The following is a 57,671-nucleotide window of genomic DNA, read 5'->3' as shown; positions in this document are numbered from 1 at the left end:
CTTTATTATCCGTCATTCTAAATATACAAGCCGTTCTTGCCAACATTGCAACGTTTCTCCCAAACATTGCAACATTCATAAGCAATATTGTAATCTTTCTCATCAGCATTACAATATTCTCTATCAATGCTGCAATATTCCTCATCAACATTACAACATTCATCAGGGACATTGTAATATTTCTCATCAACATTACAATGTTCCTTATCAATACTGCAATATTCCTCATCAACATTACAATATTTCGGTATAATCTATTCCCCAATCCTTATTTCCCAGTCGGACACACTTGCTGCACTTTTAGGGGAAGTTGCCGACACATCTGCTGGAATCCTTGAGGATTAATTTGCCACCAAACAAATAATCCTAGACTTGTACCCCCCACAAGCAACGCTAAGACTCCTCCTAGCATTATCAAACGTTTACCCCGATTAGGTTTTGTAATTAAAGTTGGTGGAATTTCAGGGCTGAGAATAGGTTCCTCTGAAAAATCCAAATCTAGATCCAAATCTAGCAAAGTTTGCGAACTTTCTGTAAAGGAAATTAATTCCTCTTGTTCCTCCTGTTCTTCTGCTTCCTCTTCCTCTTGTATTTCTGCTTCTATAATCTCTTCTGGCAACGTCGGAGTTACAGGCACTACGTATTCTGGGGAGACACGATAATAAGTGAGAACAACCGATGTATTATCACGCCCATTTTTTTCGTTTGCCAAGTTAATCCAGTTGCGAACAGCATCTTCAACTGTCAATTGTCCTGCTAACACCGGTATTGCATAATCCTGCCAAGATTGTTCCACCCAGTTATTATCACTTAAACCATCAGAACACAGTAGCAAGATGCCATCTTCTTCCACAATTAATCGCTGAACCTTGAGACGCAAAGATTCTGAATCTCTTGTCCCCAATGCTTGAGTTAAGGCGCTAGCATCTGGTCTAAACAGTGCCTTTCGATACAAGCTTTTAGCAAAACGCACTTCCCGCGTTGCCACATCATCATCTACTGTGAGTAGCTGACAATAATTGCGACTAATCCAATAAGCACGGCTATCGCCAACATTAGCCAAATAAAGCTCATGGGTATTATTTGATTGCCAGCCAGTACTTGTCTGCACTCGTTGGGGAACTTGCAACGCCATGACAATAGTTGTAGCCATGCGTTCTTTGCCTTGGCGTTTTTGTTCATTATTGCGGGCACAAATCAGATTATTTACCACTCGCAAGCTTGCTTCTAGTTGTTCCTGCAACAACTCTGGTGGTACAAGTACAGTTTGTTCTGTAACCTCCTTTAGCAAAACGCGAATTTGCAACTTTACAGACTGCACTGCTAACTGGCTGGCAACCTCACCGCCTTCATGTCCACCAATGCCATCGCAAACAATCGACAAGTGGCGCAATAAAGGTTCATCTAAATCACTCAAAGCATTGGGGTAGCAAGCGTCTTCATTTTGCGCCATCAATGGGCCAATATCTGTAGAGCCTGCCACCTTCGGGACTAATGGCAATTCTGCCGCAGATGCTAGTAGTAAATTATTGAGTTGAATATTAATAGCTTCTAACTCAATCTCTGTTTCACACATCTGCTGGACTATGTTCTGTAACCCTTTAGCTACTGATGCCTTTGCAGACGCTACCCAAAATTGCCAACATTCCCCTAGATTTTGTAAACTCAGCTTCTCATCTGCTGGTGTTTGGTAGAGTTCCAACAGTCGCACACACCAACCTTGGACTCTCAAATTGTCTACTACCAATAAACTGCGGCTAAGTCCCAATTCTGATAGAGGTGTCCAAAGTTGGAGAATTTGCCACAGCCAATAAACTTGTCGGACTGCCGTTGCTTGCTCCCATGCCTCAACAATAGTTGGATAGATATTTCCTGTCTTATCTATTGGCACATTTTCCAACAAGAGGATATCAGTTGGATCTTCCTCAAGGTTACTAGCAAACCCATAAGCCTGGGGCAAATGCAACCGCTCTTGATATAACCGTAGATAAGGAATTACTTCCGTTGGCAATTCTTCAGGTACATCTGGCGGCAGCCCCGGTTGAGTATCCAGCCAAATCTGAGGACTAATTACCTCATACCTGTCTGCTACCGTTGTACCTGGTGTAATTTGAGCAGACAATGAGCCAGTAGCCCAAAGATAGCGGTGAACCAAAGGAGTTTGGCAACTGGCACAAACACTATCTCCCATCGGATTAATGGGACTCTTACAGCGTGGATTTATACAATAAATTATCAGTTGAGTAGAAATCATAAAGGTATAAATTATAAGAAACTAATCAACTCATGAACTTCGATTAACTTTAGCTGGCAAAGACTTGAAGGCTAGAATAGACTGGATTTGTGTACCGCTAGCTACATCTTGTTACTGAAATTAATCAAAATTATTGGTAAAAAGACCAAGTTTTGTTTTCTGTAAATAACTTGCGTCTGGCTGTATCTAATCGTAGAAATGCATTTACGTCAATGTAGAGTTTAGGATGGCGCTATGCCAAGTTTTACCTTAATCTGGCTTCTGGCAGGAGCAGTTCTTTGTTTAATGGAACTGTTTTTACCATCGGCGTTTGTCGCCTTCATGATGGGAATTAGCGCTTTTGTGGTGGCGCTGCTGTCTGGAGTGGGTTTGGGAAGTGTATGGTTGCAAATTGTAGTTTGGCTAGTACTTTCCATCACACTAGTTTTGCTTTCTCGTCGGTTTTTGCAACCACGACGACGCCGGTCGAAAATTCAGGATGCAGTCATAGCTGAAACCTTAACAGAAATTCTGCCTGGGAAAACAGGGCGGGTGCTGTATGAGGGAAATTCTTGGCAGGCACGATGTGATGATGACAAATTCACCGTACCACCCCATCAAAGAGTTTATGTAGTCAGGAGAGAAGGTACTACTTTGATTGTGATACCAGAAAATCTGTTGAGTTCTTAGGAAGGAGGCAGGGGCAGGAGGCAGGAGGCAGGAGGCAGTAATTCCTCATCTTCCTCTGCTCCCCTGTCCCTCACTCTTCTCTTCTTTTGAGTTACATTTAATACTTAAAAAATCAGGAGATTCACAATGGAACAGTTCTTTTTACTAGTATTTTTAGCCCTTGGTGGTTCTGCTGTAGCGGGGTCTGTGAAAGTCGTCAATCAAGGCAATGAAGCTTTGGTGGAAAGATTGGGTAGTTATAACAAAAAACTGGAACCAGGGCTAAACTTTGTCGTTCCTTTCTTAGATAGAATTGTATACAAAGAAACTATCCGCGAAAAAGTCTTAGATATTCCTCCCCAACAGTGCATTACTCGCGATAACGTTGGCATTGAGGTGGATGCAGTGTTTTACTGGCGCATCGTGGATATGGAAAAAGCCTGGTACAAGGTAGAAAATCTCCAGTCGGCAATGGTAAACATGGTGCTGACTCAAATTCGCGCCGAAATGGGGCAACTGGAGTTAGATCAAACCTTTACTGCTCGTTCTCATATCAGTGAACTTTTATTACAAGATTTGGACGTTGCTACCGATCCTTGGGGTGTGAAAGTGACACGGGTAGAACTGCGAGATATTATTCCGTCTCAAGCAGTGCGTGAATCGATGGAATTGCAAATGTCGGCAGAACGACGCAAACGGGCAGCAATTTTAACTTCTGAGGGCGATCGCGAAGCTGCCGTCAATAGCGCCAGAGGTAAAGCTGACGCGCAAATCCTGGATGCTGAAGCTCGTCAAAAATCGGTAATTTTGCAAGCGGAAGCTGAACAAAAGGCGATCGTTCTCAAAGCTCAAGCAGAACGTCAGCAACAGGTTTTGAAAGCGCAGGCGATCGCAGAATCAGCAGAAATTATCGCCCAAAAACTCCAGACGAATCCCAATGCCAATAAAGCAGTAGAAGTTCTGTTTGCCTTGGGCTATTTGGATATGGGCGCGACAATTGGTAGAAGCGATAGCAGCAAGGTCTTATTTATAGATCCACGCACTATTCCTGCTGCTTTCGAGGGTATGCGTTTCGTTATCTCAAATGGTCAGATTGACTCTAACGAGTTGTTTTCTAAACAAATCCCAGGATTAGAAAACAACCGCTCTAGTTAGAAGTAGAGATAGAGAGTGGAGACAAAGGGGGACAAGTTTCTTCCTTGTCTCTTTGTTTTTTTTCAATGACTAATGACTAATGATAATTAACCCAGAACAAGTCATCAACGCTATTATTGCGATCGCGAATCCTTTAATTAAGGAAAAAATTCAGCGCAATGAGACTGTAATTAAATTACTTCAGCAGTTTAATCTCGACCCGGAGCATCCACCAGCAGATTTTAGTGGGGTTTATGCTTATGCACTGGTAGAGTACGGCGTTGGGAAACCCAAGCCTTGTTTAGAACTTTTTCGCCAAGAAGCAATAAAACTGGCTTTCCGCAAAGCATTTGACCATAATAACCCCTCAATTTTGCTTTCTGAGGTTGATGCTTGGCTTGATGCATACTCATTGGGTGATGACATTAGAACTTTGGGAATTGACATTAGACGCGAAGTTGCCGCATTTTATATTGTTTTTGCAGAAGTTGCTAAACGCACTCGCAACCCAGCAGATACACTAATGAGTCAACAAATTGGCTCTTTGCAAAAACGCATTGCAAATATCCAAGAATTACTCGATAGGTTGCCGACACTAGAAGGTATTCGTACAGAAATAGCGCGATTGGCTGCACAAAATTTACCCGCACTGCTGGAGGCCGAAACATTTAGTGAAAATAAATGTCGAGCCATAGCTTTAGCTCAACAAATGCGCGGCTGGTTTGAAACCTTGGGCTATCGCTTTGAAAAGTATGAAATTTGGGGCGATTCATATTTTGAGTGGATTATCAATGTGCCAACCCGGCGTAACCGATATGACCGCATCTTAATCAGGGGAATTGAGGGAGAAGTTGGACTCAAAGATGTAGCTGTTTTGCGTTCTTCTGTGGAGCAGCAGAGAACTGATGAAGGTTGGTTAGTAACAGCCAGACGGATTGCACGCGCGGCGCGGAATGAGGTAGAAAAAGAGGAAAATCGCCACTTAGGTTGTTACACTTTTGACGAACTCATTGACCAGGATGCTGATTTTAGCGATTATCTCGATTGGTTAGAAGCAGAAATTATCCGCCGGCAAATAGATACAAAATACGTTCCTTTAGCTTGCACAAAAGAGGAAATTGACCCCGATACTAAACAGCGTATCGGCATCAGTCACTATAGCGATCGCGATGGTTGGATTGATGGTTATATTGATATGTGGTTGGACGATCCCGCCAAAGAGCATATTTCTATACTAGGAGAATTTGGTACGGGGAAAACTTGGTTTGCCTTCCACTATGCTTGGGTGGCATTGCAACGTTACCGAGATGCCCAAAAACGCGGTGTTGAACGTCCCCGCTTGCCTTTGGTGATTACGCTGCGAGATTTTGCCAAAGCGATAAATGTCGAGAACGTTTTGGCGGGGTTCTTTTTTACACAACATAATATTCGTCTAACTAGCGAAGTATTTGACCAGTTGAACCGCATGGGTAAAGTGCTGCTAATTTTTGATGGTTTTGACGAAATGGCAGCAAAAGTTGACCGTCAGCAGATGATTAATAACTTTTGGGAACTGGCTAAAGTTGTGGTTCCCGGTGCAAAAGTTATTTTGACTTGTCGCACCGAACATTTTCCCGACGCGAAGGAAGGACGTGCTTTACTCAATGCCGAGTTGCAAGCATCTACCAAGCAACTGACAGGGGAAACACCGCAGTTTGAAGTGCTGGAACTGGAGAAATTTAACGACGAGCAAATTCGCCTGGTGTTGTCGCACCAAACTGAAACTGCAACAGTTGAACAGGTAATGGGAAATCCGCAATTATTGGATTTAGCCCGTCGTCCGGTGATGACTGAGTTAATTTTGGAAGCTTTGCCAGATATTGAGGCGGGTAAACCTGTGGATATGTCGCGGGTTTACTTGTATGCGGTGCGGCGGAAAATGGAACGAGATATTAAGAGCGATCGCACCTTTACTTCTTTGGCAGAAAAGCTATACTTTTTGTGCGAACTTTCTTGGGAAATGCTGTCTACAGACGAAATGAGCCTCAATTATCGGCTTTTCCCTGACAGAATTCGGCGGTTATTTGGTTCAGTGGTGCAGGAAGAGAAGGATTTAGACCACTGGCATTACGACATGATGGGGCAAACAATGCTCATCCGCAACGCTGATGGTGATTATACTCCGGCGCATCGGTCGCTGTTAGAGTTTTTTGTCGCATATAAATTTGCAGCAGAGTTGGGGGTGTTAGCTAGTGATTTTACAGAGTTGGCGCAGGTGCGGTTCCAGGTAAATCATGATGTTGCGCCTGTTGATTATAGTTGGTCTTCTTATTTCAGTCGTCAGGTAGATGCGGCTGGGGAGATTTTACCATCTGCGGTATTGAAGGGATTTGTAAGTGAGTCCTTGGAGAAGTTGAGGCAGACTTTTGGTAAAGCACCTTTGACGAAAGCGGTAATAGATTTACTGGTGGGGATGGTTGATGTTGAGGCTAAGGAGTCAGTTATCAAGATTATCGAGGGGACGCGGGGGAAAAGTGAGGATGAAGTGAGTTATGTCGGGGGGAATGCGGCGACGGTTTTAGTGAAGGTAAATAAGGCTGCATTACGAGGAAGAGATTTTAGTGGTGCAGTAATTAAGGGAGCAGATTTTACGAATGCTATTTTGCATAATGTTGATTTTGCTGGGGCTAATCTGAGCAGTTCTACTTTTACAAAAGTCTTAGGTACTGTCTTGTCAATAGCATTTAGCCCAGACGGACAGATTGTTGCTACAGCAGATGCTAATGGTGAAATTCACTTATGGCGGTTTGTAGATTGTAAACGACTTTCAACATTAGAAGGACATACTGATTGGGTACGAACAATCGCCTTTAGTCCTGATGGTCAAATGCTAGCGAGTGGTAGTCAAGACCTCAAAGTAAAGTTGTGGGATATCCTTACAGGTGAATGCATTAAGACTTTAGACCAGCATACTGACAGGATTTATTCTGTTGCTTTTAGCCCTAATAGCCAGATGCTAGCTTGTAGCCAAGACGAAACAGTAAAGTTGTGGAATATTAACACAGATGAATGTCTCCAAACTTTATACGGTCATACTGATAGGATATATTCTGTTGCTTTTAGTCCTAATAGTCAAATGCTAGCTAGCGGCAGTGGAGATTCAACAGTAAAGTTGTGGAATATTAACACAGGTGAATGTCTCCACACTTTACACGGTCATACTAAGAAAGTCAGGTCAGTTAACTTTAGTTTTGACGGTAAAATCCTTGCTAGCAGCGCTGGCGATTGTACAACACGATTTTGGGATGTTCATACTAGTGAATGTATACAAATTTTACAGGGGCATACTGGCACAGTATGGTCAGTAACATTTAATAAGAGTGGTGAAATAGTAGCAACTGGAAGCGCAGATAAAACAGTAAGACTATGGGATGCAAAAACTGGAAAGTGCATTCAAATATTAAAAGGACATATTGATTGGGTACGTTCTGTCATTTTTCACCCACAACATAATGTCTTAGCCAGTGCAGGTGATGATCAAACAGTGAGATTCTGGGACATTAATACTGATGAATGTTTTCGAGTTTTGCAAGGGTATCATCATTTAGTGTTGTGCGTTGCTTTTACTCCTGATGGTAAGACTTTAGTCAGTGGTAGCAATGATGCTCTATTGAGATTATGGAATATTAATACAGGCGAATGCTTCCAAATCTTACAAGGTCACAAAGCATGGGTAACGTACACTACTATTAGTCCAAATGGGCAAATACTAGCTAGTGGAAGTTCAGATGGAACAGTAAAAATTTGGAATCTACATAATGGTAAGTGTGTAAAAACTATAGAGGCAAACAATAGTTGGATTTTACCTACTGTATTTAGTCCCAATGGGCAAATCCTGGCTTTAGCTGACAAAACGACAATACAGTTGTGGAATATCTCTACTGGTGAACATACTAAAATTTTACAAGGAGATACAGCTTCCCCTTGGCTAAAATCTATAGCTTTCAGTCCTGATGGTAATTTGTTAGCTACTGGAAGTGAAGACTGTAGGATAAAGCTGTGGGATATAAACACTGCTGAGTGCATCAAAACTTTGGAAGGACATATTGATTGGGTTTGGTCACTTAGCTTTAATCCTGATGGGCAGATATTAGCAAGTGGTGGTGGTAACTACGATAAAACTGTAAAGCTGTGGGATATAAACACTGGCGAATGCATCAAAACTTTGCAAGGGCATAGGAGCGATGCGAGGTTCGTTACATTTAGCCCTGATGGTCAAATTATAGCGAGTAGCAGTCACGACAGAACAGTAAAGTTATGGGATTTTCATACAGGTGAGTGTTTCAAAACCTTGGAAGGACATAGTAACTGGGTAGTATCTATTTCATTCAGTCCCGATGGAAAAATTCTGGCTAGCGGTAGCGAAGATGGAACAATAAAACTTTGGGATGTAAAAACGGAGAATTGCATAAAAACTTTGATACCAGAACGACCTTACGAACGCATGAATACCACAGGTATTAAAGGTTTAACCTCATCCGAAAAAGCCGCCCTCAAAGTCTTAGGTGCAATGGAGGATGGAGAATAGATGTTAGGCGTAGCTCGTTATAGGCATCACCTAATATTTCATCCGATCTATTTGATAAGATTACAATGGCTAATGATGAGAATGCGATTGCACTAAATTGTCGCATTCTTCTAGAAATGAAATAATCAAGTTTTGATAAGTTGTAAATTATGACATTATCTCTTCAGCCAACTACAGGACTAAGTTTAGAAAAATTCTTACAACTACCAGAGACAAAACCAGCAAACGAGTATTTTAACGGACTAATCTACCAGAAACCTATGCCACAAGGAGAACACAGCACTTTACAAAGCAGTTTAGTCACAGCTATTAATGAGATTGCTAAACCGCAAAAAATTGCTTATGCCTTTCCTGAATTACGCTGTACATTTGAAGGTCGTTCAATAATACCGGATATTGCTGTGTTTGAATGGCAAAGAATTCCCCTTGATGCAAAAGGTAGAATTGCGAATAAATTTGAAATTCCCCCAGATTGGATAATTGAAATTCTCTCACCGGAACAATCACCCAATCGAGTTATCAGCAAAATTACATTTTCTATTCAAAATGGAGCAAAGCTAGGTTGGTTGCTAGATTCGGCTGATGAGTCAATCATGATTTTTGAACCCAATAAATTACCAGAATTAAAAGAAAAACAAGATATTTTACCCGTTCTGAGTGCTTTGGAGAATTGGCAATTAACAGTTGCAAATGTATTTAGTTGGTTAAGTTTTATTTGAATAAAGCATTTATTACAGCAGAATTCAGGAGTCGGAATTCAGAATTCAGAAGTAAAACACGCTTTATTCGCCTCATAAAATTAGTATAACTACTGACTAATCCCAGTAGCTTGATTTACCTGGCATTGACTGCACAACCCAAAAAACTCTAGGGTGTGGTAAAAAACTTTAAACTTATGGCTGGATTCTAACTGGTTTTCTAAGTCATGAACGGGGCATTGATTAATTGGAATTGAGACACCGCATTGCAAGCAAGTAAGGTGGTGTTTGTCTTGCTGTGCTAGGCTGTAAAGGGCTTCACCGTTAGCCAAATTCCGCACTTGTACTATGCCTTCTAGTTTTAAGGCATCTAGAGAGCGGTAAACTGTCGCTAAACCCATGCTCTGATTGGTATTACGTAGTTCTACGTAAATATCCTGGGCGGAAATGCCTTTTTTGATGGTTTTCAGTAGGTTGAAAATACGCTCTTGACTGCGGGTGCGTATGGCTCTCATAGACAATTATTTAAATATGCCACTGTAGTTGAAGCTGTTAGATGGGTTAATCGATCAATTAACTTTAACGGCTTCGTAATCTTATTTTCACTCAGTTGGAACAGAAAGTTATAGTATAGCGATCGCAGCATTCAGCAAAAGCCCGTGCAAACCAAGTATCTAGCCAAAATTTTCGTGACCCTTCGTCCTTCAGTCTTAGACCCCGCTGGTGTGGCTGTACAATCCGGTCTTAAGCAACTGGGATACGAGAACGTTGACCAGGTGCGGATTGGCAAGTACATTGAACTCACCATCACCTCGACTGATGAGAAGAAAGCGCGTCAAGACCTCGATCGCATTTGTGACCAAATGCTATCAAATCCCGTAATTGAAAATTATCGCTTTGATTTGATTGAGGTCGAAACACAAACTGGGGTCTTTTAGCGACTGAGCATGGGGCATTGAAAAGAGACAGAGGGGCGGGGTGTGGGAGGCAGGGGGGAAAACTCTGCTCCCTGCCCCTTTGCCCCCTGCTCCCTGCCCCCTGCCCCCTGCTCCCTGCTCCCTGCCCTCCTCCCCCCTGCCTCCCTACCACTCCCATTGACTAATCATGAAATTTGGTGTTGTTGTTTTTCCCGGTTCTAATTGCGATCGCGATGTTGCTTATGTAACTAGAGATTTGCTTTTACAACCAACTCGCATGGTTTGGCATCAAGAAACAGATATTGCTGATTTGGATGTCGTGATCATCCCTGGTGGCTTTAGTTACGGTGATTATTTACGCTGCGGTGCGATCGCGCGTTTTTCACCCGTGATGCAGCAGGTTATTGAACACGCCCAAAAGGGTAAGTTTGTCCTCGGCATTTGCAATGGTTTTCAGGTATTAACTGAAGCTGGACTTTTGCCAGGGGTATTAACCAGAAATCGGGATTTGCATTTTATTTGCGATCGCGTCCCCTTGAAAGTTGAGCGTACTAATCTCCCTTGGACGCAAGCCTATAGCACTGGTGAAGTTATCACTTTGCCTATTGCCCACGGAGAGGGGCGCTTCTACGCTGACGAAGCCACTCTCGCAGAAATTGAAGATAACGAGCAAGTCTTGTTTCGTTATGAAGGAGAGAATCCCAACGGTTCACTGAACAACATTGCCGGGATTTGCGATCGTCGGGGCAATGTGTTGGGGATGATGCCGCACCCAGAAAGGGCGTCAGACGCAATGCTGGGTGGTAGTGATGGCTTGAGGTTGTTTCAAAGCTTGCTAGAGAAAATAGCAGCGTTGGTTTAAAGTTGATTTTCGCGCCTCTTATAGCAAAAAAAGGGCGTTGCATATTTGCAGAATGATTTTGATGATTTTATGGGATGGGCATCTTGCCCGTCCCTTAAATTTATAATTTAGATTTCCATACTAATACTTTTCTACATTTGGTATTTCTAAAGTTAGTAAAGTATCTACAATCACCATATAATCCAAACTGACTTGATAAATTGCTAGTTACACGAACAAAATAAGGCATAGCAAATTTATCCAAGCAGGTAGATTATCTAATGACTATTCCAGAGTCAATTAAACAATTCATTACATGGATACAAGGTTTTGACCATCATGTTTTACAAAATGCAGATGATGTCAAAGAAAAGTTTATTTTGCCAATGTTTCACTATCTCTGCTTTCCAGATAAATGTCATCGTGAATACCCTTTGACAACAAATAAATCAGGAAACTATGATAGAAATTACGAAACTGCTCATATTTATTTTACAACAGATGATATTAAGCAGCAAAATCCAGATAAATCACTGATTTTTATTAAAGTAATAGAACCAAATCAAACTAAATTAAATGATGCTATTGAGCTAACTAAATTTTATAGTAATCATTTTAACGCACTGTTTTTTATAGTCTCTAATGGATATAAAATCAAGGTTTATAAACGTCTACATTACTATAAAGAAGAATTGCTATTTGATCTAAACATAGATCAGCTAAAAAATAATAATACTGCCTTAAATTTTTATAATCAATTAAACTTTGATTTATTTAAAAGTTTTGATAAAAATACAGCAAGTTTTTTAATACATAATAAATATAACTTAATAGAAAGATTCATCAGACGCCATCCAGATTTACAGGATATTTTAGAAAAATATGATTTTGAGCCTTCTATAATGCGACAAGGCTACCGCTTAGTTGTTGTGAAACCAAAAGTAGCGATCGCCTGTAATTTACCCAAAGCTTTTGGAGAAGGCGATTGTGAAATAGAGTTCAGTAGTATTCTTTTGAGAGGTTTAAAAATTCACTTAAATCATCAAGATATTTTAGGTCAATTAATGACTGGGTTACACACCCAGACAGATTGGGAATGTCGTCGTTTTTTGAAACAGTTGGATAAAAAGACCTTCCAAGTAAATTTAGGTCAAACAACGGTTATTTTGTCGAACTTAGAAGCAATAGACTTGTGTTTGTGTGTTGATGAAGTTTGCCAAGAATATCAAAATTTAATAATGGAATTTGAGAATGCTTTAGAAACTTGGAATTTTGAATTTATAAAATTTTCATCTATTCGCGGTTTTATCCTTTTTTCTGTAAGACAAGAATTATGGGAGTTAATGCAGCAGTTTGCTAATGAATTTGATTATACTAAAGGCAAGTCAGAATGGCATTTATTCCATAGAGAAGATATATCCATTCGAGTAAGTCGAGGAATTCGCGACCATACATTTATCTACCCAAAATTAGATAGAGACTTATCTTTACTGGCTAATAATCAAATTAATATAATCTACGAGCTAAATGATGTTAATTTACAATCTATTGAAACAGGTAAAATTAGCTTATGGCAGCAAGATATAGGGATACGGGGAACCTGGACAGCTAGATATACCAAACAGTGGTTATTAGAGAAATATATTCCAAAAATTATTAATTATTACTCAGGAAAAATTCAATTATCTGAAGCTGAATTGCTAGCCAAAATAACAAATTATACAAGCTATCGTATGCCCATTAAAGAAATTGATAATATCAGAGATTTAGTACCTTATCTTCGCGACATACAATCTTGGCTACATATCTATATGGAAAATATTACTGCTTCGCTCTTAAAACCATATTACCAGGCCTATACAAATTTATTGCGTAATACAGATTCTTCCATAACAGGCATAGACTATATTATAGTAAATTTGCGTAAGGTTGAGTGGAAAAATACGCAAGAAGAAAATTTTAACAATTTCAAAGACTGGAAAAACTTGACTTTTAAATATGCTATAGATTGCTTAGATAAACAAGTAGCAAGAATAAATAATAGTGAATACGAAAATAGTTTCAAAGCAGATTTAATCACTCGGACATTTATTTGGATTATAGAAAATGGGAAAATCTCTTTTTCACAAGCTCAGTTAAATGCTGCTAAACAGGCTTTGCTACCACTTTGGGAACAAAGTCGCTTTGAAATGCGCCATGTGTATCCTAATCGATAAAGCTACATAATCTGCTGTAAATCCAATACAAATCCAGGTAGTACATTTTCTCCTGATAAACTAGCAGGATTATCTAATACCTCTACATCTTTACCTGGACGATAAATTTCTACTCGCTTGTTTTTCCTATCAATTAACCAGCCTAATTGAGCGCCATTTTCGATATACTCCTGCATTTTCTCTTGCAATTCTTTCAATGAATCAGTACGAGAACGCAACTCTACTATAAAATCAGGACAAATCGGGGCAAATTTTTCTTGTTGTTCTGGGGTTAAAGCATTCCATCGCTCAATTTTCACCCAAGAAGCATCAGGAGAACGTTCTGCACCATTAGGTAGGGTGAAACCAGTTGAAGAATCAAAAACTTCGCCTAAATTACTCTCAGAGTTCCAAATATCTAGTTGGGTTGTAAGTTTAACATTACGTCTGCCAGTATCACTACCTGTAGGTGGCATAATTAATAATTCCCCTGATACAGTACGCTCAAATCGATAATCGCGGTTTTTCTGACACATCTCGAAAAATTGATCATCAGTTAAGTCGATTTTCAACTTGAGTATAGAAGGTAAAGTGGTTGTAACAGTATTCATAAGCTATCCTGAGCATCTTACTTTCTAGTTTAGTGCTGTGTGGGGTGCGATCGCATCAACGTACGTCTGCTTAACATAAGGCCAAAATCACCAGTATAAAATTGTACCAAATTAATATTTTTGGCAGGAGCGATCGCTCTTTGTAAGGTAAGATTGATGCGATCGCTAAACTTTATCTTCAGGATTGAGTCTGAACGATGCTCAAAAATTAAATCCAGAGCATGTTTATGCTTAGTGTATATTTTACGGCAGAGTTCAGCGACTTCTGAATCACTCACAATATGTCTCCTAATTAATGTAGAATAATGAGTCATTAATGTATAAATATCTGTACCAAGTGTAGATTTATAACTTATACAAATGCTATCGATTATCTCAGCTATTTTAGAATAGTTATATATTCTCCAATGTTTCTGAGAAGGTAGATCACCTTCTGGAGTTAAATAAATTAAAATTGCTCGACAATCTTTAAATTCTTGCTCAATAATCTTTTGATATTTTTTTAATTGATCTATACCTTCTCCGGCGTCAACTTTATTTTCTATTGCACATACTAATTTATTGCGCGGAGAGTGTATGAGAATATCAATATTTTGCCACTCGCGTCTAACATCAGCATCTTTAAAATTAGCTATATCTATATCAACGGGACTAAGTTTTGTATACTTTTCGTCTATAGGCTCATACTCTTCTAACAGCACTCGCTTAAGAAATCGCTTGAGGAAAATATCATCAAGTCTATGGTTTTCAGATGGATTTAACAGAAATGCTAAAAAATTTGAATGACGTAATTCTTGATGTACTACACCAATCGCTTCAAAAATATTAAATTGAGCGAGTTTTAATTCCAGTTTTTCTAAGTCTTCATTATCAACAATTAAACTTTCCAGTAATGCTCTTTCTGTATAGGGCATTGTCATTACTACTGAATTTTTACTGGGACGACAGTTGTATTATTCCCATAAATTCAGTAAAAGTTACTCTTGTAGATTAAGTAATAGGCACTGCAACTGGAACCGTGAAATGAAACTTGCTACCTTGATCTTTACCCAGAGACTCAGCCCAAATTTTCCCTCCCAGATTATCGATAATCCGGCGACAAATCGCCAAACCAAGTCCGCTTCCACCCACGGTCCGTTGCAAAAATCCTTCTTCCTGATAAAAGCGCTCAAATATAGCTTCTAGCCGACTCGGTTCAATACCTCGACCTGTATCTGCAATTGTGACTTTTAGCACAGCTTTATTCAGAATATTCCCCAAGGCTGGCTCACCTCTAACTTCTTCTAAATTCAGAATGTGAGCGCGAATAATGACTTCTCCAGTCTTGTGGGTAAACTTACAAGCATTATCGAGTAGCTTTGTCAAAACTTCAATCAATCCCTCTCCATCTACCTGGATTGGGGGTAAGTAATGGGGCAATTCTACAACAATTTTAGGTAATTTCTGATGCGATTCGAGTCCACTGAGGGCTAAATCTAGATATTCTTTTAGAGAGATTGGCTCCAGTTGCCAGCGCATCAATCCACTCTCCAAGCGAGATAGGGTGATGAAATCTTGGATTAGTTTACGTAAACGATCTGCATCTTCCAAAGCAGTTTGCAGCATCATCTGCTGTAACTCTGGCGGCATTTGCGGTTCTGTAACTAAACTTTCTAAGCAAACGCGGATGGTAGATAAAGGAGTACGCAGTTCATGTCCGACGATCGCAATCAAGTTACTTTGGGTGCGTTCCAAGTCTACCAGTTGGCGATTGAGAGTTTCCAGGTTGCTATAAGCCTGTGCCTGCATCAAAGCAACTCCAACTTGGGTAGCGATCGCCTCTACTAAAGCTACGTCATCCTCTGTCCACAAATGCGCCTCTGGATGGTGCAGTTCCAGCATTCCCACCCAAATCCCCTGATAGTGGATCGGCACCAACAAGCAAGCACGGACCTGCCAGCGTACCAGTTGCGCTTTTAAATCTGGATGGGATTGTAAGCCTAAATCCTGGGTAATATCGGCAATAACTATATTTTCTGACTGATTTTCGCCATTGCTTTGACTTTGCGCCAAAGCAGTTTGAAATAGCGGATGACTTGCCAATGACCAGACTTCCCCCTTTAAAGAAGGCAATCCAGCAGCTGTTGACTCATAAGCAATTGGCTCTTTGGGACTATCTGATTGATAACGATAAAGCAGACAACGGCAATGGCTAAAGACTTGACCTAATTCTGTAACAGTAATAGTGAGAATCTCGTTTGGGTTAAAAGAGTGGCGAATAGCAGTGGCGATCGCATTACTCAGGCGCTCTTTACGTTCCTTGCTGGCGATCGTGCTATATGCTTTCAGCAGCTTGTATTGACTGGCTTGTAGATATGTAACGAGGCGATTGACAAATAGTCTCAAGTCAAGTTCTACTACCTTACTTCTTGATGCCTGCACTTGCGATTCGTGCAACAGCCGATAACGTCTCTGAGCCTGCTTGATTTTAGGGGCTAATTCTGGTCGATAAGCTACAATCCGCTCTAACAATAGGCGGGCGGCCTGAATACTAACCTGGGGGTCAAATGTCCAAATCCCTTGAAATTGTCTTGCTTGGTCTAGCGATGCTGAATCTATGGGTGAAGCGTGTTCTCGACAAACCACACACGCTGAATATTGCCGACCAATCACAATCAAATGCCATTCCTGAGCTAATTCGTCATCAGGGGCAAAAGCGATGGTTGCATAAGGGGCTGAAGCATTACCAAAGTCAGTCTCTGGTGCAGCCAATACATAAACCTGGTCTGTATACTGAGCAATTTTTTCATAGCGAGAAATCTCCTGGCGGTAAAAGCGCTCTTGCTGAAAATTAGCAATCACCAGAGGTTGGTCTGTCCCTGCTAGTATCAAATCTTCAATTGCATGGGAAAGAGCCGCCAGCGAAGACTTGAAATAGATTTGAGGTTGTAGATGTGGTAGAACTTGGCACAAATCTTGCAATAAAGAATTTGAGACATTCATTAGTAGAGAGATTTGAAACTGCCTTGAAAAATGAGCTTTCAGCAAAAATTGGCAGGACTTAACCGAAATAGTGCTGAATAATGAGTGCTGAGGAAAAAAGTAATAATTGCACTCAGCATCTAATTAATTAGGAATTCAAAATGAAAGACTGATTTTTAAATTTTGGATTTTTAATTAGTTCGTAGCTACGCTCAACCCGCTTCGATTAAGCTTCGTTCAGTTAGGCTAACTCCGTTAAATAAGCAGTGGTGCAGATCGACCTCGGTCAGGTCTACTTCTGTGAAATCAACGTTACTTAGATCAGTTTTGTACAAAATAGCTTTGGCAAGATTGGTATGACTCAGGTCTGTATTGCTCAAGTTTGCCCCAGTGAGGTTTGCACCACTGAGATTTGCCCCAGCCAAGTTTGCACCACTGAGGTTGGTATAACGCAAGTCTGCTCCAGCCAAGTTTGCACCACTGAGATTGGTATAACGCAAGTCTGCTAAACGCAGGTCTGCTTTCACAAGGTTTCCCTTATGCAAATCCACCTGACTGAGAGTTGCCCGTATCAAGTTAGCAGCTTTGAGGTTTGCCAAAATCAAATTTGCTCCACTGAAGTCGGTTCTCCAGAGAGCCGCCGCAGTCAAATTTGCTTCAATCAGATTTGCTTTGCGCAGGTTGGTATGTGATAAAGTCGCGTTAGCTAAGTTAGCTCGATCCAAATTGATTCCAGCTAAACACACCTCGCTGAGGTTAACTAAGTGCAGGCTTACTTGAGTGAAATTTCTCTCTCCTGCACAATAGCGTTTGAGAAGTTCATCAGCATCCATACAGCCCGCCTCCTAAATCTCCATTTCTTACCGGAAAATTACAGTATCCAATTGATTCTGAATTTCGAATTCTGTATTCTTAACAATCTTTTACAAGATCGCCAATAGAATCGGTTGCTTTCGATCGCACAACAAATATGCCTCTTTTGCTTAAGCGTGGTGAGGTGGCGATTGCTGCTTCACTCATCCACGCTTAAGCAACGACTAATCTAGCACTCTATTTACGTACTAAGTTGAGCAGTTCTTTAGGAGAAGCAAGCAAGTCAATCGCTACAAAGAAAATTTTGCCTTGGGGATCTATCAAAAACCGCCATGCAATATTCATCCCCACACTCGCACCGAACCAAGGGGTTTGGACTTTACCTGTGACTTTAATTTGGGTGTAGCCATCTTCCACTGGCTCAGATACACCGCGCTCTGGAATCATCTTCAATCCCTGGCATTCTTCACGCATGTAAGCCCGAATTGCCTCCTGACCAACAATTGGTCTTTCAAAGGGAGGTTGCAAAGCACCTCCAGAGGTAAACAGATTAACCGCAGCATCAAAGTCATTGGCATTCATGTTGTTGATATAGCCCAGCACCGTGGGATTGTTGACGCCCTCAATAGTGACTTTAGTCCGAAATGCTGGTGCAGTGGGAGGAGCCACAGGCTCTGAAACTTTTTTGTAACTACCAGGAGCGTTCGGGTCGAATCCCATGCTAATTACGGTATTGCGTAGGATTGTGATTTGTTGACCTGAATCAGCATTCCGGATGGCTTGCAACACGTCAGCAGCCTTAGGAGAAAGCTTGTAGCCTTCTGGGATAGGAGCAACGATTCCCTGGGCCATCCATTCTCCCAACTGATACCAGAAGCCCAACTTGATGTTCACGGTGAAGGATGCATAGGAACGGCAGAGGGGAGTGTCAGCACGGTTAGCCAAATCGTACATGACTTGCGTTTGAGCCTCAAAAGGCATTTGCTTAATTTGTTCGAGTAAGCCTTGTGCGAGGATCATGTTGGCCGCCCCAGGAGCAGCAACTGTAATACTTCTACCCATCTCGGTATAGGCAAACCAGAGTAATGCTAGTTGATCTTCAGCATTGAGCTTAGAGAATGATTCAACAACGTTTGGAACAACATCAGCAACTAGGGTGCCGGGAAAAATACTTTGAGCCGACTGGATGGTAAAAGACATAGCAGAAATTCCAAAAAGAAAATTACAGTTCTATCGAATGTGAAAAATCAAATGTGCAAAGACGAAGGGAAATGCGTTTAGCTGTTAACAAAGGCACTCAGCAGTTTTTGTGTCACTGATAGCGAGTCTTGTCTGCGACACGCTACGCGTAGCTTGCTTCCCCGTAGGGGTACAAGCCGTCGTAGACATTCCTAGGCATAGCTATTCTGTTGCCGTTGAGTTTGGATACTCGGCAAAGCACATAGCAGGCTCAACTGCATAGTTATTTAGAAAGCCTTAATCAACAGTGTTTAACGCATTTACGTTACTTTGTATCTTTATGTAAAGAAACATAACAAGTTCGTTACAAATAAGCAATACTTTCTCAGTTATACATTGATAGCTTCTGCTTATATTAATGATAAGTTTTGCTGAAGTTAGATTAAACACAATTGGTATCTTTGTGTGTATTCACTTCCAAGAGCGTAGGCGTAACTTCTCTATGGGACGCTACGCGTAGCGTCCCGTAGAGAGCGTCACAACCGATTGGAGACATCGCCTACTTCTCGTACAAATCCAAAATACCCTACTCATCTAGTACGGTTTTTACTACCTCTGGTTTGGTGTCAAGTGCTTGCAAAAAATATTTACACTATTTTATATTCATTTACAGATGACAAAAACTAAAGAGTAAAAGATGACAGGTAAAGGCTTTACCATTAACGAACGCAGTCAACTTAACAAATTTGCGATTGAACCCAAGCTTTATCTTGATGAAACCCCACGGACAGGCTTTACCGAATATGCCGAAAAACTCAATTGACGTTTGGCAATGATTGGTTTTGTCTCACTCATAGCTTGGGAAGTTTTTACCAGACACGGTTTGATTGGATGGCTAATCAGCCTTTAGAGAAGATACTTTGAGATTTACGAATTTTCTTCACTTGACGAATAAAACAATTTAGAGTCAAACTTATGAAAGCTAATTTTGATTATCCCAAAAAAGATTTGATTGGGCCTGTTGTTTTTAGACCTGATTTCAATAACTTTGAGACCATCAATGTAAATCAAGCCTGGTCATTGTTTTTCACTGCCGATCAAGACGACAAGAGATTAGGACAAGAAACTGAATTTGGCAGATTTTTCACTAACCTTTTAATTGCTACTGGAGTAACTGGAATTATGTGGGCGATTTACTTCAGTCAATTGGGATGAGCAAGTTTGTTCATTTGTAATATCTAGTCACTGAAACCGAGGCCCTGGATTTGAATACCAGGACTTATTTTCACTTTTTAATACGTCTAAAAAACTCTCTTTAGCTTTGGAAAAAGTTTGATGTTGATTGGATTTATAAAGCTTCCCAATTTGTCACGGTATTGTGGATACATGGGCTTAGAAGTAGCACAAATTGTTTCCAAACATCTTGCAGTTCAAAGTAAAATCTATGTAATTCAAAATAGAAGGATATTGGTATATCAACTTTTAAAGTCTGGTCTGGATTCTCATACAGCAAATCGAACTATTACTGTACTCATATCAAGCCCGGTTTTACAATTAAGTAATAAAAACCAGTGTGCAATTAATTACAACTGAAAGTAACTATACAGGTAGTAAAAGGGATTGGAGATTGGGGACACAGGAATAAGCAAGGGAGCAGGGAGTAGAGAGCAGAGGGAGGAAAGAGGTAAAATTCTCATTCTCCCCCTTGCATCCAGCAAGAACTGCCCCTCTGCCTCTTGTGCCCAATCCCAAAATTCAACGCAAACAACGAATCGCCTCTAATAGACCTCTAGCTTTATTCAACGTCTCTTCGTATTCTTTTTCTGGCTCAGAATCAGCCACCAAACCTGCACCGGCTTGCACGCTGACCGTATTATCATGCACCACCATTGTGCGAATTGCGATCGCAGTATTTAATTGTCCTTCAAAATCGTAATATCCATACACACCCGAATAAACACCGCGACGACTAGACTCTAACTCGTGAATAATTTCCATCGCCCGAATCTTGGGTGCGCCGCTTACCGTACCTGCTGGGAAGGAAGCTTTCAGTAAATCCCATGCTGTTTTACCAAGCGCTAATTTACCCACAACATTGCTAACAATGTGCATCACATGGGAGTAGCGCTCAACTACCATTAATTCATCAACTTTGACGCTACCACTTTGACAAACACGCCCCAAATCATTCCGCCCTAAATCCACAAGCATCACGTGTTCAGCAATTTCCTTGGGATCTTGGAGTAAATCTTGAGCATAGGCTGCATCTTCCTGGATGGTTTTACCCCGTGGACGTGTCCCAGCGATTGGCCGTACCGTTGCTATCACTCCACCATCTGAATCTGTTTCTGCTTTCACCATCACTTCGGGACTGGAACCGATAATTTGCCAATCTTGGAAGTTAAAGTAAGCCATGTAAGGCGAAGGATTTATCTGACGTAGTGAGCGGTAAAGGGCAAAGGGGTCACCTGTGTATGCTGTTGATAGCCGCTGGGAAATTACTACTTGGAAAATATCGCCTGCTTTAATGTAATCTTTGGCCTTTTGGACGCTGGCACAAAAATCAGGGCGGGTAAAGTTACTCTTATACTCTTCTGTCCCCTTGCTCCCCTGCTCCTCTGCCTCTCTGCTCCCTGGCGGTTTCCATTCCAATCGAGTTTTTTCCGGTGATAGGGGTAGAGATAGCTTTTCGAGCATTTGGGTGACGCGATCGCACGCTTGTTGATATGCTGCGCGTAAATCTACATTGGGGTCACGTAAATCCGCATAAGCGATCGCCCAAATTTTCCGCTTCACCTGGTCAAAAATCAATAGGTGGTCTACCTGCATCCACAATCCATCAGGGATATTTCGCTCATCTGGTGGATAAATTGGTACACGCGGCTCAATCCAGCGAATTAATTCATAGCCCCAAAACCCAAACAAACCGCCAATTCCTGGCGGTAGCTGTGGTAACTTAACTGGGTGATAAGGTGCTAGACATTCGGCTAAAGCTGTAAAAGGGTCGCCTGCAAAAACGACCTGCGAACCATCGCGGTTTTTCTGGGTTGTGCGATCGCCCCTTGCTTCCAAAACCCACAGTGGATCGCAGCCCACTAAGCTATAGCGTCCCAGCTTTTCCCCACCTTCTATCGATTCCAACAAAAAGCTATAAGGCTGACCTGCACAGACTTTATACCAAGCAGATACGGGCGTATCTAAGTCCGCTACCCATTCTTGATATACCGGGACGAAGTTGCCTTGTTGCGCTAGGCTAGAAAACTGGGAGAAATCCGGAAACATCATTATTTTTCAAAGGTAATTGGTAATTGGTAATGGGTAATGGGTAATTCTCTTACCATTTACCCATTACTAATTACCCATTAGCTACTAACAGCTAGTTATGGAGCGTCGTAGGTAGTAACACCGCTAAACTTAACTTTAGATGGACTGGGGTTTTGTCCGATCCGGCGGTCTACATAACGCACTTTCTCACGACCTTCAGTTACCTTCTCGGGGAAGACACCATCGGCTGGGTGAACTAAAGTAGTTTCTCCGTTGGGTAAAATCCGGTAAACTTTATAGTCTGTAATTTTGAGTTTCCGGAGTTGCTGACCGCCCAAAAAGATGCCATATTCTTTACGAGCTATATACAGCAGGTTTTCACCTTTCCGCATAGTAGCAGCACCACCTGTAGGCAATTCAAAAACTTGCTCTTTCGGGCTAGTCCAAGTGATAGCGTACTTTTCTTCCACTTCTGCTTTTCTAAGCAAGCCACCAGTGCTGCCAGCAAATAGCGGGGTTTGTCCAGAGAGTGTTTCTGCCATAAAGTCTGTTCTCTCAACGTTTTTAGGGAATCCTAACATCGCAACCAGGATCATATTGCGATCGCGTCATAGACTGTAACAGTTTTTAGTCATTAGTCGTTAGTCCTTTGTCATTTGTTAAAAACTAATGCCCAATGCCCAATACTATTTACTCTTGACTTTTGTCCGCTTTTCCTCTTGGCTACTCTGAACAATCGGGATGGTGAAGTGAAACTGACTACCTTGGTCTTTGCCAGTTGACTCTGCCCAAATTTCCCCACCCCAGCCATTAACAATTTGACGGCAAATGGCTAAACCAAGTCCAGTCCCGCCAGTAGTGCGGCGTAGCGCTCCCTCTTCTTGATAAAAGCGGTCAAAAACTACTTCTAAACGATTCGGTTCAATGCCACGTCCAGTATCAGCCACAGTCACCTCGACCATTTGACGGCTGTTGTAAATCGCTTTAATGGTGATTTCTCCTTCAGGTGGCGTAAATTTACAAGCATTGTCCATGAGTTTTGCCAGTACCTCTACTAGCCAATCACCGTCAGCTCTGACTAGAGGTAGGTCTTGGGCAATTTGAGTCTTGACTTGGGGCGGCTTTTCCGTTGAGGAACGCGTACGATTCCGGCTGAGTGCTAAATCCACACACTCTTGTAAAGTGAGGGATTCTGGATGCCATTCCACCCGACCGCTTTCTAAGTTGGAAAGCGTGAGGAAATCTTGTACCAGTTTTCGCATCCGCTCTGAGTCGGAAAGAGCAGTGTTAAGCATAATCTGCTGCAACTCTAAAGGCATATCCGGCTCACTAGCGAGACTTTCCAGACACACTTGAATTGTGGATAAGGGGGTACGCAGTTCGTGCCCAGTAATGGCTATGAGGTTGCTGCGGGTGCGGTCTAGGGCTTCTAGCTGCTGATTAAGTTCTTCTAGGTTAGCGTAAGCTTCCGCTTGGATGAGAGCTGCTCCTACTTGGGTAGCGATCGCTTCTACTAAATCCAATTCTCCAGGTTGGCACTCGTGCGGTGGCATCCGGCAATAGTGTAACTCCACAATGCCCAATAATCGCCCCTGATAGAACACTGGTTCCATCAGCCAAGAACGAATGGCAAACTTTTTAGCGATCGTGGAGAGTCCTGGCGAATTAGTAACGCGAGGGTCATTCAGCGTATCGCTAACACAAACACCTTCGCCTTGTTGTACTATGTCCCGAAATAGTGAGTTTTTCTCTAACTCCCAGGTTTGCCCACGAACAGATAAAACACCAGGAGTCAAAAACTCGTGTTCAATTATGGCCTGGCTATCTGCGGCTTGAGCGCGGTAAATTAAACAGCGACAAGCTTCTAGGTGTTGTCCTAATTCTTGTGCCGCTACCTGAAGAACTTCGTGAGGATCGAGCGATCGCCGAATGGCAGTGCTAATCGAGTTGACTAATCGTTCTTTTCGTGCTTGGGCAGCAATGGAACGGTAGGCTTTGTGCAATTTGTACTGGCTAGCTTGTAAATAAGTGACTAAGCGCTGCACAAAGGGATCTGTATCAATGTCACAAGCATATTCGTTGACCTGTTCTGCTCCAGAGTGGTTTCGTGGCTGCCCTATGCCAAACCTCTGACGTGCCTCCTCAATTTTACTTGCCAGTTCTGGTCTGTAAACCAAAATCCTGTCTAACAGCAATTCGGCTGCTTTGAGACTAACTCCCCTTTCCGATGTCCAAATTCCCTCAAATCTCCGCGCTGTGTCTATATCCAGATTAGGGCTTAGTTCAGGTAGTTGCTTGTTTTTGGCAATAGAACCAAGGTTTTCCCGGCAAACCAGACAAGTAGCATAATTGTCAGCAATCACTACCAAATGCCACTCTTGACTTAAGCCATCCTTTGGCTCAAAAGCCACTTTTTCGTAGTGTTCCGAACTGTTGGCGAAATCCGTTTCTGGAGCAGATAATACATATATTTGATTACTTCGTAAGGCAAGTCGCTGGTAGCGATGAGCTTCTTGGCGGTAGAATCGCTCTCGCTGGAAACTAGCAATTACAAGGGGTTGAGCTAAAGTCGCAGCCAAAACTTGATCTTCCATCGCGTGGGAGAGCGCCGTTAATGAAGCCTTAAAATATAGCTGGGGCCGCAAGTAGGGTAGGGACTTTAGCAGATCACTCAGCACAGAAGTCGAAATGCTCATGAATTATTGTTAAACGCTCAACCTCGACAAGATCAAAAGTCACAGCTGCATTGTACAAATTCCAAGGGACTCTCAAGTTAAATAGAGAGTTGCAATATGTAAAGAACGCTAAAAAGCACTTTCTGCCAAAGCAGGCGCAACACTTTGTTACCAACTAGTACTCAACCAACCCAAAAATGACGGGTAAAGACAAGCTCTTGAGGCAGGGGAAGCAGAAGGAGCAAGGGAGAAGAGTTTTCCCTCTGCCCCCCGCACCCTGCCCCTCTGCCTCTTTTCAATGCCCATAAAATCCCAGGTCTAAAGGCGATGGGATGAGCTTAACAAGATGTTTCAAATAATAGGCTACTACGCCCAATATACATTCTCGACCAACTTTGCCATTTGCTTGCACAGGTAAAATTTTTCCGGACTAAGTACTAAAACACTAATTGTTGTATGGTTTGAACTGTTGTGTTCGCTAATAACCACTGGTCATTGATTGATAGTCCACGCGTTGGCGTAGCCCGTTGTTGACATTGTCTACTTTGCCTATGTTGATTTCTGCTCACTAAAGAAATTTTCTTACCCAAAAATTATTACTGCTACATTCACATAATTTAATCCATGATTAGTGATTAAATTTAATCAATTAATTAATTATCATAAATTAGTCTAATCAAATACCAAAGATATTTAAGACAAAATCGTATAATAGTAAGGAACAAATGCTTTCATACCCAACAAAAGCTGTCAACTTCGCGTTTTTGCGGAGTATACTACATTCTGAAAGTTCAATGACTAATGAATTATCTCAAAACCCTCAGTTTTCAGTCTAGACTTTAGACTTAATAAAATATAAATTTATCAAGATTTGCTTATATGGATTTGAGCGCTGCTATTTTCTCAGCAGTATGTAAGGATTATTTTGGCTCGAATCGCTCAAATGAGTTTTAGAGGGCATCTTTTTTTCGGAAGTTGTGAGGGTCAACAAAAAGCAGAGAGGATGGGTGATAAGTGTAGGTTTTTTAGATTTTGCGTTTTGATTGACGCCCAGAATTGTCCGATTGGCGGCTTCTGCCGGATCAGAACTTCGGGAGACGCAAAGGCGCAGGGAGAAATTTCAGTACGAAAAAATCAGCTTTTCCGACTGAATTTGAAAAATCTACACCTGTGAGAGAGAGGATAGGTAGAGGGGAAACCCCATACTTACAAGCAAGGGCAGGATAACTGCTCAAAGCAACGGAAATGTCTTTGGCTTTGCACCTTCTATCTCTCTACGAGACGCTGCTCTTTGTTTGCAATACGTGTCTCGACACAAATCTTTCTTTTTTTGACCTAAATAAATTTAATTGCTCTGTCCTAAAGCAAGAAGTTATTTCTTCTTTCCTCTGTGCCCCTCTGCCTCTTGGTGAGAGACCTCTACTCAAAAGACCACAAAAATATAGACCTGTACACGGAACTTTGGCTAATGACACCGGATACGCTAATGACCCCGGAAAAAATTTTTCTGGATGGAAAAACTTTTATTCCTGCCGAACAATTACCTATCCCGGAGTGGCCTTGTGTTGTGAGTGAAAGACCACAACCGACACTGACGGTTAAAGATGATGATTTATTTTTTGTGACAGATACTATCGGGAACATTTCTGGCTGTTCCCTCAACGATGGCAATCCCAGCATGGGACTGTTTTGTTGTGATACGAGATTTCTCAATCGCTTGGAGTTGCAAATTGAAGGGCGATCGCCTGTACTCCTCAGTAGTACGGCTGAAAAAGGGTTTTCACTCTCAGTTTTGTGTACCAACCCCAGAATCGACGAACGCCTAAGAGCCGAAACTATAGGAATTCGCCGAGAAATGGTGCTGAATGGAGCACTATTTGAAGAACTAGAAGTATCTAACTACAGCACAACCACCGTCAATTTTGAACTAACCATCAGCTTTGATGCAGATTTTGTTGATTTATTTGAAGTCCGGGGCTATGACAGAGAAAAACGAGGTCGGCTTTTACGCCTAGTGGAACCGACAACTGAGGAAGGAACATTTTCTCTTGTCGATGGCGTTTCGTCTGTACCCAAAGAGCCATACGCCTCTAGGGAAGAATCCTTAACACTCGCCTATCAAGGTCTGGATGGCTCGGTGATGGAATCCCGGATTCTATTCCAGCATCGGCAACCAGACTATTTCAAGGGTTACACTGCGGTTTGGCAGCTAGAGTTGGCTTCTCACGAAACTCAAAAGCTGGGCTACCGAGTGAATATGTTGAAAAACAACCAGTCTAGTTCAACCGTGAGCGCCGCCTTCACTTTAGGACAGGCGAAAGCCGCTGAGTTGATGGAAGAGCAACACTGGGTACAACAAATTACACGCATTAGTTCAGATAAGAGTACCTTCAATCGAGTGATTGAGCGGGCTGAACAAGATATGTATTTGTTGCGCCAATCTTTTGGGAAGTATAAGACTGTTTCCGCCGGAGTACCTTGGTTTTCAACACTATTCGGGCGAGATTCGCTGATTACAGCTTCTCAAACCCTGATGCTAAACTCGCAAATCGCCAAAGAAACCCTGATACTACTTGCGACATACCAAGGTAAAATCGACGACGAGTGGCGCGAAGAAGAACCGGGTAAAATTTTGCACGAGTTACGTTTGGGAGAAATGGCTCGTTGTCAAGAAATTCCCCATACACCCTACTATGGTACGGTTGATGCCACTCCCCTCTGGCTGATGCTCTATGCCGAACATTATGCTTGGACTCACGATCAAGAACTCCTAGAGCAACTTTGGCCGAATGCTCTAGCAGCAATGGAGTGGATCGATCGCAATACCAAACAAACCAGCTACCTCAGCTACTTCCGTAAATCCAAACGCGGTCTTGCTAACCAAGGTTGGAAAGATTCTGGTGACTGTATCGTAGACCACAAGGGAGAATTAGCTAACGGCCCAATTGCCCTTTGTGAGGTGCAAGCTTACGTCTATGCTGCAAAAATGCGCCTAGCAGAAATAGCTAGGATGAAAAAGCGGCTTGACTTGGCAGATCGTTGGCAAGAAGAGGCCAGAAATCTTAAGGTTCGTTTTAATCAAGATTTTTGGGTGGAAGACCAGGATTTCTGCGCTTTGGCTTTGGATGGAGATGGCAAGCCAGTAGACAGTATTACCTCAAATCCTGGTCATTGTCTGCATTTGGGTCTCTTCACACACGAAAAAGCTTATAGTGTAGCAGAGCGCTTACGAGCACCAGATATGTTTAATGGTTGGGGCATTCGTACCCTGAGTAGTTTATCACCCGCTTACAATCCGATGGGGTATCACATTGGTTCAGTTTGGCCCCATGATAACGCTCTGATTGCAATGGGATTGCGATCGCTTGGTCTCATCGATCAAGCTTTGGAACTTTTCCAAGGTTTATTCGACATGACTGAGCAGCAACCCTACCAACGCCCTCCAGAACTATTCTGCGGCTACGAACGGAACGGTGATAATGCTCCTGTGCAGTATCCAGTCGCCTGCACTCCCCAAGCTTGGGCTACAGGTAGTATTTTCCAACTACTGCAAATGATGGTCAACTTGGTGCCTGATGCTCAAAATAACTGCTTGCGAATAATCGACCCCGCTTTGCCAGAATCGATTAATCGCCTGTCATTTCATAATTTGCGAGTCGGCCCCACCATCCTCGATTTGGAATTTGAGCGTTCTGGTAGTACTACTGCTTGTCGCGTTGCGAAAAAACGGGGCAATTTACGGGTAGTTATCGAAGCTTAGAAAGAGAGTAGGGAGTAGGAAATTTACCACTCCCTATTTTATGCTTGGTGCCATTCACTCCAAGCAACGCAGTGTTAGCCTGCTTCATCACCAGTGTGTAGAGTTCTCAAGAGTTGCTCTGTAAGCTCGATCAATTCATATACAGAATTTTGTGTAAGTTGTGTAGTTTTGAAGCCATGAGCAATAGAATTACGTAATGGGAGTGCATTCATTAGTAACTGATACTCAGATTTTGAAATTACACCTTCAGTTGCTAATTGCTTTACTAAGTAGTGTGGATCAAATCTTTCTAAACTTAGCTCTTCCTTTTGGGCAATAAGTCTCAAAGTTGCTTCTACCAAAGACCAAGAATATAGGATAGCTGATTCTGGATGTTGCGTTGTAAGTTGCCTTGCTATTTGCAACTGTGATTCTATTTCATGTTCTTGAAGAGAAGCCTCTGCTTTCAGAGAATATGTTGTATCCTCCGGGTTGGTCATTACTAATTCAAATCTCCAACCAGGATGTTTTTCTACCGCTTGAGCTAAATTACCTAAGTATTGATTAGAAGAAGAGTTAAATGAGGAGCGTGACTTGACTTCAATAACTACATTTTCTTCTCCCCGACGTACTATCATGTCAGGGCGATAGTTATTAAGGAAGTTAGGCAAATCTTCTGGATTTGGATGAAAAAAAACTTCGTAACCCTTCTGGCGATACTCCTCTGCTAGTTTCAGCAATCGCTCTCTTTCTAAGTTTGCGGTTGGAGTTTCCATCAAGTACCTACCTCCTGATTAGGAGCATCAATTACGACAATATGTAAGAACTCATTGCCACGAGCAAAGCCTTCCGCCAATGTCGAGGTCATGTATTCTACTTTAAAGTTACCTGACAAATTCCTCTTTCTAACTAGGAGGTCGCTTACTTGCTTATCATCCACGTAGGCTAATCCAATAATTGCATCTTGAATAGGCTTCACTATATTGTCTATATCTCTTTCAACAGAATCATAGAAATAGGTTATCTGGAGCATAACCAACCCAGTAGCTGTTTTTTGTTCCGAAGACCAGTATTTTTCAGCCTCTTGTCGCACTGTCTTTTTCCAAGCTTGAAGCCGATTGCCCTTACCGCGATTACGAGCCTGTTGTGATACTGGTGGCCCATCTACTATGAACTCAAATCTGGTCAATGCACTTTTAAATAATAAATCACAGCTTATTCTATACTAGTGACCTAGAACACAGGCAGATAACTCTCGCTACTCAGCTGGATTTAGCTTTTCTCTTACTATCGAAGAAAGCTTCTAGGGCTTGCTGAAATGTCATGCCGTCATGATTGCTAGGATTAATCTCAAGCTTTCTCCTCGTTCCAAACGAAGGTGACACCATTAAGCACGAAAAAAACATCCATACCTCATAGTCTAGGCAAGATGTATTTACGTTGTCAATACGCTTTCTTGTAATAGAATTCTGCTAATGAAAAGTTAAGGATGTAAAAACAACAATAATTTACACCCAAACTCCTAACTCTTGTACAGACGTGATTAATCGCGTCTCTCCAAACTCCAAACTCTTACGCTTCTTCGGAATTATCTCTCTTATGTCCTGGGGATGCTTCGTAAAGTGCATCAAGATGTTGACGCGCATCTTCAACATTAATCGAACGCATTACCAAAAGTGGCTCTTTAATTAGGTTGCCTGCGCTATCTAATAACTCTGGATGGGGTACAAACTGTTTTTTTGATGAATAATAACCATAGTTGCCTTGATTATTCATTGGCGAGGAATTCGTCGGGTAAGTTCGCTCCCGATCAAAACTGAACATGATCAGGTTACGAATTAAGTTGCCAACAGCTATAAATGCAAGGATTGTAAAAGCAAGAATGTAAAGCAGATGTAACATTGGATTTTCCTCCAGGGCAGCAATTTTTAAAACTTTATTTTGTAACGCTTTGTTTCGCCGATCCTGTGACTCACAGTTAAGACGAGTATTTGACGCACCCTTTGGGCGCTTACATTTATATGGAGCTATTTGTCAACCGTTATTCCACTTACGGTAGCATAGGATACATTAATTTGTTAATCCAAATAATGTTAAGAAAATCTTAAGAGTTTTGTACTATCTCTTCGATAACTGAATCTACCGTCTTGCGTAAACCCTTCCTTGGCAAGTCAAAAGACAACGCTAAGTAGTCTGTCGAAATTTAGCAGATGCTCCCAGCAGCTTAGACCTCACGCCCTTGACGAAAGCGCATTGCGACATTCCAGCATTCTGTTACTAATTGATGCCAAGGCATTAACGTTGCCATATCAATCCCGACTTGTTTATCAGTAGCATTAAACAGCATCTTCGCCGTATTTAGTTCATCTTGCGCTTGCTTAACTCGCAAGAGCAAGTCAGATTGCTCTTGGTGACTCATAAATGATAATTGCTCGGTTTCGAGTAAATGACGCGATCGCGTAAACCAATGCTGAAAATCTTCCAGCAGGGGTTCTAAAACCGTTTTCAGCAAATCAGTCCCTGGTAAATTCGAGTCTGACATAAATGAGAAGGATATTTCAAACTTTCTTACTAATATTAACGTTATTTACGTTTCTTAACATTTTTTTCATTTCTCTCATAATTTGACGATATAAAAATTTGTAACAAAGAATACAAATTTTATTATATAGTCTAGATATCGGGTTTGTACAGTTCCTTTGGAGAGGTGTCTATAGGTATAGCTGACACCGAGTTGCAATTCATAAGATAATTTAGCGATGTCTACGACGGGCTACGCCTACGCGTGGAATCCTGAATTTGACACTCAGGAAAGAAATCAAAAATTTATCTTTATCCCCTATTACAAATTAATTCAGTAGTTGGAAAATAAAGCTGAACTGGCAAAAAACAAAGTCGTTATAGTTGAATAAGCCTACAGATTCAGATAAATCACCTTTTGTAATCACTTCGCCAATGGTTCAGCAGCCGATGTCGCCAAATTCATTGAATCAGTCACAACAGTCAGAACAAATTGAAAAAATTTATTTACCGCGCACCAGTGAATCGGAGAACTTAAAAAAGATTCGCCACACTGCTTCCCATGTTATGGCAATGGCAGTACAAAAGCTGTTTCCCAAGGCGCAAGTTACAATCGGTCCTTGGATTGAAAACGGTTTTTACTACGACTTCGATAACCCAGAACCATTTAGCGAAAATGATCTCAAAGCCATCAAGAAAGAGATGGTGAAGATTATCAATCGCAAACTGCCAGTAATTCGGGAAGAAGTCAGCCGAGACGAAGCCGCACGTCGGATTCAGGAAATAAAGGAACCTTACAAGCTAGAAATACTGGCAGATATTAAAGAAGAACCAATCACGATTTACCACCTGGGGAATGAATGGTGGGATTTGTGTGCGGGGCCTCATGTGGAAAATACCAGCGAATTAAACCCTAAGGCAATTGAATTAGAAAGCGTTGCTGGTGCTTATTGGCGTGGGGATGAAACTAAAGCCCAACTACAACGCATCTACGCCACCGCCTGGGAAAGCCCAGAACAACTTGCTGAGTATAAGCGACGCAAAGAAGAAGCGCTGCGGCGAGATCACCGGAAACTTGGTAAAGAACTGGGATTATTTATATTTTCTGACCAAGTGGGGCCGGGTTTACCTTTGTGGACACCCAAAGGTACTCTGTTGCGGAGTACTTTAGAAGACTTCCTCAAGCAAGAACAGGTAAAACGGGGTTATTTATCTGTAGTAACTCCTCACATTGCCAGAGTAGATTTATTTAAAACCTCTGGACATTGGCAGAAATATAAAGAAGATATGTTCCCCTTAATGGCAGATGATCAGGAATCGGCTGCACAGGAACAGGGCTTCGTTATGAAGCCGATGAATTGCCCTTTCCACATCCAAATATATAAGAGTGAATTACGCTCTTATCGGGAACTACCAATGCGACTGGCGGAATTTGGTACTGTTTACCGCTACGAACAATCAGGGGAATTGGGCGGTTTAACAAGAGTGCGCGGTTTTACTGTGGATGATTCTCACCTGTTCGTCACCCCAGAACAGCTAGATAGCGAATTCCTCAGTGTGGTGGATTTGATTTTGTCGGTGTTTAATAGTCTGCAACTGAAGAACTTTAAAGCTAGACTCAGTTTCCGCGATCCAGCTAGTGATAAGTACATCGGTTCCGATGAAGTTTGGGACAAAGCCGAAGGTGCAATTCGCCGTGCAGTTGAAACCTTGGGAATGGAACACTTTGAAGGTATTGGAGAAGCGGCTTTTTATGGGCCCAAACTTGACTTTATCTTTAGTGATGCCCTAGATCGGGAGTGGCAATTAGGAACTGTGCAGGTAGATTATAATTTGCCAGAACGCTTTGATTTGGAATACGTTGCCGAAGATGGTGTTCGCAAACGCCCAGTGATGATTCACCGTGCGCCTTTTGGTTCACTGGAACGGCTAATTGGGATCTTAATTGAAGAATATGCGGGCGATTTCCCTTTGTGGTTAGCGCCAGTGCAAGCTAGATTATTGCCAGTGGGTGATACACAATTAGACTTTGCTAAAGATGTGGTAACGAAAATGAGAGCGTTGGGCATCCGTGCAGAAGTTGATACCAGTGGCGATCGCTTGGGTAAACAGATTCGCAATGCAGAGAAGGAAAAAATACCTGTGATGGCAGTGGTGGGAGCTAAGGAAGTGGAAACCAACACCTTGAGTATCCGTACCCGTGCCTCTGGGGAATTGGGAGTCATCCCTGTTGATGAGGTAGTGGAAAAGATGAAGGATGCGATCGCTAAGTTCGAGAATTTCTAAAATCTAACCGCAGACGCACACTAATCACAATTGGTGTGCGTTTTGTCTTGTAAGATACTGAGGCTTACTGAATCGATGATCTAGGTTTTGGCAAAGATGCGATGTCTACGATGAGCTTCTCTACGAGGACGCTACGCTTACGCAATATATTTAATATCAAAAACTCATTAATGGAGTTCAAATACTCGTCAACGTAGTTCAGAGGTGGATTCATCCAGTTCAAAGATTCATTTTAATTTTAACTTTTTGTGGGATTTGGAAGGTCAGAAAGTATCACAGACAACAAAAGTTTTCTCAATCACCGCACCCAAGAAAACTTTTCGAGTTATTCAACACTGATAGGATTAATTTAAAGACTTGTGGAATCTGCTCTTCCTAAACAGACTGGACTTGCATAAATTACTGTCAACAATTTTTGACTCACATCATGAACCGCTTTACCTCTATTTTGCTTGCTGGCTTGATAGCATCTGCTTCAGCTTTGGCTATTTCTCCAAAAGCTGATGCTAATACACCAGTGTCTTATCTTGCTGAGTTAGATAGCTACAGCTACGATCGCAACGATGATGGTAACTACGAACGTCAGAGTCGTCACTACAGAAATGATGATTATGACCGCCAGAACGACCTTCGCAACATTCGTGACAATAATCGTCGCTATGATCGCGATAACAATCGCCGTTATGACCGCGATAACAATCGCCGTTACGACCGCGACAATAACCGCCGCTATGACCGCGACAATAACCGCCGCCATGAGCGCGATAACAACCTTCGCAACATTCGTGATAATTACCGTCGCTATGAGCGCGATCGCGACTGGGGACGTGGTTAATCCCTTTGCCTATCTATTAAGCTTAGTTCCAAGTGAACTGAACATTGATTCTACTTGGCGGTAGGACAGACACAATCTCTTTTTTCACTCATTCCAATATCTGACTTTTCACTCTTATCTAGAAAATCTCGCTTCCATTCCCTAGTAGGGAAGCTTGCTCAGGGTTTAAGTTTAGCGTTAGCTTTTCTACACGACGTGAAAAGTCAGATTTTTATTAAATCAAAAATTTACCCTCAGCCTAGAAGTCTCTTTCTCAATTACGAATTACGTTAGCGTAGCGGGGCGTAGACCATTACGAATTACCAATTAATATCACGACCTAAACCGCAATAATTACACAAAGGTATCATTCACAGTATGGTCTTTGGTACCAGCGGCATATTGAATTAATTCTTCCTTCAGTTCTTTGGCAGCATTGAAAGGCAGTAAGTTTGTAGCAAAGTCAATGATGATTCCCAAAGACAAATAGGGAATATTGCAGTCACAGAACTATATGATAAAAAAAGTATTTTTTTAGAAATTTTGTCATTAACAAAAAGAATATTATGAGTGAATATGATTATGTTGTCATTGGTGCAGGCTCGGCTGGCTGTGTTGTCGCCAATCGTCTAACAGAAGATGGTCAAACTACTGTGTTATTACTCGAAGCAGGCAATCCAGCTACCTTACCAGAGCATCAAGTTCCTCTAGACTGGACAAAACTATTGGGTACTGAGGTGGACTGGGCATATTTTACCGAAGAAGAACCATACTTAAATAGCCGCAAAATTTATTGTCCGCGCGGGAAAGTCTTAGGTGGCAGCAGTTCAATCAACGCCATGATTTATATTCGAAGCAATCGGCATGATTATGACCACTGGCAAGAATTAGGCAATCCCGATTGGAGTTACCAAGATGTGTTGCCCTACTTCAAAAAATCTGAAAACCAGCAGCATGGAGCGTCTCAATTTCACGGAGCGGATGGAGTGCTGAGTGTCACAGATCCTTTAGCACCTGCCGTAATATCACATCGATTTGTAGAAGCAGCAGTCGCACTTGGTTATGAGTGCAATCCTGATTTTAATGGCGCACAACAGGAGGGAGCCGGACTTTACCAGTTGACTATTAAAGATGGTAAGCGGCACAGTACAGCAGCAGCGTTTCTAGTACCTATTTTGGATCGCCCCAACTTAACAGTTACCACTAGTGCATTAGTCACTCGGCTACTATTTGAGGGAACGCGCACTATTGGAGTAGAGTTTCTGTACGAGGGAACGATACACCAAACCTTTGTAAATCAGGAAGTTATTCTCAGTGCTGGCGCGTTCGATTCACCTAAACTGCTGATGCTCTCTGGGATTGGGAATGCAGAACATCTGCGATCGCTAGACATTCAGTCGTTGATTTGCCAGGTGTTGGTCAAAACCTCCAAGATCACCTTACTGTCACAGTTGCACACCAAGCTATTCAGGATCTGCAACCTGCCCCAACTAGCAATATCGGAGAAGCTGGATAATGTCACTTGGGCTAGCTCTTTTTCTTGAAATAGTGCTTCTTGGGCTTGCTGGCGCTCAACTTCTCGGCGCTGGCGATCGCTCTTAGAGAAGATGGGTAATATTATTGTTCCAGTGGAAGACAGTGCTTCTCATTGGCCTTTTAAATCAAGCCAGTTCCTGGAACAAGTAGTTCAATAATCTCCGTTAGTCGCTTAGGAAAGAGAACATAATCAATGCCTAACCTAAACCTCATTTCCGAATATAAAAGCTTTGGTGGCAAACTCGGTTTTTACAGTCATCACTCCTCTACCTGTAACGGTGAAATGCGCTTTGCTGTCTATCAGCCACCACAAGCAACTCAAAAACCTGTGCCGATTCTCTATTTCCTCTCTGGGTTGGCTTGCACAGAAGAGAATTTTATGGTGAAGGCGGGAGGAGTGCAGCGGTTTGCGGCTGAGTACGGTTTGATATTGGTTGCACCAGATACTAGTCCGCGTAATACTGGCATTCCAGGTGAGGATGATAACTGGGATTTTGGCATCGGTGCGGGCTTTTATGTTGATGCTAAAGAAGAACCGTGGCATCAACACTACCAAATGTATAGTTATGTAGTCGATGAATTACCTGCTTTAATGACTGCAAACTTCCCCGTAGAACCGGAAAAACAAGGTATTTTCGGTCATTCAATGGGAGGACATGGGGCGCTAGTCTGTGCAATGAGAAACCCAGAACTCTACAAATCAGTATCAGCTTTTGCACCTATCACTGCACCTATGCGTTGTCCTTGGGGTCAAAAGGCTTTCAGTGGTTATCTTGGCAGCAATCAAGAAAGTTGGCGTGCTTATGATGCTAGTGAATTAGTTAAGCAAGTAGGATATCACAGTCCAATTCTCATTGATCAAGGGACTGCTGATAAATTTTTAGCTGAACAATTACTGCCAGAGGTGTTTGAGCAAGCTTGTGCAGATGTTAATCAGCCACTAAACTTGCGTTACCAAGAAGGCTATGACCACAGTTATTATTTCATCGCCAGTTTTATTGAAGATCATATCCGCCACCATGCGATCGCTTTATTAATTACAGCAGTTTTCGTCTATTTAAACCCCACGTTTCTATAAGATTGCTAAAGATGTTTCAACGTGCTTTATGTGCTGGGTTTGACCTATGGTTCACTAAAACCCTGGATTTTGATAAGTTCTTGACTGTGCTTGCCTGTTTAGCGATGAAGATATCGCAGCGAGAATGAATGAACTTTATGAGATCGCCATTGATGCAGATGCCATTGAGCAGGGAACAGGGGAAAAGCAGTTTTAGTCGTATTTAGCTTTCTTCACATAGTTTGATTTTATTCTGCCGACTTAACTTATTGCCGAATTTGCAAGGAGCCAAGCTTTCTGAGTCCATGCATTATTAAATAACCCAACCTCTGGTACTTTTAATTCAAATGAATGAGGTGGCGATTGTAGCAACAAGGACGAATTATTATCATGAGTCTCAACTAAGTTAACTATCCAGGGAAGAAAGTCTAAGATTTCTTTTGGTAGTACAGTTAACTCGAAATCCCACAACAAATTAAGACCTCGGCATACTTGTCCTTTTCTTAACATCGTCACTCTACCAGCACTCTTGTTAATAGCGAGTCGAAGAATGAATGGGCGGAATGGGACAAATTCATCAGGTGCTGTATAAGCGTATACATTTATATAGTTTAGTCTCTGCTTATGATCCATCCAAGATGCGATCGGAGAATTACTATTATAAGATGTACCAGTTATGCTTACCGGCATATTCATAGCAGCAGCAAAGTTAGAGTAGAACTCACGCCTTAGTTCGCTAACAATATGTTTAGCTTCAGGGTTCATGGTTGCTACACCAATTACTAAAACGATACTTACAGTCAGCTACGCTAACGCATGGCTTCATAAAACACAGTTGTAATCAATTGCGAAAACTTCTCTGACGCTGTTTGTGCTTGGCAATTGCTTTGCGTTTGAGCTTTTGCAGAGGCATTTCAAAGTGACGGTGCTTCCTGATATCTGGAAAAATCCCCGCTTTGATGCTTCTGGCTTAAATAGACTTGAATATAAGCCAAATTCCTGGGCAGAGGCTAAACGCCCCGCTAGCACTATTTCGGTAAGCACTCTAGTCAACCAAAACATAAAAAAAGGCAGACGCCTTGTCTGCCTTCAAGACCTTAGAGTTAAATTAATTCTTGGTTTTAGACCTTAATAGCGACGAGAGCCACCACCACCACCACCACTATAGTTTCCTCGTCTACCACCAGAGGAACCTCCGTCTGTCTTGGGCTTGGCTTTATTAACTTTTAAGCTCCGACCCATCCACTCAGCATTATCAAGGGCTTCAATCGCTGCTGTTTCTTCAGCATCTGATTCCATTTCTACAAAACCGAAACCTCTCACCCGACCTGTTTCTCGGTCGATAGGTAATTGAACATTTTTTACAGTTCCGTATTCTGCAAAGACGTGCCGGAGGTCATCTTCTTTAACCTCATAAGATAGATTACCGACGTAAATTGACATAGAATGTCTCCAGAATCAGGGGGTGTAGAGATTTAGATCCGGAGAGGTCTGTAATACAAGTATATATAAGAACAAACTACACAGCCGAATTTAATCTTCTATGCATACTTTAACATAAATTGAAAAATTCTGTTCATGAGCAACATATTCAGACAGTTGACAAAAGTCGTTTAAAATCAACCTACCAGCGATCGCATTAAATTTGAAGTTACCAAAAAATTTCGATCGCTGAACTTATTTATCTTTCAATAATATTAGTAATTTTTAAATTTTATTCACTCAAAGTTTCGAGAAAGTGCAATTAAATAAAACCAGTGCGATCGCTTGTAACGTAAAATTAATCTCCATCCCGCATTTGCTAATACCTTGACGCCCATGTTTTGCGACTACCTCATCCAAATTCTGACTGCCCGTGTGTACGATGTTGCCCAGGAAACTCCACTGGAGTATGCCCCAAATTTATCTGCGCGGCTGAATAATCAACTCCTGCTGAAACGTGAGGATATGCAGTCAGTATTTTCCTTTAAACTACGGGGTGCTTATAACAAGATGGTGCAACTGCCACCAGAGATATTAGCGCAGGGTGTAATCGCAGCGTCTGCGGGGAACCATGCTCAGGGAGTCGCCCTTGCAGCCAATCGCTTGGGAACCAAAGCGATTATCGTTATGCCAGTAACTACACCCCAAGTCAAGGTGGACGCTGTGAGAATGAGGGGCGGAGCAGTCGTTTTACATGGAAACACCTACGACGATGCTTATAGCTATGCCCGTGAATTAGAAATAGAAAAAGGTTTGACTTTTATTCATCCCTTTGATGATCCGCATGTAATTGCTGGACAGGGAACAATCGGGATGGAAATTTTACGGCAATATCAGCAACCCATCCATGCGATTTTTGTCGCAATTGGAGGAGGCGGATTAATTTCTGGGATTGGGGCTTATGTGAAACGGTTGCGTCCGGAAATCAAGATTATTGGGGTTGAGCCAGTAGATGCTGATGCGATGTCTCAATCGCTTAAAGCCGGACATCGGGTGCGCTTATCCCAAGTGGGGTTATTTGCTGATGGGGTAGCAGTGCGGGAAGTAGGTGAAGAAACCTTCCGTTTATGTCAGCAGTATGTAGATGAAATTATTCTGGTGGATACAGACGATACTTGTGCTGCGATTAAAGACGTGTTTGAGGATACGCGATCAATTCTAGAACCAGCAGGTGCATTAGCGATCGCAGCTGCCAAAGCCTACGCAGAACGAGAACAAATCGAGGGACAAACCTTAATTGCTGTCGCCTGTGGTGCAAACATGAATTTTGATCGCCTCCGCTTTGTGGCAGAACGGGCGGAGTTGGGCGAACGCCGCGAAGGGATCTTTGCAGTCACAATTCCTGAGCAACGGGGAAGTATTCGCCAGTTTTGTGAATGTATTGGCAATCGTAATCTTACCGAGTTTAATTATCGCATTGCCGATGAAAAAACAGCCCATATTTTTGTCGGTGTGCAAATTCAAAATCGTGCTGATGCTGCCAAGATGGTAGAAAACTTTGAAGCTCAAGGATTTGAAACCCTTGATTTAACGGATGACGAATTAACTAAATTACATCTGCGCCACATGGTGGGTGGGCACTCTCCCCTAGCTCACAATGAATTGCTCTACCGTTTTGAGTTTCCCGAACGTCCCGGTGCATTGATGAAGTTTGTTACTTCTATGAGTCCCGACTGGAATATTAGTCTTTTTCACTACCGCAACAACGGCGCAGATTATGGGCGAATCGTTGTCGGTATTCAGGTTCCCCCTCACGAAATGGAAGAGTGGCAAGCTTTTCTCGATAACCTGGGCTATCGCTATTGGGATGAAAACAAGAATCCGGCATACAAGCTGTTTTTGGGATAGGTGGGGAGTGGGGAACAGGGGGCAGGGAGCGGGGTGCAAGGGGGAAGTGAAAGACTTGATGCAGGTTCTTTTTCCCCTTTTCTCCCAGCAAGAACTGCCCCTCTGCCTCTTCCCCATGCCCATTTAGCGAGAACTACCCTTCAATACCAAATTGGAGTCCCAAGTATAGAAGCCGATTTGGTCAGGAATCTTAGAGAATCTGCCTGTCCGATAGCCTCTGGATAATTCATTCAGTACCTTATTTTTGATCTCTCTAAGTTGCTGAGAATCTAGTTCTCCATAAATTCCGGCGATGACTTCAGCGACGCTGAAAACTTTACCTGGATTTTGTTCAAACAGAGAGGTGAGGGCATCAATTAAGAATTGACCCTCAAAGTCTTTGAGCATTGGTACTGTTTTTGTCGGAGGTACGAAAGGTTTCTTCTTTTTGTTTTTGATGCTTTTGGAAACACCATTGCCATTATTTGGGGCTACCAAACCTAGATCCAGAGTATAACAACCTGGCTCATCGGGAATAGTTACCCAGTAATTCCTTTCTCTGCCTTGGGTCAGGGAAGATTGAACCCTACCTTTAACTACTTTGAATAGATTGGAATCCAATTCTCCATAAAGCGATCGCACGATAAAATCGATATGACAGACAGTGCCTATCTGCTCTTGCAATAGCTGTTTTATAGCTTCCATTCGCGAAAGAGCGTGCCCATACTGGGGTAGCATCGGGATTTCCGCCACCTTCGTTGAACTCTCGTTGTTCTCTGGGGCGCTCTTTGAATCTGGGGATGTAGTTAGAGGTTGACTCTCTTTTGTATCAACAGCAGCAGAAAAAGAATTATCTATCTCAATCTTGTCTGAGTCTTGTCGTACTGACCCTAAAGACTCTACCAAGTTGACTTCCTCGATGTCATCAAGGGGCGATAAAAACCGCAGAGAGCCTTCTTGGGTAAGATTTGAGGTTTCATCAGCCGCCGTCAGTCTTGATATCTGCTTGTTGGTATCAGAAAAAGACCAGTTAGATAATAATGCTTCTACATGATCAAGCTGCGATCGCGCCTGCACAAAGAGGCGTTCATACTCTTCTGTGAGGCGAGCATAATAGTCTCGTAATTCCAACAGTGGTGAGATAAAAGTGCCAGGAGGTGGTTCTAATTGTCCATTTTGAGTCATAAGGCGTTAATCAATTTAAATCGATGTCACTTTTGTAAGACATTGCTCTGGGTTTTGCTTTGTGAGATGTTGGCTGGGATTTCTTAGGCGGTTGGGGAGGCCGACATCTCTCACAATATAAAGGTCGAGGGCCAAAAGTCTCGCGCTTTGTCAGATCGTTACACTCTTTACAGACAAATTGAAAAACACGAGTATGAATCTGTCTTTTGTGCGCCCTGACAGTATATTCCCTAACATCAATGAATTTACTTGCCATAATCAGGATTGTGAATTGCAGTCGTATCAATGTCCTATCAATATAGCTATTCAAGCAAATCAAACTGCATCAGTGTGTGTTTATGTAGAAGTTTTATTCAAATCAGTGAATTTGACGCCTAGCATAAAGCGCAGATGAGCAACTTGATAGTTAGCTATTGACTATCCTCTCAGCATATAATTGGTGATGAGCAAACACTACTACCATTTCTTAGGTGCAGGCGATTTTCATTGCCCTCATCAGAGAAATCGGGGATGGGAAAGTGCAGGATTATTCACTTCCACTTCTATTGATTGGCAAATCAAGCGATCGCCAGTGTGTCTATTTGCCCATCATAAAATTACCGCACTCCTAACCCCTCTTCCTCATGGTAGAGGGGTGATGCCTAACGAAGCCATTCCTGTCTAAAGAACAACCGCCTCCTAAAAATAGGAGGCGGTGTGCGATCGCTAATCAAAGGATGAATAAGTTTAGTCAGGACTTTAGTCCTTGATTTGAGCGCTTTAGCGCTCACTACAAACCCAGCAAACTTAACTTGACAGACTACTACTGCTGACTAGGTGCAGCCGGTTGCGATTGAGGTTGTTGGCGTAAACGGCGTAAAGAGTCTCGCAACTTATTTTGGCTAGCGTTATCTCTTCGCCGCCGTCGATTTATAGTTGGTTGTGGCTTTTGTGATGAATTACTACCCGCTCGTTCACTACGAATACGGCGTAGAGATTCTCTTGCAGTTCCTTGAGTGCGAGTTGTCCTAGCTCCAGATGATGAGTTTGTAGTAGTACTTTCCCCTCTTTGAGGTTCTAGTCGCCGACTAAATCCAGATATTGCTGGTCTTGTGGCTCTAGCTTCATTAGATGAGGGTTGCAACTCTCTGCGTCTACGTTTTGGAGTTTCCCCTGTGGAGTTGGCAGCCGTTGTCTGCTGGGTTCTCTCTTGTGCTTGTCTTTGTGTTTTTCGTTCTTGAACTTGCCGATATCGTCGTGAACCTTGTATGGCAAATTCAGTGGCTATAGATACCCCTTGTCTACCACCTTCTGTGGGTTTTAATTTCCAGTCACGCGCTTGTCTGGCAGTTTCTTCATCTAATTCTCGGTTTCCACTGGAACGAGCAATCCGCACATTGGTAACATTGCCTTGTGCATCAGTATCTACAGCTACTTCTACTCTGCCTTCAACTCCTCGCCGTCTTGCTGCCTCTGGATATTTGGCATTACATTCGCGGCAGGCTGCACGACCATTACCATTACCTGAACTGTTAATTTTTGGAGGTGTAGGTGCTGTTGCTACTGTGGGACGGTTTCCTGTTCCACTGCCAATTCCACTGCCAGTGCCACTACCAATGCCGTTACCAATGCCACTGCCAGTACCACTGCCAGTTCCACTACCAATTCCACTGCCAATGCCACTACCAATGCCACTACCAATTCCACTGCCAATGCCACTGCCAATACCGCTACCAGTGCCAGTGCCAGTTCCACTGCCAATGCCACCTCCAGTGCCAGTGCCAGTTCCTCCGCCAGGGCCAGTACCGCTACTTGTACCTACAGCAATACCGCTACCTGAACCTAAACCAACACCAGAACCGCCACCGCCACCACCACCGCCACCGCCACCCGCCGAACTTGCTTTGGAATCTCCAGATAGAGCTGATTGTGGAATAGGTGCAGATTTCACAGCAACTTCTGGCTTGGTCACAATTGCTTTTGGCGGCGTATTTATCGGCTGTGGCTTCTGAGCGATCGCTGTAATCTGTTCTTGCTGCTGAATTTTTTCTACTGGTGGAGTTTCTATAGGCTGTTTTTGGATAACTTCTGGTTCTTTTTTTATTTCTTCTGGAATCTCTGCGATTGGTTTTTCTGGTTCCGCAGTTGGAGAATCCACGATCGCCAACTCTATTGGTTCTTCTTCCCCTGTGGGGACTCTCGTCAAATAATTACTTATGCCTGAGGACAGTACGCCGATATGCAGCGCCAGTGAACCTATTAGACTGTAAGTCAGAAAAGACTTGAGAGCCTCAACTTCTTTGGAACGTTGCTCGACAGTAATGCCGGAAAAGCTCATAGCTATTGCTACCTATTCTCACTAATTTAGTCATCTTAGAATGCCAGGTTACAAATATCAAGTAAAAAATTAAAATTACTTGGGATAGCCTTACGGAACCCTGCGCTAGCAAAAATATCTTTTGAAACCACTACTATCATGGTTTTTGGACAAAATTAATTTTTGTTGCAATCTAATTAAATTAATTTATGTAAAACAAACGAACAAGTAAATAAAAATCATCAGCATTACATTTGAAAAATTTATCATTATATTTTATATTTTATTGAGAAAAAGTTTCAGCTTTTGTCTAGATTCTGGTAGTCTGATTTTGTATTGTGGATGACGTTATAGAGGCACTACATGGGAATTCAAGGTTTGTTTGCAGCAGGCGGTGTGGTCATGTGGCCCCTGTTGGCGTTTTCGGTATTGGGTGTGGCACTAATCATCGAACGGATCAGGTTTTGGGTAAGGATTAATCAGCGTCAAAACCGGGTGGTGCGAGATGTTTTGAATCTCTACCGTCTCGATAATGTTGTCGGTGCAATGGATAAACTTCAAAAAAACGCAGATTTGCCACTCGCTCGGATTTTTCTGGCGGCTTTAGAATTAGAAGAGCCAAATCCGGAGGAATTTCGTTTGGCGTTAGAAAGCGAATCGCAGGCTGAGATCCCTGTGTTAAAACGTTTCCAAAACCTTTTCGAGACAATCATTAGTCTGGCACCACTGTTAGGTCTTCTCGGTACAGTATTAGGATTGATAACCTCCTTTGCTTCCCTAAATCTTGGTGACGTAGGAGGTAGCAAAACGGCAAGTGTTACGGCTGGGATTAGTGAAGCCCTAGTATCAACAGCATCAGGATTGATAGTTGCTATATTCATACTCATGTTTGCCAACACCTTCCGGGGACTATACCAACGGCAAATTGCACTAATTCAGGAGTATGGGGGACAGCTAGAATTACTTTACCGCCGTCGCTATGAACGAGGAGAAAAAACTTATGCGTCTACCAGATGAACCAGAACTTCCCCTACAGATCAACATCGTGCCGATGATTGACGTGATTTTTGCAATTTTGACATTTTTCATCATGTCAACTCTGTTTTTAACGCGTTCAGAAGGTTTACCAGTAAATTTACCTAAGGCCACTACAGCGAAACAACAGCAAGTTCCCACTAGAATTACCATTACGGTAGATGAAAAAGAACAGGTAAGCCTGAACCGTAAACCAATTGCAGTTGATGATTTGACAGCGCAAGTGCGTACTCTAGTCGGTTCTAACCCAGAAGTGTTAGTGATTATTAATGCTGATGAAAAAGTTGATTATGGTCGGGTGGTGGCTGTGATGGATCGGGTACGTCAAGTTGAAGGGGCAAAGTTAGCGATCGCTACCCAAAGACAATAAGTATAAGTATTGCTTATTTCGATATTTTCAGATGTTTTGAACCAGCTTAATGAACATCTGCTTCAAATCCACCATTTTGAACAACAGTAGTAGCCAGAATTAAAGGAGACTCTATATTCTGGCTCTTAACTCCAAAATCCTTCTTAGCAATGTCTACTACGAGCTGCGCTGACGCATCTGCAATTCTTGAGATATAAGTTTAAATAATAATTGTTGGTGTGAATGGATAAAAAAGTGGTCACCGTTGAACTCATGTAATGCAAAAGCAGCGATTGTCTGCTCTCGCCATGCTTGCAGAGCCTCATGACTAATGTCTTGGTCTTGCAAACCACCAAAAACAGTAATAGGACACTCCAGTGGCTGTTTTTGAGCATAAATATAAGTTTCCAGAACGGCAAAATCTGCCCGCAAAATGGGGAGGAATATCTGCATCAGTTCGTCGCTTTCTAACACTGCTTTGGGTGTACCGTTAAGACTGCGTAGCTCCTCCTGCAAATCAGGGTCTGATAAGACGTGGAGGGGTGGTTTGGTTAACGGGATTTGCGGGGCGCGACGAGCAGATATAAAGAGGTGAAAGGGAGCAAGACTATACTGAGAGCGAAGTAGACGGGTCAACTCGAAGCTAACTAATCCGCCCATACTGTGACCGAAAAAGGCGAATGGTTTATCTAAATATGGTATTAGAACAGGAGCGATCGCTTCAACAAGAGGTTCTAATCGCGTTAAGGGTGCTGACTTAATCTGTCTTCCCCGCCCTGGATATTCCACAGCACAGACTTCAACATTACTAGGTAGATTATTAGGCCATGTCCGAAAAATTGCCGAGCTACCACCAGCGTAGGGGAAGCAGAATAAACGCAAGTTGGCTTGAGGATTTGCTTGGGGACAGATAACCCAGGAATTGAAGGTCATTTTTTTTACTCGCAATTTATTTCTCTACTATATAAATCCGGTTTGATTATTGAAAATGTTTTACAGCGGTTTTCATTCATTTAGACCATGTATTTGGAAATCTTTAATTAGAAAACTTGGCGTTGCAGAGAAAACGGGATGATTTGGCAACTTCTAAAATTCCCCCCCTGCTTGCCTCAATTCATCCCACTGTTCTGCAACGCCGAAAACTTAGTGGGTATTTAGTAGGCAGATACTTCTAATATTCATAATTTCAGTATTTTTTACTAGGGTAGAAAAATGCAACTTTTGATAGACTAAGAGCGCATTTTGTATCAAATGTGTTCTTACTCACTTGCGGCTGGATTTCTTGTTTTTGATGAAAAAACACCTCATAAAAAATTCAACAGCGAGTTGTACCATGATTGCGACACCGGAATTAACATACTTTAACTGGGTTAAACAAGGATTCCACCAGCTTAGTATTCGGCAAAAAATTTTTTGTGGGTACGGTCTGGCTTTGGGAATTGCAGTTTTGGGAACAACGGCGGGGTTGGTAATAGGCGATCGCTATTTCCAACAAGCCAAACAACAGATGACATTGGTAGATGAACAAGGAAACTTGTTAAGTAGTTTGCAAGGCGAACTGTTAGAAATACAGATCCGCCAGCAAGAAATAGTGCCTTTTTTGCAGCAGCAGCAAGCGTTGCAAAAGGGAATTTCTGATTTCAAAAGAGATCTAGCGGAAGCCGAAACGTTGCTTTCTCAAGCACAAGAATTTAGTCAAACTAGTTCGCAAGAAGATTTACAAGCTCTGCTCACAAAGCATAACAGCCAGATAGCCGGGTATCTTGAACAACTCAAGGCACTGATTCGGCAAATTTTGCCATTAAGTTCACAGCCAGAGGGAGCTATAAAAGCACAGCAATTAATCTCGAAATTCAGTCAAAGTCAGGATGCTCTCAATTTTTATCAATTTGCCCATGAGTTAACCGACTTTGCCAAAACCCTTCAAGAACGCCAAAAGGAGGCTAATCTAGCCCAAGAAAAGGCTGCACTCATGCAAGCTCAGATTATTATTGGTAGTATGCTGCTGTCAGTGGCGATCGCAGCTATGCTGGCTTTCTACACAAGTAAAATCATCGCTTATCCCATTAACGCAGTCACGAAAATTGCCCAAAGAGTTACCCAAGAAGCTAATTTTGACTTGCAAGCACCTGTAATTACACAAGATGAAGTTGGGGCCTTAACTAGCTCCTTGAATCAACTTATCCAACAGGTGAAGCACCTTCTAGAAGAACAACAAGCCGAGGCCCAAGTTAGACTCATTCAAAGTGAGAAAATGTCTAGTTTAGGAAGGATGCTGGCTGGTGTCGCCCACGAAATTAATAATCCGATAAATTTTATTTCTGGCAACCTCGTACACGCGAAAACCTATACTGAAGACCTATTAGCGTTGCTACAAACATATAAAGCCGAAGTTACTCAGCCTTCCGCGGCGGTGCAAACACTAGCAGAAGAAATTGATTTGGAGTTTCTGGAAGGAGATTTGCCAAAACTCTTTAACTCAATGACGCTTGGCGCTGACCGCACGCGAGAAATTGTCCGGAGTTTGAAAGATTTCTCTCGTTTAGATGACGGGGAAGTGCAGTTAGTAGAGTTACACGCTTGTCTAGATAGTACACTGTTGATTCTGAACAATCGCCTGAAAAATGGGATTAGCCTTGTTCGCAACTATGGAGAGATTCCACCGATTCCAGGCTATACAGGTTTACTTTATCAGGTATTTATGAATCTTCTCAGCAATGCCATCGATGCATTAGACGAAAGATTGGCTGAGAATCCAGAATTTCCCGCTGAAATTACTATTATCACAGAGCACTGGCAGAATGATTTAGCGATCGTGCGAATTGCAGACAACGGCTCTGGTATTTCACCAGAAAATCAGAAAAAGATATTTGAAACATTTTTCACAACCAAACCACGAGGTATTGGTACGGGTTTGGGGCTAGCGATCGCATATCAGATTGTGGTAGAAAAACATCAGGGTAAAATTACTTGCCAATCTGAGTTAGATCGAGGAACAGAGTTTGCGTTGGCTTTGCCCACCGCAGGTATCGCTTTACCGATTACTCATCCTTCAGCTAGTAGCTTTTAAAATTTTATTCGTTCATTATGAAGCTCGTGTGTTCTAATCTTTTAGTAGACTGAGGCAAGTCTGCCGATACATCAAGACTCCAAGCCAGTTTTGGCAAGCTTTTTGAGAACAAAGGAAAAAACAAACTTATGGGACTTTTCGATCAAATTCTCGGTGCCGTTGCTAATCCCAATCAACAGGGCAGTTTAGGACAACTGGGAAGTATTGTTAACACTGTACAGCAGTTGAGCGATCGCACTGGCACAGACCCATCTACCATCCAATCAGTTTTGTCAATAGTCGGTGGTCAAGTGCGTTCTGCTTTACAACAAAAGCAAGCCACAGATGGTAATGAAGCCGCACAAACTCTAGTCAATCAATATGCTGGGACTTCTCCTAACCCCCAAGCCGTCAACTCGCTTTTTTCTCCTCAGATACAACAGCAGGTAGCTCAAGTTGCTGCCCAGCGCACTGGGTTGGATGCTGGGATGGTTCAACAATTGCTGCCTTTAGCAGTACCTTTAGTACTAAATTTTTTGCAATCAGGTGCCAATGCCCAAAATCCCCAAGCTGGCGGAAATCCTGTACTGAATTCCTTTTTAGATGCTGATGGCGATGGTGATGTCGATATCGCTGATGCCATCCAAATGGCTAGTCGCTATATGAGACAGTAATAGTTTCCCCCTACTCCCCACTCCCTTATCACAAGCCGTTTGTCATTAGACATCGGCAATTAGGCCTTGCTAGATTCTTAGCTAGGACATAGGCTGAGAACATGGGAAATTTGCAAGCAAATATAAATCAGACAGTCTATGTCTAAATTTTTTGACTGTATTACTGAGGAACTGCAAGACTTTATTGCTGCCCAACACATTTTCTTTGTTGGCTCTGCACCTTTGAGTCCTACGGGTCATGTTAACCTGTCTCCTAAAGGCCTGGACTGCTTTCGTATCCTCTCTCCCAATCGGGTAGGTTACGCAGACCTCACAGGTAGTGGTAACGAAACATCAGCCCATTTGCAAGAAAATGGGCGGATAACCTTCATGTTTTGTGCCTTTGAAGAACCCGCATGTATCCTGCGTCTTTACGGTCAAGGAAGCACGATTTTACCGAGTTCTCCAGACTGGAACTCCCTATACTCTCTGTTTTTGCCAATACCTGGAACTCGTCAAATTATCGTCGCTGACATTGAACAAGTACAGACCTCCTGTGGTTTTGGCGTACCACTCTATGAATATCGAGGTCAGCGCCAGACTCTAGTAAACTGGGCTAGTAAAAAAGGCGAACAGGGAGTTCGAGAATATCAACAGCAGAAAAATCTTGTCAGTATTGACGGTTTGGCGACACCACTGAGTAAATTACCCTAACTTTGCCTCACGGAAGGGAGAAGACCGCGTTCATTGGTGTCAACTGAACGTGAAAGCCAATCTAAACATAGCTTTGAGAGATTGCCTCGTTACCAGACTCTGGCTGGGAATGCCTACTAGGAGGCTGGGAATGCCTACTAGGAGGCTCCGCCTTTTTTTTTGCGAGCCGTAATGAACAGCATTTCCAGCCTCTGACTGGAAACGAGGTTTAATCAACCGAGTTAGTGGAATCTCTTACAAAATGAAAATTGATTTTTAAACTGAAAGTTTGTCGCTTATGGGGTGGGTATTTTAATGCCCACCCTACTTTAGTGCCTAACCATCTAAACGACATGATTCTACTTTATTGATGAGCTTTGCACCTATTCTTTCATAAAACTTAATCCCACGTTCGTTAGATACGATTAACTGAGCTTTAATATCGAGAACGAGTAACCTAATTTTGTGAGGTTGGATCAAAACAAAATCGCGTTACTTTTATTAAATATGAAACAGCTTACTACAGAGTGAATAAAAATTTTATAGCTTATTTAAATAACTCCAAACATTCATTTTTTAAAACATGTTTTGTGACTTTGATATTCCTAAATGACTTAGCGATCACCTCTTCGCAAGATATATTAATTTGTGATTGATTTACCGAAATTAAATCTTGAATTGAAGCACCATATACAATTTCTGATAAACCACTCCAAACACAAGCAGTTGCACACATTGGACACGGTTCGCCAGTTGTATATATGCTATAACCTTCTAAAGAGGGGTTTTTAAGTTTAGCTGTTAAAGTACGAATGACGTTGATTTCCGCATGAGCGGATGGATCGTTGTCTCTCCTTACAGTATTATGAGCTACAGCAACGACTTCATTAACTTTAACAATCACTGCACCGTAAGGCGCATCGCCTTCTTTTGCTTGTGCCAATGCTAAACGCATAAAATATTCTGGGTTCATATAAGCTGAGGTTAACATAAGGATAATCGTTAATAATATCGTATTTCTAATGTTATAACTGGGAATTAAGAAGTATTAATGGTCGAATATGTTATTGAGCAGACAAGAAACAGAATTTTACTTAGAAGACCTAGAAACACCAATAGGTAAAGCTATTAATTTAACACTTGCATCTTTGGTGCTAATATCATCAGGAATTTTTGTGGCAGAAACATATAATATTCCTGATGATATGCGGTTTGATTTGAATGTAGCTGATACTGCGATCGTCATCATCTTCGCCGTGGAATATTCACTCCGTCTCTGGAGTGCGGAAAACAAAATTAAGTATATTTTTAGCTTTTATTCGATTATTGACTTAATGGCAATTTTACCATTTTTTCTTGGAATGGTGGATATTAGCTTTATTCGCCTACTACGATGGTTTAGGATTTTACGATTAATTAGATTTATCGATAGAAAGTTTTTATTTGCCAGTATCAGCACCGAAGATGGCATGATTTTTGCGCGAATATTATTTACATTATTTGCAATTGTTTTTATTTACTCTGGTTTAATTTATCAAGTCGAGCATCCGGTTAATCCTCAAAATTACGGTACATTTTTGGATGCCTTTTATTTCTCTGTTGTCACAATGACAACTGTAGGATTTGGCGACGTTATTCCCATTTCTGAATTAGGGCGCTTACTAACAGTACTGATGATTTTTACAGGAATTGCACTGATTCCTTGGCAAGTTGGGGATTTAATTAAGCGAGTTGTGAAAACTGCTAATCAGGTAGAAACAGTTTGTTCAGGTTGTGGTTTGGCTTTCCATGATCTAGATGCTGGGTTTTGTAAAAGGTGCGGGACTAAGTTACCTAGTTGCAGGGTTGATTGAGATGCGATCGCACCCCAGTCTAAGTACCTGTAGTGGCGGGGCACAGCTAAAATAGTGCAATATAAAATTTGTATTTTTCCTAAAAAATAAGGTTTTACTACAATTATATATTGCATCAATTTAGTCTTGTCACGCCACTACGTATATTTCAAAAATTAAATATGAGTCCTATATCAATGCTGACGTAATTGGCGGGACTAGTGATAAGTCTTGTGAGTTTTTAATTCTTCCAAGTTAAAAGTTTTTACTTGCCAAGACTAGATAAGCTCTTCTCTACTTCAGCACGATCTGGAGCATTGGGATCAAGGCTCAGATAAGTTTGGAGATCATGAGAAGCAGCATTAGACTGGCCTAAAGTAATTAACAAGATTGCTCGGTTCTGATAGAGGTCTGGATTGTTAGGTGATAAGGATATTGCAGTATCCAAATCACTCAAAGCTTGCGTCAGTTGTCCCAGTTCATAGTGAAGTGTCGCTCGATTTGCTAGTAATAAAGGCTGCTCTGGATCTAAAGCAAGTGCAGCATTATAATCTAATAAAGCATCATCAAGATGTCCCCATGCCTCAAAAGTTTGAGCGCGACCAATAAAGGCTGAAGTGAGGGTAGGTTGTAAATCAAGAGCAACTGAATAAGCATTGATTGCTTCTTTTAGAAGACCTTTTAAATAATAGCAATGTCCCATATTCATCCATACTTCATAGTATGGTGGACTAAGGTCAATAGCTTGCTGATAATCATTCAAAGCATCATCAAGATAACCCATTCGTTGATAAACATTACCACGATCATTGTAGTACTCTGAATAGTTAGGATCGGCAACGAGTGCAGATGTGAAGTAAGTAACTGCTTGTTCGAGTTCACCCATCGCTGCATAGACTTGAGCAATGTTATAGTCCAATACAGAGCGATGTAATCGATGTTGACCCCGATTTAAATGGTTTTTGAATTGTTCAATCGATAACTTGCAAAGTTCGACTGCTTCCTGTGAGCGACCTTGACGATGCCGGACAAGTGCTAAACCGTTGAGATCGAAAGCAGTCATAAAGTGTCTATCATCAGATGGAATATCTGCGGTAGGTTCTGCCAAGATACTCAAACTACGATTGAGATACTCTTCAGCTTGGGCATGATCGTGTTTGGGAAGAAACCGAGTATGAAACATTGCCATTATGTAGTAAGCTCGGACTAATTGAGCTGGTGTATCAATTTTGAGAATAGCTTCTTGTTGAACAATTTGATAAGCTTTGTCAATATCACCTGTAGTTGCATAACAGTTAAAAAGATTCCCAACTATATTCCATCGCATATTATTATCTGTTCCACAAAGGTGGTCAAGTTGAGTGGCGACAGGTTCACAATAGACTAATGCATCTTCATAAAAACCTTGGTGATTATAAGTTCCCAGCATTCTTGCTTGCCAGATCAATGCTTTTTGGGGTTGGTCGCTTTGTAACCAGTAGGAAATCAGCCGCGCCCCATGAATTTCAAGTTCAATAGGATCTCTACCAATCTGTTCTTCCAACTGTTGTGCCAGTTGGGTAATTTTGACTTTGGAAATTACTATTTCTGGTGATTGTGGTAATTGTAAAGTTATCTTCTGTGCTAAAAACTTCCTATCTAAGTGAGCAATGGCAGTTTCACCAGTATTAGGAGCAGTTACAAAGACTAAACTTAAGTTTAGTTTCTGTCCCCGACGACGAATGAGTTCAGCAAAAAAACGGCGTACCAAAAATCCGGCTTGCTCATAATAATTGCAAATAATCAACCAAGGAGAACCATCGGTATAATCATACCAAGAATCCAATAGCTCAATTAGCCCATGTATAATCCGATAAGCTCGATCTAAAGGATAATTACGTACCCTTTCTTCATCAATAGAAGTGTCTGTCAAATTGGGATTTCGTACTGAGATTTGACGCCTTAAAGCAGGGAGAATCATTGCTAATTCATAGCTATGTTTGGCAATCAAATGTGGTGCAGATTCTTGAATTTTTGGCAAAAGTTGACTTAACCATTCATTTAACCCAGCCCATAATCCATCTGATTGGGGCTGACACGATAGTAGCCAAGTTGTTGCTTGATTTTCTTGAGCTACTTGTAACCAGTGCTGTAAAAGTTCTAGCCTGGAACTACCCGGTTCTGCTTCTAGCAAAATCGCCGCTCCTATCTGTGGTTGTTCTAAAATAGTTCGATTAAAAGTATTATGATAGTAATCCATAAATTATCTCCTTTTAGTAAGACGTAAACTATTAATCCAAAGCCAAAAACCAATACCTTGAATGACAAAAAAGAGCAATCCCATTACTAAGGCATCGGTGAAGGCATAAGGATTAGACTGATATCCTGCACTCAACGTGCCTAAGAGTAGGGAAGCATAATTCCACATTGTTGGTAGAGCAATGAAGATAAGCGACCAAAATGCTGCAATATGACCGAAAACATAGATGAGAGCGTAACAGCGAATTACGCGCATCTCGCTTTTGGGAATATACGACTGGTCAGTAGTATGTGAAAATCTAAGTAATCGAAATATTTGGTTTTGCAAGAAAACCTTTGTATCCTTCATCAGACTTCTACATCGAAAAAAGTTAGCAATGACGTAGTAAAAATCAGTCCGAACAAAGAAATAACATTGCCAAAGTAGACCCAGTAGATAACTCAGCACAACTGCCTGCGTTAGGTGTAAAGCAATGGGATGCATCACTAGCCATTCCTGCTTTTGAGCAAACAAAATCAGGAGCAAGATAGAAGCTAATACAACGTCTAGCAATGGCCCTGCAAAAAACGGTAGATATCGCTGATTGCGAGGAACTCCCCATACCCCAGTCATATCTGTCTCTGCTACAAGTATCCAAAGGCGATGACTGAGTCTTAATTGGCAAGAAACACCTACTGCTTTTGCAGCTATTAAATGTGCCATCTCATGTAAAAATACTGCAACAACATTAATTACAGTTAAAATCAACGTCATCAGAGTGACATTTTCTGTAAATAGAAAGGCTTTATATCCTGGCACAATGGACGGGTCAAAACTAACAGCAATTAAAGCCATAGTTAGCACTAAACCGCAACCGATTAGGACTTTCTTACTAAATATTTTTTGGGCAAAAGACTGCGGAATAAGAGTAAAATGATTGATTTGCTTCGGTTGGTTAGTATGTGTTAAAGAAAGTGTTTTTTTAGAAGATAAGATACTAACAAAATCATTTTCTTCTAAAACCTCTAGAAGACCCTCTATATCTGGTACTTCATTATATTTCTGCTGGTAAAGCCACTGTGCCTGTCCAATCGTTTGACCAGCAGCCAAATAGTCTAGTAATTCTATTGCATCATCAGGTAATACTAGAAAAATATTAGTATCTACTCGTCCAATGATGAATTCCTCTCCTTCGGGTTGACGAGTAAATGGATAAATAGAAACCAGAGCGTTGGCAGGATATTTTGTCACGTTAAGGTTATTTGATAACGTTAATATAAAAATCAACAGTCAAGGCAGAGGGTAGGAGGTTCATTTTGAATACTGTTCTCTGCCATGACCGAAGGAACTTGGGTTTGAATTACCAGAACTTCTGTGCAGTCTCAAATCAGGAGGGTTTCAATCCACTTTTGACTTGTTTCTTTTGCCCTCAGCAAGACAGCATGGCTGCTTTTTGTAATCAGTTGCTGCTAAGAGGAGACCGCTTTCAAAAGATACCAGCTGTCATAATCCAGATCCACGCTATACAACGAATAAACTCGAAACACATCTGGTAACTTTTTTTAGGGCAAGTGCCTAATCAAAATTACCAGCAGCTACTACATATCCAGCAAACATAGGCAGCTGCTCTGGTCGTTCTTAATGTCTCAACTTCACGAATGACAAATTTTTTCATTGGTTTTGGTTGAACAGATTCTACAGTTTTCATGGTTTCATCCTTTTGAGTCTTGACGAGTAAATGTGTATTGGTTTAGCAATTGCAATGCTCTTTATTTCAAATAAAGAGTGGCATTATTTCATATTTAAATAAATTCCTGATAACAGTACTTTATTTTGAGAAATTACTTCTAAGCCGTTTGCATAACAATCACTACCACCTTTAGGTTGATGAAGAGAGGAAAATTACAAAGTGTTTTTTGTAATCTTCCTCTCTTTCTGTTTTAAATATATAGAGCAATCGGGTAAAACTAGGGGAAGCAATTGAAATATGCCAGAACCAATAGAACAGAGTTGTTCACCTTAGAGGAGCAAAGCGATGGCTTGTCTGCGACACGCTACGCGAACGCCAACACCAAGGGCGAACGCCTGCACTTAGAGCGTTTTTTGAAGCAGGCAAAGCTTTGATAGAATTACGCGTTCGTCTTTGATGTTACCGGAGGCATCGCAGATTCTATCGCTCAACGCACAAAACCTTTGATCTAGATTTGGTTACAATCGTTATCGTTCCTCTCAATTAGTCGATGCAGCAATTGTTGTGGACATTTTACCAACAGCAGAAGGGCAAGTTCGACAATCTCATTAACCCTTACTTATTAATAAAGATTTTCGTGAATAACATAAATTAATAGATGTACGGAATAATTTTTTCTGTTCCATCATCGCTTTGAACCAGTCAAATAGACCTACAACTCCGAACTCAGGGGATGTTAATAGTCAGCATCTGGTTAACCCACTTGTTTGTTTGGGAGATGGTCATGATAATGTATGGAATTTAGTCAAAGAGTTTGCGATCGCATCAGTCGTGTGTATTTCAGCGCGTTGGAGGAGTCGCAGCGAAAGTTGAACCACCCTTAGTTTTTAAATATACTGCTGTAGTATTAGTTCTCTTGTGACAACCAACAGTTAAATGTGCGATCGCTCGCCTTAAAGAAGCGATTAGTTGAGGGTTGGTAATCCAACTGGTTTGTTTGACTCAAAGTTAGATATGGCGACGAACGATTGATTACTTTGCTCGCGCACTGTATGAGAATCGTGGATACCAACAGGCGGGCATTGATGAGTACAAACTTAATGGAGTAAATCCTAAATCAGATGAATATACCCAAATGAAATCAACACGAATGAATTTATGTCATTAGGCATAAACTATTCTCAACCTATTGGATAGATGAAGCTTTCTATTAATTTATTTAAGCTTAGTTGTATTACAGATTGATACTTGTTTTGTGTTATTAAGATTAATTTTATGTAGTTTTGTTGAATTTTTTGTATTTAAAGATAAACAGAAAAATTCGTTACATTAAGCTGAGATGGTATTTATAAGTAAAATAGGAATTAGAGTATATTACATCACTATTAAGCTTAAGTACATGGTAAGTAAATATTTTTGAAATAACGTAGAATAAAAATTTTTATTTACTTTTTCAATGCCTTTTACAATGATTGTAATAAAAATTTAATTATTAGCTAGCTAACAATTAATTATTACTAAATATTTTAATTGAAATAATTTTACAAATACATAAAAGGAGTAAAAATGTCTAATATTGGTTTATTTTTTGGTACTCAAACAGGCAATACCCAAACTGAATCAGAAATAATTCAGAAGGAGTTTGGTGGTGATAGTGTTGTAACTTTATATGATATTTCACAAGCTGAACCAAGTGATTTCAATAACTACGATTATATCGTTGTTGGTTGTCCTACTTGGAATGTTGGAGAATTGCAAAGTGATTGGGAAAATTTTTATGATGAGTTAGATAACATTGACTTCATCGGCAAAAAAGTTGCTTATTTTGGTCCTGGAGACCAGGTTGGTTATCCTGATACATTTCAAGATGCCCTCGGTATTCTAGAGGAAAAAATTTCAGAAAATGGTGGTGAAACAGTTGGCTATTGGCCTACAGAAGGTTATGAATTCAGTGAGTCTAAAGCTGTTCGTGATGGTAAATTTGTAGGTCTTGCCCTTGATGAAGATAATCAATCCGATTTAACAGAGGAGAGAATCAAAGCTTGGGTTACACAATTGAAGCTAGAGTTTAGTTTGTAAAGCTTTATTCACTAAAATGCTTGTTATCTAATTAGGTAAGTTTGAGAATACTTTGCCCGTCTCAAAGATGAAACTGCGCGAGAGAAACTACTGAAAACCATTCTCTAAAACATAACTTGCTTCGGGTTGCCTTTGAAATACTTGGCTCAATTGCCTGAAAAATAGGTTTTATGAAACTGCTTATTGTTGAGGATGATCAAGATACGGCGGCTGCTCTCACCACTTCTCTGGTAGCACAGCAGTTTACAGTTGATACCGCTAGTGATAGTCGATCGGCACTAGAGTTAGCTGAGGCAACAGAGTATGACCTGATCGTGCTAGATGTCATGCTACCCGATGAGAATGGAATTCGTCTGTGTCGCCAACTAAGGACACAGAATCAGCAAGAGCCTATTTTGCTGCTCACAGGGAAGGTTGATCCGGCAGATAGAATAGCAGGCTTTGAGGCAGGAGCAGATGACTATATTACTAAACCCTACGAGCTATCAGAACTGCTAGCTCGGATTCGGGCATTACTGCGACGAGGCAGCACAGTATTAACCAAAGTACTCTGCTGGGGTCAGTTGCAGCTCGA

48 protein-coding genes and 3 pseudogenes are annotated in these 57,671 nt (G+C 41.6%); 26 read left to right on the top strand and 25 right to left on the bottom strand.

Annotated features, from left to right (window positions below; translation table 11 throughout):
- Positions 1-268 precede the first annotated feature (268 nt).
- Positions 269-2,254 carry a protein phosphatase 2C domain-containing protein gene (locus RM347_RS19375; protein ID WP_322721279.1) on the bottom strand — a complete coding sequence of 662 codons (1,986 nt, stop codon included), beginning with the start codon at positions 2,252-2,254 and terminating at the stop codon, positions 269-271.
- Between the two features lie 234 nt (positions 2,255-2,488).
- Between RM347_RS19375 and RM347_RS19370 the strand changes: the two genes are divergently transcribed.
- From RM347_RS19370 to RM347_RS19355, 4 genes are all read left to right on the top strand, one after another.
- Positions 2,489-2,923: an NfeD family protein gene (locus tag RM347_RS19370; RefSeq protein ID WP_322721278.1), complete on the top strand. Its 435-nt coding sequence runs from the start codon at positions 2,489-2,491 to the stop codon at positions 2,921-2,923.
- A 126-nt stretch (positions 2,924-3,049) separates the two neighbouring features.
- On the top strand, positions 3,050-4,057 hold the full coding sequence (locus RM347_RS19365) for an SPFH domain-containing protein (RefSeq protein ID WP_322721277.1): 1,008 nt from the start codon (positions 3,050-3,052) through the stop codon (positions 4,055-4,057).
- Between the two features lie 79 nt (positions 4,058-4,136).
- Positions 4,137-8,603, top strand: coding sequence for an NACHT domain-containing protein (locus RM347_RS19360; RefSeq protein ID WP_322721276.1), 4,467 nt, complete (start codon positions 4,137-4,139; stop codon positions 8,601-8,603).
- Positions 8,604-8,752: 149 nt separating this feature from the next.
- Complete coding sequence (locus RM347_RS19355) at positions 8,753-9,322, top strand: Uma2 family endonuclease (RefSeq protein ID WP_322721275.1); 570 nt, start codon at positions 8,753-8,755, stop codon at positions 9,320-9,322.
- An 89-nt stretch (positions 9,323-9,411) separates the two neighbouring features.
- Here the strand turns inward: RM347_RS19355 and RM347_RS19350 are convergent, their stop codons facing one another.
- A complete protein-coding gene (locus tag RM347_RS19350) occupies positions 9,412-9,816 on the bottom strand; it encodes a Fur family transcriptional regulator (RefSeq protein ID WP_322721274.1) in 405 nt (134 codons plus the stop codon).
- 144 nt (positions 9,817-9,960) lie between these two features.
- Between RM347_RS19350 and purS the strand changes: the two genes are divergently transcribed.
- The 3 genes from purS (at position 9,961) to RM347_RS19335 (ending at position 13,275) form a co-directional block, all read left to right on the top strand.
- Positions 9,961-10,239, top strand: a complete 279-nt coding sequence (purS, locus tag RM347_RS19345; protein ID WP_322721273.1) for a phosphoribosylformylglycinamidine synthase subunit PurS — start codon at positions 9,961-9,963, stop codon at positions 10,237-10,239.
- Between the two features lie 166 nt (positions 10,240-10,405).
- Positions 10,406-11,080 (top strand): phosphoribosylformylglycinamidine synthase subunit PurQ, encoded by a 675-nt coding sequence (gene purQ, locus RM347_RS19340; protein ID WP_322721272.1) that lies wholly within the window; start codon positions 10,406-10,408, stop codon positions 11,078-11,080.
- A 260-nt stretch (positions 11,081-11,340) separates the two neighbouring features.
- On the top strand, positions 11,341-13,275 hold the full coding sequence (locus RM347_RS19335) for a hypothetical protein (protein WP_322721271.1): 1,935 nt from the start codon (positions 11,341-11,343) through the stop codon (positions 13,273-13,275).
- Positions 13,276-13,277: 2 nt separating this feature from the next.
- On the opposite strand, the gene RM347_RS19330 is transcribed toward RM347_RS19335, so the two are convergent.
- From RM347_RS19330 to RM347_RS19310, 5 genes are all read right to left on the bottom strand, one after another.
- Positions 13,278-13,865: a Uma2 family endonuclease gene (locus RM347_RS19330; protein WP_322721270.1), complete on the bottom strand. Its 588-nt coding sequence runs from the start codon at positions 13,863-13,865 to the stop codon at positions 13,278-13,280.
- A gap of 29 nt (positions 13,866-13,894) precedes the next feature.
- Complete coding sequence (locus tag RM347_RS19325) at positions 13,895-14,779, bottom strand: PD-(D/E)XK nuclease family protein (RefSeq protein WP_322721269.1); 885 nt, start codon at positions 14,777-14,779, stop codon at positions 13,895-13,897.
- A gap of 76 nt (positions 14,780-14,855) precedes the next feature.
- Positions 14,856-16,847, bottom strand: coding sequence for a DICT sensory domain-containing protein (locus tag RM347_RS19320; protein ID WP_322721268.1), 1,992 nt, complete (start codon positions 16,845-16,847; stop codon positions 14,856-14,858).
- Between the two features lie 191 nt (positions 16,848-17,038).
- On the bottom strand, positions 17,039-17,659 hold the full coding sequence (locus RM347_RS19315) for a pentapeptide repeat-containing protein (RefSeq protein ID WP_322721267.1): 621 nt from the start codon (positions 17,657-17,659) through the stop codon (positions 17,039-17,041).
- A gap of 217 nt (positions 17,660-17,876) precedes the next feature.
- Positions 17,877-18,839, bottom strand: coding sequence for an orange carotenoid protein N-terminal domain-containing protein (locus RM347_RS19310; protein ID WP_322721266.1), 963 nt, complete (start codon positions 18,837-18,839; stop codon positions 17,877-17,879).
- 676 nt (positions 18,840-19,515) lie between these two features.
- Here RM347_RS19310 and RM347_RS19305 point away from each other — a divergent pair.
- Positions 19,516-19,728: pseudogene (locus tag RM347_RS19305) on the top strand (high light inducible protein).
- 65 nt (positions 19,729-19,793) lie between these two features.
- On the top strand, positions 19,794-20,033 hold the full coding sequence (locus tag RM347_RS19300; protein ID WP_322721265.1) for a hypothetical protein: 240 nt from the start codon (positions 19,794-19,796) through the stop codon (positions 20,031-20,033).
- Between the two features lie 540 nt (positions 20,034-20,573).
- On the opposite strand, the gene trpE is transcribed toward RM347_RS19300, so the two are convergent.
- The 3 genes from trpE to RM347_RS19285 form a co-directional block, all read right to left on the bottom strand.
- On the bottom strand, positions 20,574-22,103 hold the full coding sequence (trpE, locus tag RM347_RS19295; RefSeq protein WP_322721264.1) for an anthranilate synthase component I: 1,530 nt from the start codon (positions 22,101-22,103) through the stop codon (positions 20,574-20,576).
- Positions 22,104-22,198: 95 nt separating this feature from the next.
- Positions 22,199-22,624, bottom strand: a complete 426-nt coding sequence (locus tag RM347_RS19290; RefSeq protein WP_322721263.1) for a photosystem I reaction center subunit II PsaD — start codon at positions 22,622-22,624, stop codon at positions 22,199-22,201.
- Between the two features lie 144 nt (positions 22,625-22,768).
- Positions 22,769-24,778 (bottom strand): DICT sensory domain-containing protein, encoded by a 2,010-nt coding sequence (locus tag RM347_RS19285; protein WP_322721262.1) that lies wholly within the window; start codon positions 24,776-24,778, stop codon positions 22,769-22,771.
- Positions 24,779-26,225: 1,447 nt separating this feature from the next.
- Between RM347_RS19285 and RM347_RS19280 the strand changes: the two genes are divergently transcribed.
- Complete coding sequence (locus RM347_RS19280; protein ID WP_322721261.1) at positions 26,226-28,517, top strand: amylo-alpha-1,6-glucosidase; 2,292 nt, start codon at positions 26,226-26,228, stop codon at positions 28,515-28,517.
- Between the two features lie 74 nt (positions 28,518-28,591).
- Here the strand turns inward: RM347_RS19280 and RM347_RS19275 are convergent, their stop codons facing one another.
- The 4 genes from RM347_RS19275 to RM347_RS19260 all read right to left on the bottom strand — a co-directional run bounded on the left by RM347_RS19275 (position 28,592) and on the right by RM347_RS19260 (position 31,038).
- Positions 28,592-29,272, bottom strand: coding sequence for a hypothetical protein (locus tag RM347_RS19275; protein WP_322721260.1), 681 nt, complete (start codon positions 29,270-29,272; stop codon positions 28,592-28,594).
- On the bottom strand, positions 29,272-29,685 hold the full coding sequence (locus tag RM347_RS19270; RefSeq protein WP_322721259.1) for a RusA family crossover junction endodeoxyribonuclease: 414 nt from the start codon (positions 29,683-29,685) through the stop codon (positions 29,272-29,274). Before RM347_RS19270 ends, RM347_RS19275 begins: the two co-directional genes overlap by 1 nt.
- Positions 29,686-30,068: 383 nt before the next feature.
- Positions 30,069-30,398: a DUF2973 domain-containing protein gene (locus tag RM347_RS19265; RefSeq protein ID WP_194045128.1), complete on the bottom strand. Its 330-nt coding sequence runs from the start codon at positions 30,396-30,398 to the stop codon at positions 30,069-30,071.
- A 322-nt stretch (positions 30,399-30,720) separates the two neighbouring features.
- Positions 30,721-31,038 carry a DUF2605 domain-containing protein gene (locus tag RM347_RS19260; protein WP_322721258.1) on the bottom strand — a complete coding sequence of 106 codons (318 nt, stop codon included), beginning with the start codon at positions 31,036-31,038 and terminating at the stop codon, positions 30,721-30,723.
- A gap of 413 nt (positions 31,039-31,451) precedes the next feature.
- Here RM347_RS19260 and thrS point away from each other — a divergent pair, with 413 nt between their 5' ends.
- Both thrS and RM347_RS19250 read left to right on the top strand, forming a co-directional pair.
- Positions 31,452-33,302 carry a threonine--tRNA ligase gene (gene thrS, locus RM347_RS19255; RefSeq protein WP_322721281.1) on the top strand — a complete coding sequence of 617 codons (1,851 nt, stop codon included), beginning with the start codon at positions 31,452-31,454 and terminating at the stop codon, positions 33,300-33,302.
- A gap of 427 nt (positions 33,303-33,729) precedes the next feature.
- On the top strand, positions 33,730-34,137 hold the full coding sequence (locus RM347_RS19250) for a hypothetical protein (protein WP_322721257.1): 408 nt from the start codon (positions 33,730-33,732) through the stop codon (positions 34,135-34,137).
- A 333-nt stretch (positions 34,138-34,470) separates the two neighbouring features.
- Here the strand turns inward: RM347_RS19250 and RM347_RS19245 are convergent, their stop codons facing one another.
- The gene (locus RM347_RS19245; RefSeq protein WP_322721256.1) at positions 34,471-34,596 is read right to left on the bottom strand and encodes a hypothetical protein; all 126 of its coding nucleotides are present in this window, start codon (positions 34,594-34,596) and stop codon (positions 34,471-34,473) included.
- Between the two features lie 86 nt (positions 34,597-34,682).
- Here RM347_RS19245 and RM347_RS19240 point away from each other — a divergent pair.
- Positions 34,683-35,629: pseudogene (locus tag RM347_RS19240) on the top strand (GMC family oxidoreductase); the annotation flags it as partial.
- Positions 35,630-35,845: 216 nt separating this feature from the next.
- Positions 35,846-36,730: an S-formylglutathione hydrolase gene (gene fghA / locus RM347_RS19235; RefSeq protein ID WP_322721254.1), complete on the top strand. Its 885-nt coding sequence runs from the start codon at positions 35,846-35,848 to the stop codon at positions 36,728-36,730.
- A 240-nt stretch (positions 36,731-36,970) separates the two neighbouring features.
- On the opposite strand, the gene RM347_RS19230 is transcribed toward fghA, so the two are convergent.
- From RM347_RS19230 to RM347_RS19220, 3 genes and pseudogenes are all read right to left on the bottom strand, one after another.
- A complete protein-coding gene (locus RM347_RS19230; protein WP_322721253.1) occupies positions 36,971-37,474 on the bottom strand; it encodes a hypothetical protein in 504 nt (167 codons plus the stop codon).
- A 76-nt stretch (positions 37,475-37,550) separates the two neighbouring features.
- Positions 37,551-37,667 (bottom strand): annotated as a pseudogene (gene rpsU, locus RM347_RS19225) (30S ribosomal protein S21); the annotation flags it as partial.
- Between the two features lie 170 nt (positions 37,668-37,837).
- Positions 37,838-38,152 carry an RNA recognition motif domain-containing protein gene (locus RM347_RS19220; protein ID WP_322721252.1) on the bottom strand — a complete coding sequence of 105 codons (315 nt, stop codon included), beginning with the start codon at positions 38,150-38,152 and terminating at the stop codon, positions 37,838-37,840.
- Between the two features lie 375 nt (positions 38,153-38,527).
- Here RM347_RS19220 and ilvA point away from each other — a divergent pair, with 375 nt between their 5' ends.
- Positions 38,528-40,039 carry a threonine ammonia-lyase, biosynthetic gene (gene ilvA, locus RM347_RS19215; protein ID WP_322721251.1) on the top strand — a complete coding sequence of 504 codons (1,512 nt, stop codon included), beginning with the start codon at positions 38,528-38,530 and terminating at the stop codon, positions 40,037-40,039.
- 123 nt (positions 40,040-40,162) lie between these two features.
- Here the strand turns inward: ilvA and RM347_RS19210 are convergent, their stop codons facing one another.
- Positions 40,163-41,203 carry a hypothetical protein gene (locus tag RM347_RS19210; protein ID WP_322721250.1) on the bottom strand — a complete coding sequence of 347 codons (1,041 nt, stop codon included), beginning with the start codon at positions 41,201-41,203 and terminating at the stop codon, positions 40,163-40,165.
- A gap of 10 nt (positions 41,204-41,213) precedes the next feature.
- Positions 41,214-41,459 carry a hypothetical protein gene (locus RM347_RS19205; RefSeq protein WP_094327534.1) on the bottom strand — a complete coding sequence of 82 codons (246 nt, stop codon included), beginning with the start codon at positions 41,457-41,459 and terminating at the stop codon, positions 41,214-41,216.
- Positions 41,460-41,645: 186 nt separating this feature from the next.
- On the opposite strand from RM347_RS19205, the gene RM347_RS19200 reads away from it, so the two are divergent.
- Positions 41,646-41,867 (top strand): hypothetical protein, encoded by a 222-nt coding sequence (locus tag RM347_RS19200; protein WP_322721249.1) that lies wholly within the window; start codon positions 41,646-41,648, stop codon positions 41,865-41,867.
- A gap of 138 nt (positions 41,868-42,005) precedes the next feature.
- Here RM347_RS19200 and RM347_RS19195 read toward each other — a convergent pair whose 3' ends face one another.
- Complete coding sequence (locus tag RM347_RS19195; protein WP_322721248.1) at positions 42,006-43,520, bottom strand: TonB family protein; 1,515 nt, start codon at positions 43,518-43,520, stop codon at positions 42,006-42,008.
- Between the two features lie 342 nt (positions 43,521-43,862).
- Here RM347_RS19195 and RM347_RS19190 point away from each other — a divergent pair, with 342 nt between their 5' ends.
- Positions 43,863-44,516: a MotA/TolQ/ExbB proton channel family protein gene (locus RM347_RS19190; RefSeq protein WP_322721247.1), complete on the top strand. Its 654-nt coding sequence runs from the start codon at positions 43,863-43,865 to the stop codon at positions 44,514-44,516.
- Positions 44,500-44,904: an ExbD/TolR family protein gene (locus RM347_RS19185; RefSeq protein WP_322721246.1), complete on the top strand. Its 405-nt coding sequence runs from the start codon at positions 44,500-44,502 to the stop codon at positions 44,902-44,904. The genes RM347_RS19190 and RM347_RS19185 overlap by 17 nt, the downstream gene beginning before the upstream one ends.
- A 156-nt stretch (positions 44,905-45,060) precedes the next feature.
- Here RM347_RS19185 and RM347_RS19180 read toward each other — a convergent pair whose 3' ends face one another.
- Positions 45,061-45,816, bottom strand: a complete 756-nt coding sequence (locus RM347_RS19180) for a thioesterase II family protein (protein ID WP_322721245.1) — start codon at positions 45,814-45,816, stop codon at positions 45,061-45,063.
- A gap of 400 nt (positions 45,817-46,216) precedes the next feature.
- Here RM347_RS19180 and RM347_RS19175 point away from each other — a divergent pair, with 400 nt between their 5' ends.
- From RM347_RS19175 to RM347_RS19165, 3 genes are all read left to right on the top strand, one after another.
- The gene (locus RM347_RS19175) at positions 46,217-47,953 is read left to right on the top strand and encodes a sensor histidine kinase (protein WP_322721244.1); all 1,737 of its coding nucleotides are present in this window, start codon (positions 46,217-46,219) and stop codon (positions 47,951-47,953) included.
- 128 nt (positions 47,954-48,081) lie between these two features.
- A complete protein-coding gene (locus RM347_RS19170) occupies positions 48,082-48,606 on the top strand; it encodes a DUF937 domain-containing protein (protein ID WP_322721243.1) in 525 nt (174 codons plus the stop codon).
- Between the two features lie 138 nt (positions 48,607-48,744).
- The gene (locus RM347_RS19165) at positions 48,745-49,299 is read left to right on the top strand and encodes a pyridoxamine 5'-phosphate oxidase family protein (protein ID WP_322721242.1); all 555 of its coding nucleotides are present in this window, start codon (positions 48,745-48,747) and stop codon (positions 49,297-49,299) included.
- Between the two features lie 526 nt (positions 49,300-49,825).
- Here RM347_RS19165 and RM347_RS19160 read toward each other — a convergent pair.
- On the bottom strand, positions 49,826-50,251 hold the full coding sequence (locus RM347_RS19160) for a nucleoside deaminase (RefSeq protein ID WP_322721241.1): 426 nt from the start codon (positions 50,249-50,251) through the stop codon (positions 49,826-49,828).
- 88 nt (positions 50,252-50,339) lie between these two features.
- Between RM347_RS19160 and RM347_RS19155 the strand changes: the two genes are divergently transcribed.
- On the top strand, positions 50,340-51,131 hold the full coding sequence (locus RM347_RS19155) for an ion transporter (RefSeq protein WP_322721240.1): 792 nt from the start codon (positions 50,340-50,342) through the stop codon (positions 51,129-51,131).
- 244 nt (positions 51,132-51,375) lie between these two features.
- Here RM347_RS19155 and RM347_RS19150 read toward each other — a convergent pair whose 3' ends face one another.
- Positions 51,376-53,349 carry a tetratricopeptide repeat protein gene (locus tag RM347_RS19150; protein WP_322721239.1) on the bottom strand — a complete coding sequence of 658 codons (1,974 nt, stop codon included), beginning with the start codon at positions 53,347-53,349 and terminating at the stop codon, positions 51,376-51,378.
- 3 nt (positions 53,350-53,352) lie between these two features.
- A complete protein-coding gene (locus RM347_RS19145; RefSeq protein WP_322721238.1) occupies positions 53,353-54,579 on the bottom strand; it encodes a site-2 protease family protein in 1,227 nt (408 codons plus the stop codon).
- Positions 54,580-55,308: 729 nt separating this feature from the next.
- Between RM347_RS19145 and RM347_RS19140 the strand changes: the two genes are divergently transcribed.
- From RM347_RS19140 to RM347_RS19125, 4 genes are all read left to right on the top strand, one after another.
- A complete protein-coding gene (locus RM347_RS19140) occupies positions 55,309-55,452 on the top strand; it encodes a hypothetical protein (RefSeq protein ID WP_322721237.1) in 144 nt (47 codons plus the stop codon).
- A gap of 259 nt (positions 55,453-55,711) precedes the next feature.
- Entirely contained in the window at positions 55,712-55,891 is a 180-nt protein-coding gene (locus tag RM347_RS19135) for a hypothetical protein (RefSeq protein WP_428850583.1), read from the top strand.
- A gap of 693 nt (positions 55,892-56,584) precedes the next feature.
- Entirely contained in the window at positions 56,585-57,097 is a 513-nt protein-coding gene (fldA, locus tag RM347_RS19130; RefSeq protein ID WP_322721236.1) for a flavodoxin FldA, read from the top strand.
- A 170-nt stretch (positions 57,098-57,267) separates the two neighbouring features.
- A partial coding sequence (locus tag RM347_RS19125) for a response regulator transcription factor (protein ID WP_428850579.1) occupies positions 57,268-57,671 on the top strand: 404 nt, incomplete at its 3' end.

Source organism: Nostoc sp. ChiQUE02, assembly GCF_034531305.2.
In the GTDB taxonomy this organism is placed as follows: Bacteria; Cyanobacteriota; Cyanobacteriia; order Cyanobacteriales; family Nostocaceae; genus Nostoc.
Note: the sequence above shows the minus strand (reverse complement) of the source record. Positions and strands in the feature narration are given on the sequence as shown.

Coding starts and splice junctions, on each gene's coding strand:
- RM347_RS19375 (WP_322721279.1), bottom strand. CDS start 2,254: ATGATTTCTACTCAACTGATAATTTATTGTATAAATCCACGCTGTAAG.
- RM347_RS19370 (WP_322721278.1), top strand. CDS start 2,489: ATGCCAAGTTTTACCTTAATCTGGCTTCTGGCAGGAGCAGTTCTTTGT.
- RM347_RS19365 (WP_322721277.1), top strand. CDS start 3,050: ATGGAACAGTTCTTTTTACTAGTATTTTTAGCCCTTGGTGGTTCTGCT.
- RM347_RS19360 (WP_322721276.1), top strand. CDS start 4,137: ATGATAATTAACCCAGAACAAGTCATCAACGCTATTATTGCGATCGCG.
- RM347_RS19355 (WP_322721275.1), top strand. CDS start 8,753: ATGACATTATCTCTTCAGCCAACTACAGGACTAAGTTTAGAAAAATTC.
- RM347_RS19350 (WP_322721274.1), bottom strand. CDS start 9,816: ATGAGAGCCATACGCACCCGCAGTCAAGAGCGTATTTTCAACCTACTG.
- purQ (WP_322721272.1), top strand. CDS start 10,406: ATGAAATTTGGTGTTGTTGTTTTTCCCGGTTCTAATTGCGATCGCGAT.
- RM347_RS19335 (WP_322721271.1), top strand. CDS start 11,341: ATGACTATTCCAGAGTCAATTAAACAATTCATTACATGGATACAAGGT.
- RM347_RS19330 (WP_322721270.1), bottom strand. CDS start 13,865: ATGAATACTGTTACAACCACTTTACCTTCTATACTCAAGTTGAAAATC.
- RM347_RS19325 (WP_322721269.1), bottom strand. CDS start 14,779: ATGCCCTATACAGAAAGAGCATTACTGGAAAGTTTAATTGTTGATAAT.
- RM347_RS19320 (WP_322721268.1), bottom strand. CDS start 16,847: ATGAATGTCTCAAATTCTTTATTGCAAGATTTGTGCCAAGTTCTACCA.
- RM347_RS19315 (WP_322721267.1), bottom strand. CDS start 17,659: ATGGATGCTGATGAACTTCTCAAACGCTATTGTGCAGGAGAGAGAAAT.
- RM347_RS19310 (WP_322721266.1), bottom strand. CDS start 18,839: ATGTCTTTTACCATCCAGTCGGCTCAAAGTATTTTTCCCGGCACCCTA.
- RM347_RS19300 (WP_322721265.1), top strand. CDS start 19,794: ATGAAAGCTAATTTTGATTATCCCAAAAAAGATTTGATTGGGCCTGTT.
- trpE (WP_322721264.1), bottom strand. CDS start 22,103: ATGATGTTTCCGGATTTCTCCCAGTTTTCTAGCCTAGCGCAACAAGGC.
- RM347_RS19290 (WP_322721263.1), bottom strand. CDS start 22,624: ATGGCAGAAACACTCTCTGGACAAACCCCGCTATTTGCTGGCAGCACT.
- RM347_RS19285 (WP_322721262.1), bottom strand. CDS start 24,778: ATGAGCATTTCGACTTCTGTGCTGAGTGATCTGCTAAAGTCCCTACCC.
- RM347_RS19280 (WP_322721261.1), top strand. CDS start 26,226: ATGACACCGGATACGCTAATGACCCCGGAAAAAATTTTTCTGGATGGA.
- RM347_RS19275 (WP_322721260.1), bottom strand. CDS start 29,272: ATGGAAACTCCAACCGCAAACTTAGAAAGAGAGCGATTGCTGAAACTA.
- RM347_RS19265 (WP_194045128.1), bottom strand. CDS start 30,398: ATGTTACATCTGCTTTACATTCTTGCTTTTACAATCCTTGCATTTATA.
- RM347_RS19260 (WP_322721258.1), bottom strand. CDS start 31,038: ATGTCAGACTCGAATTTACCAGGGACTGATTTGCTGAAAACGGTTTTA.
- thrS (WP_322721281.1), top strand. CDS start 31,452: ATGGTTCAGCAGCCGATGTCGCCAAATTCATTGAATCAGTCACAACAG.
- RM347_RS19250 (WP_322721257.1), top strand. CDS start 33,730: ATGAACCGCTTTACCTCTATTTTGCTTGCTGGCTTGATAGCATCTGCT.
- fghA (WP_322721254.1), top strand. CDS start 35,846: ATGCCTAACCTAAACCTCATTTCCGAATATAAAAGCTTTGGTGGCAAA.
- RM347_RS19230 (WP_322721253.1), bottom strand. CDS start 37,474: ATGAACCCTGAAGCTAAACATATTGTTAGCGAACTAAGGCGTGAGTTC.
- RM347_RS19220 (WP_322721252.1), bottom strand. CDS start 38,152: ATGTCAATTTACGTCGGTAATCTATCTTATGAGGTTAAAGAAGATGAC.
- ilvA (WP_322721251.1), top strand. CDS start 38,528: ATGTTTTGCGACTACCTCATCCAAATTCTGACTGCCCGTGTGTACGAT.
- RM347_RS19210 (WP_322721250.1), bottom strand. CDS start 41,203: ATGACTCAAAATGGACAATTAGAACCACCTCCTGGCACTTTTATCTCA.
- RM347_RS19205 (WP_094327534.1), bottom strand. CDS start 41,459: ATGGCAAGTAAATTCATTGATGTTAGGGAATATACTGTCAGGGCGCAC.
- RM347_RS19200 (WP_322721249.1), top strand. CDS start 41,646: ATGAGCAAACACTACTACCATTTCTTAGGTGCAGGCGATTTTCATTGC.
- RM347_RS19195 (WP_322721248.1), bottom strand. CDS start 43,520: ATGAGCTTTTCCGGCATTACTGTCGAGCAACGTTCCAAAGAAGTTGAG.
- RM347_RS19190 (WP_322721247.1), top strand. CDS start 43,863: ATGGGAATTCAAGGTTTGTTTGCAGCAGGCGGTGTGGTCATGTGGCCC.
- RM347_RS19185 (WP_322721246.1), top strand. CDS start 44,500: ATGCGTCTACCAGATGAACCAGAACTTCCCCTACAGATCAACATCGTG.
- RM347_RS19180 (WP_322721245.1), bottom strand. CDS start 45,816: ATGACCTTCAATTCCTGGGTTATCTGTCCCCAAGCAAATCCTCAAGCC.
- RM347_RS19175 (WP_322721244.1), top strand. CDS start 46,217: ATGATTGCGACACCGGAATTAACATACTTTAACTGGGTTAAACAAGGA.
- RM347_RS19170 (WP_322721243.1), top strand. CDS start 48,082: ATGGGACTTTTCGATCAAATTCTCGGTGCCGTTGCTAATCCCAATCAA.
- RM347_RS19165 (WP_322721242.1), top strand. CDS start 48,745: ATGTCTAAATTTTTTGACTGTATTACTGAGGAACTGCAAGACTTTATT.
- RM347_RS19160 (WP_322721241.1), bottom strand. CDS start 50,251: ATGAACCCAGAATATTTTATGCGTTTAGCATTGGCACAAGCAAAAGAA.
- RM347_RS19155 (WP_322721240.1), top strand. CDS start 50,340: ATGTTATTGAGCAGACAAGAAACAGAATTTTACTTAGAAGACCTAGAA.
- RM347_RS19150 (WP_322721239.1), bottom strand. CDS start 53,349: ATGGATTACTATCATAATACTTTTAATCGAACTATTTTAGAACAACCA.
- fldA (WP_322721236.1), top strand. CDS start 56,585: ATGTCTAATATTGGTTTATTTTTTGGTACTCAAACAGGCAATACCCAA.